Below are 55,327 nucleotides of genomic sequence, written 5' to 3'. Positions count from 1 at the left end.
GTTACCATTCGATCTTTGCCGATTACGCCAGCCTGCCGAAGGAGTTTCGGGTGACGGCCGAAAGCGATGACGGGGTGGTGATGGCGATCGAACATGAAAGCCTGCCGATCGCCGCGGTGCAGTTCCACCCCGAATCGATCATGACCCTGGGTCAGGATGCCGGCATGCGAATGATCGAGAACGTGGTCGCGCATCTGGCGCGCCGCAGCAAGGTGGAGGCGGCGTGATGCGACGCCATGTGAGGAGCGCAGGCGTTGCTGCAGCTTTCATGCTTGCGGTCCTCACGCAATTGGTCGCCGCCGGTTCGGCACTGGCGCAACCTGTCGATGAACTCAGGGCGGGGCAGGAACTGGTCGAGATCAATTGCGGCAACTGCCACGCGGTGGGGCCGGCCGATGCCAGTCCGCATCAGGCAGCGCCGGCGTTTCGCAGGCTGTCGGAGCGCTTTCCCATGGATGCGCTGGAAGAGGCATTCTCCGATGGCCGGATCTACAGCGGTCATCCCGAGATGCCGGAATTCATCGCCACACCGGACCAGGCTGATGCCATCATCGCCTATATCGCGTCCCTTCAGGGTTAGCCGTCATGCCTCATGCCTCAAGGACCATCCGCCGGCTGGCCTTCTGGTCGATCCCGCTGGCGTTCGGGGTGATGGGGCTGAAATTTGTCGCCTGGTACGTAACCGGCTCGATCGCGCTCTACTCGGATGCGCTTGAATCCATCGTCAACGTGATTGCCGCGCTGGCGGCCTTTGTCGCCATCGGCTATGCGCAGAAACCGGCTGATCTCGGCCATCCCTATGGGCACCACAAGGCCGAGTATTTCTCGGCCGTGCTTGAGGGCGTGCTGATCGTCGTCGCCGCATTGCTGATCGTCAACGAGGCCATTGGCGGGTTGCTGGCGCCCAAACGGATCGAGGCGCCCGGTCTCGGTCTTGCTGTCAACGCCGCAGCCGCCGTGCTCAACGGCGTCTGGGCTGCGGTGTTGCTGCGCTTTGGCCGCCGGCACCGGTCGCCGGCGTTGCAGGCCGACGGCCATCACATCCTGTCGGATGTGGTCACCTCGGTCGGGGTGATTGCCGGGCTCGGCCTGGCGCTGGCACTCGATCAGCCGCGGCTCGATCCGCTGCTGGCGCTGATTGTCGCGTGCAATGTGCTGTGGCAAGGCTCGAAGGTGATTTCATCATCCATTGGCGGATTGATGGACCGGGCCATCGATCCGGGCGATGAACAACGCATTCACGACATCATCAAGGCTGAGGCGGACGGCGCCATCGAGGCGCATGATATCCGCACCCGGATGGCGGGCCGTGTGTCCTTCGTCGAGTTTCATCTGGTCGTCGATGGCAGCATGACGGTGGAACAATCGCACGACATCTGCGACCGGCTCGAATCGGCGCTGAAACAGGCCGTGGCGGGGGTGCAGGTGATCATTCATGTCGAGCCCGGCCACAAGGCCAAGGACGAGGGGGTGGTGCTCAGCTGAAGCTTATGCGCCGAAGCGTTCCAGTGCCATGCGGAACACCTCCGCATCGACATTGCCGCCGGAGATGGTGGCGATCACATCCTCGCCTTCGATGTCGCTGCCATGAAACAGTGCGGCGGCCAAGGCTACGGCGCCGCCGGGTTCCGCGACAAGCTTTAGCCTGGAAAAGGCAAGCGCCATGGCGCGAAGCGCCTCGTCCTCGGTGACGACAATTCCCGGGCCGGCAAGCTGATACAGGATCGGGAAGGTCAGGTCTCCCGGCTGCGGGGTGATGATGGCGTCGCAGAGCGAACCGGCGCGGCGGCTGTTGCTTTCGATCACGCCGGAGGCCAGGCTGCGGGCCATGTCGTCAAAGCCCTCTGGCTCCACCGGGCGCACCCGCAGGCCCGGGGCATCGGCTTCCAGCGCCAGTGCCATGCCGGATGCAAAGCCGCCGCCGCCGCAACAGACCAGCACATCGGCTTTATCGATGCCTTCGGCCTTGGCCTGTTCGGCGATTTCCAGTCCGCAGGTGCCCTGGCCGGCAATGACCTGGGGCTCGTCAAAGGGCTTGATCAGCGTCAGGCCGCGCTCGGCCGAGAGTTGTGCGGCGATTGCGTCACGGTCCTCGTTCGCACGGTCGTAGAGCACCACTTCCGCGCCCAGTGCACGAGTGTTGTCGATTTTCAGTTTCGGGGCATCTGAGGGCATGACGATGACCACCGGCGCACCGTGCCGGGCAGCCGCCAGCGCCACGCCCTGCCCGTGGTTGCCGCTGGAGAAGGCGATGACACCGCGCTCGCGTGCCTCCGGTTCCATGGCCGAGAGTGCCGACCAGCCGCCGCGGAACTTGAAGCTGCCGGTATGCTGCAGGCACTCGGGCTTGATCCAGAGCCGCCGCCCGGCGATCTCGTCGAGAAACGGCGAGTTGAGCAGCGGTGTGCGCCGGGCATGGCCATCCAGCCGCTCCTGTGCCGCGCGGATCATGTCGATGTTCATGGATTGGTTCCTGTCTGAGTTCCTGCCCGGCAGGCTAGGCGCAAACAGCGTGATTCTCCAGATCGATTTGCATCTGATTTGGAAACCCTGCCGGCGGCACAAAAAAGCCGCGCGGGTGTCCGCGCGGCTCGTCGAAGCGATTGGGGCTGATCAGGCCGCGTGGCCGTGCAGCCGTCCGGTCACAACCGGGTTGTCCTTGAGGCCGGAAATGGACTTGGCCAGTGCCAGAACACCCAGGTCGGCGATCGGTTCGATGATGATGACCAGCATGTAAGCCGCACCAAAGGCTGCGATCTGCGAGAGATTTTCTGCCCCGAAGCCGTGGCCGTAAAGCGCCCAGAAGCCCACCCACATGACGATGCCGCCCTGGTAGCTGGTCGAAAGCGCCAGCGCCTGCTTGTAGGAGACGTCCTTGTAGGCGGTGCCTTCCGGGATGAGGCGCCTGGCAATCAGCGACATGGCGTAGAGCGGAACCAGCAGCGTGGTGACGTTCATGCCGTATTGCGGCAGGTCGAAGGGGGCGAAGAGAACGCCCTGCGCCAAGAGCCCCAGCGCCAGCCCGATGGCCGCCGCACCGCCGCCGAACAGCAGATAGAGCGTCGAGCCGAGAATGAAATGGACTTCGGAGACGCCAACCGGATGGTGCGGCAGGATTTCGAAGAACGAGAACACGAGCAACGTGGTGATCACCGAGCGGATGCCGAGCGCTGCAACGCCGCCATCCTTGCGGATCGTGTCCCAGGACATTTTCAGAAGCAGACCACCGGCAGCGGCTGCGGTCGCGTAGCTCAGGACAAGTTTTGCGCCGTCAACGACGCCAGGTTCGATATGCATGTTGTAATCCTTCCCGCACCCTTCGTGCGACAGATTGAATTCGGAAGCTGATTTTGGCTTCCCCGAAGTCCGGGCAGGTCTCCTGGCTCGCGCTTTGTTGCCGTCATCCGCCTTCCCGGGGTCTCCCAGTGGCATTTCGGATGCGGCTCACGCTCACAGTTGCGAGGGCAGCCACGGATCGGGCCCGTTTTTGGGTCGTCCCTACCGTGTTCCCTTTTCATCCCGAAGGCTTGGCCTTCATGGAACCCGAACGACTCAAGCGTATTTCGGCGCCGCTCTGATGGCAATCTGAAATGGGGTCTGGCGCACGCGCGCCGCTGCAGAATTTTGCGCACCCTGCCTGGACACCACGGATTGCTCGTGCCGGTACCCGCTGTTACTGACCCGGCATGAACATCGAACATTCCAATCACCCACAACTGTTCGGGACCGGTCTTGCGACACTTGCGGTGGTGGCCGCTTCAGTGGGTTTCGGTCTGGTGCCCTATTTTGCCCGGTCATTGACGGCGGAGGGCATGGCGCCACACGCGATAGCCTTTTACCGCTACGCTTTCGCGGCCATCGTGTTGTTGCCGTTCGTCTGGCGGGGGCGGAACCAACGGAACCCTCTTCTGTGGGGCTTGGCCGCCGGCATGGCCATGGGGCTCGGCTGGGTCGGATATGTGCGAGCGGTGGAAGTCGCCCCGGTCTCCACGGCTGGCGTGCTCTACATGACCTATCCGGTCTTCACCCTGGTGATCGCCTGGCTGATGTTCGGCGACGTCCCGCAGCGGCGCGCCATCCTGGCTTCGCTGATGGTTGTCGTCGCGGCGCTTCTGGCAACGTCCCCGGACGTGATTTCTGCCCAGCAAGTGCCTGCACTGGTGCTGTCGCTGGCGGCGCCATTGGGTTTCGCTTTTGGCATCAATGTGCTGGTTCACAAGCTTTCGGTGCTAAGCCCGGTGCTGCGGATTGCCAGTGCCAGCCTGGGTTCGGTGATCGGGCTGCTGCCGCTGATGGCGGCGACGCCTCTCGCGGGACTGGTTCCATTCACCGCTTCAGGCTGGTGGCTGGTGATGGGCATTGCTTTCGGCTCGGCCCTGGTGCCGCAATTGCTCTTTACGGTGGCAGCCCCCGTGATCGGCACCGCGCGAACGGCGATTGCCGGCAGTTTCGAGCTGCCGACGATGTTCCTGGTGGGCTGGTTTGCCTTTGCCGAACCGGTTGGCCTGACTCAATGGGTCGCCTGCGCGATCGTTGTTTCCGCCATTGCGCTGACGCCGGGCAGGTCAATTCGCAGTGTTGCTGCCAATGTGGCGCTGGAGGGTGAAAAGGGCGTCAGCCGTTAAGCCTGTCTGCTGCGCGGCGGCGGAATGCGGCCCGCACGCCTTGACATGGCCGCATTTGTCAGGCCTAAGGGGCGCAACTGGATAGGGGCCCAATCGGCCGCTGCACGCCTCCCTCGTGATGAGTGTGTTCTGACTTCCCCTGAGATCCACCTCGAAATTTTCGCATCGGCCAGCGGCGATGCGCCCAACCCGAACTCCACCGTTTGCGGCGTTGCCGTAGCCGGAGGATCCTTTGTGACAGGGCATGGTCCGCGACTGGCGACGCACAGCGTGCGCCCCGATGTATGCCCAGAATCTTGAAAGTTATTCCATGTTGTTTTCCCAACTCGGCCTCTCAAAGGCCCTGCTCGACACGCTTGACGGTCTGCACCTGACGACGCCGACACCGATCCAGGTTCAGGCGATCCCGCCGGTGATCGAAGGCCGCGACGTCATCGGCCTGGCCCAGACCGGTACCGGCAAGACCGCAGCCTTTTCGCTGCCGATCCTGCACCGCCTGGCACCCGGCAAGAAGGCCGCGCCGAAGAAGGTGCGGGCGCTGATCCTGTCGCCGACGCGCGAACTCTCCGCCCAGATCGCCAAGAGCGTCCGCGATTACGGCCGCCGGCTGCATCTGACATCCACCATCGTTGTCGGTGGTGTGTCGATCCGTCCGCAGATCAAGGCGCTGGCCTCCGGCGTCGATATCCTCGTCGCTACGCCGGGCCGGTTGATGGACCTGATCGAACAGCGCGCTGTCTCGCTCAACGAGATCGAGGTTGTGGTGCTCGACGAGGCCGACCAGATGATGGATATCGGCTTCATGCCGGTGATCAAGCGGCTGCTGGCGATGACCCCGAACACGCGCCAGACGCTGCTGTTTTCGGCCACGATGCCAAAGGAAATCCGCCAGCTTTCCGATCGCCACCTGAAGGACCCGGTCGAAGTGTCGGTGATCCCGGCCAAGAAGACCGCCGACCGCGTCGAGCATTCGGTCATGCACATGCAGGCGGCGCACAAGATGGGTGCGCTTGCCGGCCTGATCCGAGAGCGCAAGGGCGAGCGCGTGATCGTGTTCACCCGCACCAAGCGCGGTGCCGACAAGGCGGTCAAGCGGCTTGACGCTGACGGCATTGCCGCAGCAGCCATCCATGGCAACAAGTCCCAGGGTCAGCGCGAGCGGGCATTGGCCGGTTTCCGCGCTGGCACCGTACCGGTGCTGATCGCCACCGATATTGCCGCCCGCGGCATCGATGTGCCGGGCGTGACCCTGGTGGTCAATTACGAGCTGCCGAATGTGCCGGAAGTCTATGTTCACCGCATCGGCCGGACCGCCCGCGCCGGCGCCGAAGGCACGGCCGTGACATTCTGCGCGCCGGACGAGCGCTCGCTGCTGCGCGACATCGAAAAGATGCTCAAGAGCGAGATCCCGGTCGAGAAGGCGCCGGAAGGCACCTATGTCGATGCATTGGCCGATCCCGATGGCGACTTCGCTCCGCTCAACCGCACTGCACGTCCGCGCCAGGGGGCGCGGCCACAGGGCGCCAAGCCGCAAGGCCAGGGCCGCAATCCAGGCCAGCGCCAGGGCCAGTCGGCCAACAAGTCCGGCGGCCAGGGGCGCAAGCCCGGCCATGGCCAGCAGCCAGGGAGGCCCGGCTCCAACCGGCACCAGCCGGCAGCGGCCGCCAACCAGAATGGCGACCAGCCCGCAGCCGCCAAGCCGCGCCGCCGCAAGCGCAGCGGCGACCGCCGCCCGCGGCCCGAGCAGGGTGGCGACAGGGCCGTTGCCCGCGGCTGACGGGCGTTCGCCCGATCGGCTGTAGACCTGATTACGGGCCTGCAAACACCAATCGACAACCAGACGGCGCTGCAGTTTTCTGTGGCGCCGTTTGCATGTTGGAAACCGATTGGCCCTACAGCCATTGTTTCGCACGCCGGTTCGTACTATCTGCGAGACATGCAAACACACGGAGACTGCTTCATGAGCGACGAAGAAGACAAGACGACTGAACTGCCGCTGGGCAAGGAAGCCGAAGCAAACCTGTTCAAATCGCGCTCGATCTTCATCTATGGCGGGATCACCCAGGAACTGGCGCACAAGGTCTGCGCGCAGCTTGCGGCCCTTGCCGCAGCCAGCGACGACGATATCCGCATCTTCGTCAATTCGCCGGGCGGCCATGTCGAATCGGGCGATTCGATCCATGACATGATCGGCTTCATCAAGCCCAAGGTCTGGATCATCGGTACCGGCTGGGTCGCCTCCGCCGGCGCGCTGATCTATGTGTCGGTGCCCAAGGAGCAGCGTCTGTGCCTGCCCAACACCCGCTTCCTGCTGCATCAGCCATCGGGCGGCACCCGCGGCATGGTTTCGGACATCGAGATTCAGGCCGCCGAAATCATCAAGATGAACAAGCGGCTGATCAAGATCTTCGCCAAGGCCACCGGCCAGAGCGAAGACAAGATCGCCAAGGACATCGACCGCGACTACTGGCTGCCTGCGGAGGACGCCAAGGAGTACGGGCTGGTGGGCCGGATCATCACCAACCAGTCCGAGATCTGACTGAGTCCACTGACTGACTTTTCAAGCCCCGCCGGTGCGAGCCGGCGGGGTTTTTCGTCTGATTATCTCGATTTGTGCTTCTTGGCCTGCCTGACCATCTTGCCGAACGCCTTGTCTTTGGAACGGCGCTGGGCAAGGCTTGCGGTGTTGTGCTGGTCTTCGGCCACCAGCTTGCGCCAGCGCGCCAGCCGTGCTGCGTCGATGTCGCCGCGTTCGAGTGCTGCCAGCACCGCGCATCCGGGCTCGCTGATGTGCTTGCAATCGTTGAAACGGCATTCGAGTGAGAGTTCGTCAAGGTCGGAGAAAACCTCCGCCACGCCTTCTTCGGCATCGGTCAGCTGCAGTTCGCGCACGCCCGGCGTGTCGAGCACGGCACAGCCATTGGGCAGGATGTGGAGCTGGCGGTGCGAGGTGGTGTGGCGGCCCTTGGCGTCGTCTTCGCGGATGGCTTGCGTGGCGGCGACTTCGCCGACGGACAGTGAATTGGTGAGAGTCGACTTCCCAACACCGGAAGAGCCGAGAAAGGCGATGGTCTGGCCGGGCTTGCACCAGGGTGCGAGTTTCGACCGTGGTTCGTCGCTCTTGGCGTTGAGCGTCAGCACCGCGACATCGGCGGAAATGGCCTTGGCATCAACGACAAAGGGGGCAGGGTCATCGCACAGGTCCGGCTTGGTCAGCAGGATCACCGGGGTGACGCCAGCATCAAAGGCAAGCGCCACATAGCGCTCGAGCCTTGCGACGTTGAAGTCCAGATTGCAGGAGGTGACGATGAAGGCGGTGTCGATATTGGCGGCAATGAGCTGGACTGACCGGTCGTGGCCGGCGGCGCGGCGCTTGATCAGGCTCTTGCGTTCAAGCAGCCGGCTTGCACTGGGAAGCGCGCGATCAAGCAGCAGCCAGTCGCCGACCGTGGCCTCGGCGCGGGGAGGCACCATCATGTCGACATCGTATCCGAGCACGCGAAGCCCGCTGCGGTGAACCTCGGTGACCCGGACCGGCGGTGTTTCGGTCAGCTCATCAATGCTGATCTGGCTTGCGAAGAAGGGCTGCCAGCCGAGGCTGGTAAGGCGGGAGACCGGGGTGCTGACCTGACCCGTGCCGGGCGTGTGCGGGAGCACCGGCACTTCAGGCTTCATCTATTATGGCTTTCATGTCCAGGGTTCCAAAAGCTGCATCCAGGCCGGTGTTTTGCGGAACAAGCTTCGCTTGCTTCCCTGCTGTGTTACCTACAGCGCCGCGCATCCAACCGGATGCGCAAAACTCGCTGCAGGACACTTAGATAATGCATGTACGTTATCGTTCAAATGAATCCATTTGAACGCGACATGCATTAGCGTCTTAAAGTCTAACATTCCATGGCACGGGGCGGAAAACGTTTCTGTGTCCGCTCGGATTTTTCAGACATGGTGAGGCACGCCCTTGATGGCGCCGCTTGAGACCGGAGGCTTGCCGGGCGGAAGCCTGGGAATGTTCCGCCACGATGTCGCACTATGGCCGCTCCTGACTGCCGGCCCGAGGTTGCGGTCTACCGGCACATGCGTTGACACAGCCATGAAAAAGCCCCCGCGGGCTGAGCAGCGGGGGTTTGATGGTGGTCCGTTATTGCGCGGCCTGAGGCCGCTTATGCCGGGGTTTACGAGAAATCCAGCGCGCGGTCGCCGTTCTCGTCCTTGATGCGGGTCGGCAGGCCGATATTGTTGAGGATGTTGAGGAACGGCTTGGGGTCGAGTTCCTCGACATTGGCCATCCGCTTGACGTCCCATTCACCGCTGGCGATCAGCATGGCGGCGGCAACCGGGGGGACGCCGGCGGTGTAGGAAATGCCCTGGGAACCGACTTCGTTGTAGGCGTCCTTGTGGTCGGCGACGTTGTAGATGAAGACTTCGCGCTCCTTGCCGTCCTTCAAGCCCTTGACGAAATCGCCGATGCAGGTCTTGCCGGTGTATTCGGGCGCCAGCGAAGCCGGGTCGGGCAGGCAGGCCTTGACCACTTTCAGCGGCACGACTTCGGAGCCGTCGGCGAGCTTGACTGGTTGCTCGGACAGAAGCCCGATCGACTTCAGCACGGTGAAGACATTGATGTAGTGATCGCCAAAGCCCATCCAGAAGCGCACATCGGCGCCGTCCATGTTCTTGGCCAGCGAGTGGACCTCGTCATGACCGCAGAGATAGGCTGTCGAGGGGCCAACGACCGGCAGGTCATAGGTCTTGCCGATCTCGAACATCTTGTTGGTCTGCCACTGGCCGTTCTGCCATGAATAGACCACGCCGGTGAATTCGCGGAAGTTGATCTCCGGGTCGAAATTGGTGGCGAAATACTTGCCGTGGCTGCCGGCATTGATGTCGACGATGTCGACATCGGTGACCTTGTCGAAATAGTCGTTCTTGGCCAGCGCCGCATAGGCGTTGACGACGCCCGGATCGAAACCGGCTCCGAGGATGACGGTGACACCCTTTTCGGCGGCCTCGTCGGCGCGCTTCCATTCGTAGTTTCCGTACCAGGGCGGGGTCTCGCAGATCTTGCCCGGCTCTTCGTGGATGGCGGTATCGATATAGGCAGCGCCGGTGTCGAGACAGGCGCGCATCACCGACATGTTGAGAAAGGCGGTGCCGACATTGATGACGATCTCGGAGTTGGTCTGCTTGATAAGCGCCTTGGTGGCCTCGATGTCCATCGCATCGAGCGCATGACCGGCAAGCACGCCGTCGGTCTTCATGGCGTTCTTTTCGCCGATCGAGGCGATGATGGCGTCGCATTTTTCCTTTGTGCGCGAGGCGATGTTGATGTCGCCGAGTACGTCATTGTTCTGGGCGCATTTGTGGGCGACGACCTGTGCGACGCCGCCGGCGCCGATGATGAGGACATTCTTCTTCATGATGGGGACTAACTCCTTACGTCCAATCGTCAGATGCCTTACGAGAGGCTTTGTTCGAAATCCGCGTAATCAAACTCACGGACCGTTCTGATGCTGCCATCCAGCTCGCGGATGGCGATTGACGGCATTCTCACGCCGTTAAACCAGTTCTTCTTGACCATAGTGTAACCGGCAGCGTCCTGAACCGAAATCCGGTCGCCGATCTTCAGTTCGGACGGGAAATCGAACTCGCCGAAGATATCGCCGGCAAGGCAGGACTTGCCGCAGATCATGTAGCGGTGATCGCCCTGGTTGGGCTCGATCTTGGCGGATTCGCGATAGATCAGGAGATCCAGCATGTGAGCCTCGATGGAGCTGTCGACGATGGCCAGGTTCTTGCCGTTGAACAGTGTGTCGAGCACCGTGACTTCCAGCGTCGTCGACCTGGTGATCGAGGCTTCGCCGGGCTCGAGATAGACCTGCACATCGAATTCGCCGGCAAAGCGCTTGAGCCGTTCGGCGAACTGTTCCAGTGGATAATCGGCACCGGTGAAATGGATGCCGCCACCGAGGCTGACCCATTCGGCCTTCTTCAAGAGCGGGCCGAATTTTTGCTCGATGTCGCCGAGCATGCGGTCGAACAGGGCAAAGTTGCCGTTTTCGCAGTTGTTGTGGATCATGAAGCCGGAGATCATCTCCATCACCGGCTCGACCTTCTCGATGTCCCATTCGCCGAGCCGCGAGAACGGCCGCGCCGGATCGGCGAGATCGAAGGTCGAGGACGAGACGCCGGGATTGAGCCGCAAGCCGCGGATGATGCCCTTGGACTGATCCGAAAAGCGATTGAGCTGACTTATGGAATTGAAGATGATCTTGTCGGCATGGGAGACGACCTCGTCGATCTCGTGATCGGCATAGGCGACCGAATAGGCGTGGGTTTCCTTGCCGAAGCGCTCGCGGCCGAGCCGCACCTCGTTGAGCGAGGACGAGGTGGTGCCGTCCATGTAATCGGCCATGAAATCGAACACGCCCCAGGTGGCAAAGCATTTCAGCGCCAACAGCGCCCTGGCGCCGGAGAGTTCGCGTAGGCGCGCGATCTTCTCCATGTTGATCTGAAGCTTGGACTTGTCGATCAGATAATAGGGGGTCTGGATCACGGTCTCATCCATCCTGGTCATAAGGGGGAGGGGCGGTGTGGCGCAGGCGGTGGGTTCGGGCGCGCGTCCGGCTCTGCCGGGGATCATGCGTCAGGGGGAATTAGGGAAATCGGCTGTCATAGGCAAGGGCTGATGCGGAATTGGGGTGAAAAAGGGGGATGGTGGTTGGTCAAAGAACCCCTCCCCAACCTTGCCGGGGCGAGCCACGGCAAGGTTGGGGAGGGGCCTTCTTTTCGGTCCATCCCCACGCCAGATCCCCCGCGCGCGAAAACTCGCCGGCGGGTTTGATCCATTCAGGTCCGGAGGGCCGCACGCGGGCTTTGCCTTACGGAATGGATAAGAAGCGGTGGCGCGGCTCGCGCGCGGCCCGATTGTCGCCGGATGATGTCCGCATCCGACAGGCAGTACCTCGCACTCCCGGGGTGGTATCCCCGTCCGGATTGCTCCGGCCGCGGTCTGGACTGACCGCGGGAGTGGTTCTCGAGGTTCCGGCACGGACCCTGACGTGCCTGGTTGAGCACGTCATGTCCGCCACAGGCCCGGACCGGAGCTGCCGTCTTCCGCCGCGATGGCGTTTGCGAAAACGGCTGCCGGCCCGGTGGCTGGCTTTGCACGTGTCTCCGTGAGACCCGCCCGCCAGCGGAACCCCGATGGCCTCCGCCTCCTCAAGCGCCCTGCCGCACGTTACGCCAGATCCGCAAAAGGCCTTCCTCCCGCCTGGTCGACCACGTTCGCGATCCATCCGGCAGCGGGAGCGGACGAAGTATGGCATGGGGGCGGAAGGTGGGGATGAAAATGGCGTGGGTTTTGGATAAGGGGTTGTTTTGATTGGAATGGGCCGCTTTTCCCCTCCCCCTTGAGGGGAGGGGTCAGGGGTGGGGGTAGGCCTCGGCATTGATGTCGATGGCGGCTTATCGCCCTGCCAAAATACCCCCACCCGGATCGCCTGCGCTCACGCTTGTCTCTCCGACCTCCCCTCAAGGGGGAGGTGGGGTGCTGCGGGCGCAACGTCCGATCTCCCCCCTTGCGGGGGAGATGCCCGACAGGCAGAGAGGGGTATTGATCCAGCTTCCGTGTTTGCGGCGTCACCCCCCTCTGTCACCTACGGCGACATCTCCCCCGCAAGGGGGGAGATTGGGGAGGGCGCGTGCACTATCTGACCAAAAGGGTTTCCGCCGGCTGTGTTCTCCATCGCGTGAGCTTGCCACCCCAACGCAAATTGGCGTTCAAATTGGCGTTAAAGACGCGCGCTGAATGCTCCGCAATAGGAGCTTGCAAAATGGACTACGGGGATTATTGGTAGATAATCTCGTCCACAGATTGAGTCGTGCTGAAAATGAAACCAGAAGACCTTACTTATTCAAGTCTCAAGAATTCGCTGGCTGTTTATGAAGAAAAAGGACGGGGCGAAGCTATATCTTTCCTAAATTGGTTTCTCGAAAATATATTCCGTTTAGAAGGTGTCGATGCAGATGATGCTATTTGTGATAAACCTAATGATCGAGGTATAGATGGTATTTAAGAGGATCACACTCAGGAAGAGATACTTGTCTTGCAGGGTAAAATAAAACAAAAAGAAACAACTATAGGAGATAATTCTCTGCGTGAATTGGCTGGTGCTATTACCCAGCTCGCGTCGCCTGAATCGGTCCAGTCTTTGATTGATGGTGGCGGTAACGCTGAGCTTAAACTCGTTCTTAAAAGAAATAATATTAAAGATTTGGTGGAAAAGGGATATAAAGTTGTAGGCGTGTTTATTTGCAACCAAACTCTCGATGCTAATGGGCGGGAGTTTCTTGATCAGCATGACTCCATGCGTGTTTATGATCGAGAAAGAATAAGTAATGAGTATATTGATGTAGAGAGCGCTGGCGGTGTGAGTGGTGTTTTCAAATTTGATACTACGTATGTAGATCCTATGGTGATACAATCAGGATCGAAGGCCACCGCATATATATTGCCGGTCCAAGCTGTGGAGCTTGTTAATATGGAGGGAATAGAGGATGGGACTCTGTTTTCGCAAAATGTGAGACAATCCCTAGGAAATACTAAAGTAAATAAGTCGCTTAGCCAAAGTGTTGCCGATTCGACTGAGCATCAGAATTTTCCATTGTATCACAACGGGGTCAATATTTTGTGTGAAAGAGCCACGTTGGGTGATGGGGTTCTAGAGATTGAGAATTACGTGGTTGTAAATGGCGCTCAAAGTATTTCAACCTTCAAGAAGTCTGTCTCAAAGCTATCGCCAGATCTTCGTGTTATAGCGAAAGTGGTGCAGTTAAGTGATGCCAGTTTGAGTAGGCGTATTACAATAAACAGCAACAATCAAAATGCGATTAAGCCTCGAGATTTGAAGTCAACAAATGAAGTCCAGATAAGGCTTCGTAAAGAATTCGAAAGCGTTTTAAATGGCGAATACGATTTAGAAATCAAACGTGGTCAGGAGGCAAGAAATGGTGCTGAAATAATAACCAATGAAGAGGCCGGTCGCCTTCTGCTTGCGTTCGATTTGATGGAGCCGGAATCTTGTCATCAAGTATATAAGCTTTTTGATGATAAGTATGCGGAGATATTTGCTCGTCCAGCCGTCACGGCTTGGAGGGTGATATTGTTAAATATTATTATGCAGAGAATACAGAATGCGATGCCATCTATAGAATACAAGCCGCTTTCAAAGTATGGTTTGACACGATTTTTCTTGTTGTCAGTTTTGAGTGAGCTAATTGCTGGCGATGCCATAGGGCGGGAATACAATAAAGACCCGAAGAAATTGTTTGATGAAGGGAAAATTGATAATTTTTCCGGCGCAATCGATGAAATACTCGGTGCTATTATTGTAGATTTGAACTTTGAAGTTGCGGACCTCGGTGACGGCTTTGATTACAAAGGCGATTTGAAGAGCCCTAGCAAAATTAAAGATTTGCGGGCCAAGCTTTTGAGAAGTTTCCAAAAGGACGTAGCAAGAGGAAAGGCGAAAGCTCTCGGTGATCTTCTCGCTGAGTGAAGAGAACTGCCCCACAGCCTCATCCCCCTTGCCATCCCCCCCAGCTCTCGCTATCTTTTCCCCATGAACCCGACCACGCGCCCAGATTCAGCGTCTCCAGCCCGCTTCGCCGCGGCGGCGGTCTCGCGTGCGCTTTCCGGTTCGCTACTCCTTCTCGCGCTTAGCGGCGATCGCCGGGCTCGTTGAGGAGCGTCCGGCGGTCGAGACCGCCGCAGACGCGTGCTCCGCTCCTCTCTCGCGACTTTACATTTTTCCCTGAATACAACATGACGGCTTGAGGCCGGTTGATGTCGCCATGTGCGGCTCCCGGGATTTGGGCCAGGAAACGAGAGACACTCATGACCGCACAGACTTCATCCGGACCGAAGGGCATGCCGAAGGCTGCCGAGAAGTACCACGCTTACCCGTTGATCGATCTCAATGACCGGACCTGGCCGTCCAGGCGGATCGAAAAGGCGCCGATCTGGTGCTCGGTGGATCTGCGCGATGGCAACCAGTCGCTGATCAACCCGATGGGACATGACCGCAAGGCGCGGATGTTCCAGCTGCTTTTGGACATGGGCTTCAAGGAAATCGAGATCGGGTTTCCGTCGGCCTCGCAGACCGATTTCGACTTTGCCCGCTGGTGCGTGGAAGAGGGCGGGGTGCCCGAGGACGTGTCGCTGCAGGTGCTGGTGCAGTGCCGGCCCGAGCTGATCACCCGCACTTTCGAGGCGCTTGAAGGCGCGCACCGGCCGATCGTGCATTTTTACAATTCGACCTCGGAATTGCAGCGCCGGGTGGTGTTCGGCAAGGATGTGGCCGGGATCAAGCAGATTGCCGTCGATGCGGCGAAGATGGTCAAGGAGATGGCGGAGAAGGCCGGCGGCGGGTTCCGGTTCGAGTATTCGCCGGAAAGCTTCACCGGCACCGAGCTGGACGTGGCGCTGGAAATCTCCAACGCGGTGATCGAGATCATCCAGCCGACGCCCGACAACAAGCTGATCCTCAACCTGCCGTCGACCGTGGAGATGGCAACGCCGAACATCTATGCCGACCAGATCGAGTGGATGTGCCGCAATATCGACAACCGCGAGAATGTGCTGGTGTCGCTGCATCCGCACAATGACCGCGGCACCGGCATTGCCGCCACCGAGCTGGGGCTGATGGCGGGTGCGGACCGGGTCGAGGGCACGCTGTTCGGCAATGGCGAGCGCACCGGCAATGTCGATGTCGTGGCGCTGGCGCTGAACATGTTCACCCAAGGGGTGGACCCTCAGCTCGACTGCTCGGACATCGAGCGGATCAAGGCGGTGTATGAATATTCCAACGAGATGAAGATCCCGGAGCGGCACCCTTATGTGGGCGAGCTGGTCTACACGGCGTTTTCCGGCTCGCACCAGGATGCGATCAACAAGGGCATGAAGGCGATCCGCCAGGCCAACAAGCCGGACTGGGAAGTGCCCTACCTGCCGATCGACCCGCAGGATGTCGGCCGCTCCTACGAGGCCATCATCCGGATCAATTCGCAGTCGGGCAAGGGCGGCATCGCCTATATCCTGAAGGAAGATTACGGGCTGGATTTGCCGCGCGCATTGCAGGTGGAGTTCCGCGAGGAAGTGCAGCGGATCACCGACGAGGAAGGCGTGGAACTGCCGCCGAAGCGGATCTACGAGAGCTTCATGGAGCTTTATGTCAACCAGTCCGGCGCGCGGCTCGGTTTTGTCGATCACCACACTCATACGGACCCCGCCAACAAGGGGGTACGGGTGGTCTCGGCGGAGATAACCGATAATGGCGAGACCAAGCATATCGAGGGCCGCGGCACCGGTCCGATCGACGGCTTTGTCAACGCGCTGTCGAGCTATCTCGGTGTTGAGCTGACGGTGGCGAATTATTCCGAGCACTCGATGCAGCACGGGTCCAACGCAGCCGCGATCTGCTACATGCAGATGGAAACGCCGGTCGGCATGATCCATGGTGCGGGCGTCAACACCAACATCGTGGCGGCGTCGCTGGAAGCGGTGGTGTCGGCGGCCAACCGGGTGCTGGCGGCGCAAAAGGACTGAGATGACACACCGACCGCCGCGCCTGAAAAAGCGCGGCGGTCTTGCATTGCGTAGAGGGAAATGAGTGCCATGAGCGGACTTCACATCGAATTTTCGGGCCCTGAAGACGGCATTCCGCTGGTGCTCTTGCACGGTTTCGGCGGGGACGGTTCGGCCTGGGAAGCGGTCAAGGCGGGACTGCCGGACACCATCCGGGTGATGGCGGTCGATCTGCCCGGCCATAGCAGGTCGCTCGATGCCGACGGGCGCGGCGGCGCGGGAAGGATGGCCAAGGCCATTCTCGCCGGGCTGGATACGGCAGGTGTCGCAAGTTTTCATCTGGCGGGCCACTCGATGGGCGGCGCGGTGGCGGCGCTGATCGCCATGCGGGCACCGGAGCGGGTGAAGACGCTGACGCTGGTGGCGCCCGGCGGCATGGCAAAGGAGATCAATGCCGGACTGCTGGCGCGCTATGCAAAGGCCAGCAGCGAGGCCGAGATCCGGGGCTGTCTCGAGGAGATGTCGGCGCCCGGCTTTGTTACCTCGCAGGAGGTGATCGATCATTTCGTTGCGGCGCGGGCCCGTCCGGGCCAGGCCGAAGCGCTTGAAGAGACCTACCAGGCGATGTTCCCGAACGGCGCTGAGGAAGGGCAGGGCGTGTTGCCGGCTGATGCGCTGGCAGGTCTGCCCATGCCGGTGTTCGTGATCTGGGGCACGGCGGATACGGTGTTGCCGTGCCCCAATCCCTCCGCGCTGCCGGCGTCGTTTGCCTTCAGCGTGCTGCCCAACCTTGGCCACATGCTGCCCGAAGAATCACCCGATGCGATCATCCGGGTGCTGGGGCAGGCGCTGACCAGCGAGAGCTGAGACCCGTCTGGCCGCTCGCTGTTTCTGTCCGGACCTCAGTGATTCCGGTGCCTGCGGCGCTTTACCACGTGTGCAATCGGCGGCTGCCGCATTGTCGCCATCAAGAACGGTCTGTGGTAAGAGGTTGTTAACCAATCTTATTGCGGCCCCGTTGCCGATGGACCCACGCCATGACCGACCGACCCAAGATCCCTGCCAATGACCGCCGTCTCGCGGATATCGTGCGCGACGTGAAAATCGCCACCGCCGACCGCACCGATGTGGTGGTCGACATGCGGGATGCGGACCGCGCGCGGCTGGAAATGCTGGCCGAAGAGATCCGGCCGGTGCTCAATGATATCGACCCTGCCGATGACCGTTTCGATTTCGGCGTCTCCACCGGCTTGCAGCCGCGGCTGTGGATCGATGCGGTGGCGCATGTGCACATGGGACATGACCGGCGGGTGTTCCGCTTTGTCCGCGACACGCGGCTTGGCAGGGTGATCCTGTCGGACACCAGCGACATGGCAGCGACGGCGGATGCGGTCAGCCGCTACATCGCCGAACGGGTGATCGAGCGCGAGCGCATCCTGGCCGGTGATTTCGAAGCGGTGAAGAACGGCATGGCCGGCAAGGCCGCTGGGGAAACCGGTGAAGAAGCTGCGTCCGCGCCGCGTACGGGAAGCCAGAGCGTGGCGCCGGCGGAAACCGCGCCGGCTGCGCGAACAGCCGAAGCTTCGCCGCAGGCCTCTGCAGCGGCCTCGACGGCAGCGCCCGCGCAGCCGCGCCCGCGAGAGCGTTCGGGCGGTGCCGGGCTGGTGCTCGGTGCGTCCTGGTTCATGCTCGGCTGTGTCGCAGGCGCGGCAGCGCTGGTGCTGGCCTTCTGGGACCGGCTGTCGGCGATGATCGGCTGAAGTCCGATTGCGGCTGATGTCCGATTGCGGCTGATCAGCCGAGCGTTTCTTCAAGAGCGATCACACCGGCGGGGTTTTCCACCATGCCGGGGCCTTCAGGGCCCAGTTGCATGCGCAGATGCGTGGTTTTCCAGTTGCCCGGTTCGCCGTCGATCTCGAACAGGTTGAAGCCGGCGAGCGGCTTGCGGCCACCGGGGCCCTGGCTTGCCGAGGCAATGCCCACTACCGGCACGGGCCCGTCCGCGCCCTTGATATGGTGCAGCGTATCGAGATGGGTATGGCCGTGCAGCACCAGTTCGGCGCCGTGTTTCCCAAGCATTCTGGCGAAACGGCTGATGCCGCGCATGCGCTTGTGCCAGGGGGCTGCACCACGCACCGGCGGATGATGGATCATGACCACCCGGTACAGGCCGTCCTGCTTGGCCTGCTCGAGCAGGCGGCCGGCGGCGCGGGCCTGCTTGCGGCCAAACTCGCCGGTGGCCATGAACGGCAGGGTGGCATTGGCGGTGGAACAGCCGATCAGGGCAACCGGTCCACGGCGGCGGAAGCCCGGAAACAGCGCGTTGCCCGGCGCGGGCGAATCGGACTCGAACCAGGGCCGCCAGGCAGCGGTGGCTCTGGCAAAGGCACCGGGCACATAGGCGTCGTGGTTGCCGGGGACGACGGTGGCGTTTGCCGGGTCGAAATGGGTTTCCAGCCACAGCCGGGCAGCCTCGATTTCGGTGCGCGTGGCGAGATTGACCAGATCGCCGGTGATAGCCACGTGATCTGGTGACGCCAGCCGCATGCCGGCAATGACATTCTCCAGCGTGTTGCCGAAAAGATGCTTGCGGCGGTTGCGATGCCAGTTCACATAGCCGGTAATCCGCTTGGACGCGAGCTGCGCGGCGGACAGGCGCGGCATGGGGCCAAGGTGGATATCGGAAATATGAGCAAGCCGGAACATGATGTGAGCAATAGCGATCCTGCCGGGAAGCCGCAAGCCGTGGCCGGCGAAGTTCACACGCCGCCGGAGATGCGCAGCTGGCGGGCGCGGCTGGTGACCCGCGTGATCCATGCCTGGTTCGCCATCGCCCGCGGCATGACGCTTGGGGTGCGCGCAGCCGCATTCGATGGCGAAGGCCGCGTGTTTCTGGTGCGCCATTCCTACGTCCCCGGCTGGCACATGCCCGGCGGTGGCGTCGAACGCGGCGAGACGCTGAAGGACGCGCTCATTAAGGAGTTGCGGGAAGAGGGCAATCTCGAGATCAGCGCCGAGCCGGAGCTGTTCGCGGTCTATTTCAACGCGCGCACCAGCCGGCGCGACCATGTTGCCTTTTACCGTTGCACCGTTTCGCAGACTGCGCCGAAACATCCCGACCGCGAAATCGTCGAGAGCGGGTTCTTCGCGCTCGATGCACTGCCGGACGGGGTTACGGCGGCAACGCGGCGGCGGCTTGCGGAGCTTTCAGCGGAGGTTGCGGTCAGCGACGTGTGGTAGGGCGGGGCCTGCAGCCGGGCTGGTTTGCGGCTGTCTGCCAGAGGCCGATCGCGGCAGCCTGCTGACAGAACTTGACAGGACCCAGGCTTTACGCTCTTGAAGGCAGGCCATTAGCGCTTACGTGACGACAACTACGGCTTTTGTCGATCGGGTCCGGCGGCCAGCACATCTCGCGGTCGCCGATTTGTTTATTTCGTTTTTTGAAAAGACCATCATGGCAGCCATTCTTTCGATCCAGAACCTTTCGAAACAATATGACAGCGGCTTTCAGGCGCTGAAAAATGTCAATCTCGAGATCGAGGAAGGCGAGATCCTGGCGCTGCTCGGGCCCAACGGGGCCGGCAAAACGACGCTGATCTCGATCATCTGCGGGCTCGTCAATGCCACATCCGGCACGGCGACGGTCGGCGGCTTTGACGTGGTCGATGAATTCCGCAAGGCACGCTCGCTGATCGGGCTGGTGCCACAGGAAATCTCGCTGGAACCGTTCCAGACCGTCACAAACGCCTTGCACTTCTCGCGCGGTCTGTTCGGCAAGGGCAGGGACCCGGCGCTGATCGAGGACATTCTCAAGAAGCTGTCGCTGTGGGACAAGCGCGACAGCAAGGTGGTGGAGCTGTCGGGCGGCATGAAGCGCCGGGTGCTGATCGCCAAGGCGCTGTGCCACGAGCCGCGGGTGCTGTTTCTCGACGAACCGACCGCGGGCGTCGACGTGGAGCTGCGCAAGGAGATGTGGGAGGTGGTGCGCCAGCTCAAGGCCGATGGCGTAACCATCATCCTGACGACGCATTACATCGAGGAAGCCGAGGCCATCGCCGACCGGATCGGCGTCATTCGCAGCGGTGAGTTGCTGCTGGTGGAAGACAAGGACCTGTTGATGCGGCGCATGGGCCAGCGGCAGATCCGCATCGAGCTGATGCAACCCATCGACCGGATCCCTGACGCGCTCGCAAGCTACAATCTCGAATACAGCGAGGAAGACCAGTCGCTGACCTATTCCTACGAGGCCAATGGCGAACGCACCGGGATTACGGCGCTGTTTTCGGATCTGGGCAAGGCCGGGCTGATCCTGCGCGATGTCGAGACCAGACAGAGCTCGCTAGAAGACATCTTTGTCGGGCTGGTGGAGGACAAGTGATGAATTTCTACGCAATCAAGTCGATCTATTCCTTCGAAATGGCCCGGTTCTTCCGCACGCTGGCGCAGAGCCTGATCTCGCCGGTGCTGTCGACATCGCTGTATTTCATCGTCTTCGGCGCGGCGATCGGCTCCCGCATCGAGGAGGTTGACGGCGTCAGCTACGGCGCCTTCATCATCCCCGGGCTGATCATGCTGTCGCTGCTGACGCAAAGCATCTCCAACGCCTCGTTCGGGATCTATTTTCCGAAATTCATCGGCTCCATCTACGAGCTGCACACCGCGCCGGTGTCCTATGTCGAGATCGTTCTCGGCTATGTCGGCGCGGCGGCGAGCAAATCGGCGCTGATCGGGCTGGTGATTCTCGGGACGGCGACATTCTTCGTCGATTTCACCATTCTGCATCCGGTGGCGATGCTGGCATTCCTGCTGCTGACCAGCGTCACCTTCAGCCTGTTCGGCTTCATCATCGGCATCTGGTCGAAGAACTTCGAGCAGCTGCAGATGGTACCGCTGCTGGTGATCACGCCGCTGGTGTTCCTGGGCGGCAGCTTCTACTCGGTATCGATGCTGCCGCCGTTCTGGCAGACGGTAACGATGTTCAATCCGGTGGTCTATCTGATCTCGGGCTTTCGGTGGGCCTTCTTCGGCACTGCCGACGTCAATATCGGACTCAGCCTGACGATGATCACAGTGTTCATGCTGCTCTGCCTCGGCCTGATCGGCTGGACCTACAAGACCGGTTACAAGATCAAGTCGTGAGATGGAACTGGTCCGCCTTGCGGCGGATCAGATGTCGTGCACCGCGCTTTCGAGCATCGCGCGAACTTGCCCCGCGACCTCGGTCAGCTGCTGGTTGCCGACGGCCTGCATCGAGGCGACCGGATCAACCGCACTGACGGTGACTGCGCCATTGCCAGTGTTGCGGATGATGACGTTGCAGGGCAACATGGCGCCGATGCGCGGCTCGATGCCGATGGCCTGATGCGCCATTTTCGGATTGCAGGCCCCGAGAATGAGATAGGGCGGCATGTCGGCGTCCAGCTTCTTCTTCATGGTTGCGGCCACGTCGATTTCCGTAAGCACGCCAAAACCGTGATCGGCGAGCGCCTTGCGGGTGCGCTGGTCGATGTCCTCGAACGAGGCGTGATCAAATGTTCTGTCGATTGTGTAGGCCATCCTGGTTCTCCAAGGGTTCGCCGTCGGGTTCACTTAAACATATCATAATTCATATATGACATTTCAAGTGGCACCCGGACGGACGGACCCGTGAAGCGGTTCAGGCGGCCTTCGGCAGTTCGTCCCGCCCGTGCGGCTGCATCAGGTCGAGTTCCGGGCCAACCGGCACGATACGAGTAGGATTGATGCTCTCGTGGCTGCCGTAATAATGGTTCTCGATGTGATCCATGTTCACGGTCCCGGCAATGCCCGGCATCTGGTATAGCTCGCGGAGATAGCCTGACAGGGCCGGATAATCGGCGATGCGGCGGATGTTGCACTTGAAGTGGCCGACATAGACCGGATCAAAGCGCACCAGGGTGGTAAAAAGCCGCCAGTCCGCTTCAGTCAGGTCATCGCCGGCCAGGTAGCGGTTATCCTGAAGCCGCCTGTCGAGCATGTCGAGCGTATCGAACAGTGCGGTGACGTTCTCCTCATAGGCTTCCTGCGTGGTGGCAAAGCCAGCCTTGTACACACCGTTGTTTACCTTGTGGTAGACGATCTCGTTGATCTCGTCGATTTCGGACCTGAGCTCGGCCGGGTAGTAATCCGGTGCGGGCCGGGCAATCGCATCGAAGGCGGAATTGAACATGCGGATGATTTCGGCGGATTCATTGGAGACGATAGTGTTGGTCTTCCTGTCCCACAGCACCGGCACGGTGACGCGGCCGGTGTAATCGGATTTTGCCGCGACATAGACCTGCCAGAGGTAATCCTTGCCGCCGATATGGTCGGCAGTACCGCCGTCGCGGTCATGAAACTCCCAGCCGTTCTCGCCCATATGGGGGGCGACGATCGAAACAGAAATGGCGTCTTCCAGACCCTTGAGTTTGCGGAAGATCAGAGTCCTGTGTGCCCAGGGGCAGGCAAGCGAGACATAGAGATGGTACCGGCCGGGCTCTGCGGCAAAGCCGCCTTCGCCCGACGGACCCGGTTCGCCATCGGCGGTCACCCAGTTGCGGAAGGAGGCGTCCTTGCGCTTGAAATGGCCACCCGTGGATTTCGTGTCATACCAGACGTCCTTCCAGACGCCATCAACCAGCATTCCCATAATCAATCTCCTTTTCCACAGAGATAGGTCCCGGGGGGAGAAAAAGCGAAGGCCGGAGGTGTGAACAGTGCGTTTTGCATTGGACGCCAAGGCTTTGCTTTGCTATGGCCAAACGGCAACGAGGAAAAAACCGGATGCCAGTCAAGGCTTTGCGACGACGCTGACAAGATCATTCCCCGCGGGTTCCGCGGGTGTTTCGTCACGTTTGCCGCCTGTTTCCGGAATTCCCATCATGCCCTTTCAGGATATTGTCTTTCTCACCGAAGACGCGTCTCATGACGCGGCCATTGAGCTCATCAATGAAGAAGCTTTCGGTCCCGGCCGGTTCGTGCGCGCCGCAGAGCGGGTGCGTGAACAGGGGCCGCATGACCGGCATCTGTCGTTTGTCGCCGGCGATCGCGGGGAGATCATCGCCTCGGTGCGGATGACGCCGATCCTCGCCGGCACCGTGGCCGGCTATCTGCTGGGACCGTTGGCCGTGCGGCCGTCGCACAAGAATCTCGGCATCGGCCGGGAGCTGGTGCGCATCGCCCTCGCAGCCGCCAAAAAGGCCGGCAGCCATGCGGTGTTGCTGGTCGGGGATCCGCCCTATTACGCGCCGCTCGGATTCATGCCGACGCGGCCCGGTGCGCTCAGCATGCCGGGACCGTTTGACAAGCACCGGCTGCTTGCCGTCTGCCATGGCGAGACCGATGCGATGGGGCTGGAGGGCGAAATCCGGCACCGCGATCGTAGTTAGGTTTCAGGTGGTTCGGCCTGCCTCATCTGCCGGTTCTGACCGGAGTTGGGTGCATCGCAGCACCCTTGCGGTTGCGCTGCAGCACAATGGGCTCTAAATACAGCGGCATGACTCATCAAGGCGAACAAGCCGACGACCTGTCTTCCCCTGCACGGGCCTACGCGAAAATCTGCGTTATCGGTGCCGGGGCCTGGGGGACCGCGCTGGCCTCCGTGGCGCGACGCGCCGGCCGTGAAACGGCACTGTGGGGAAGAGATCAGGTTACAGTCGAAGCAATCAACAGCCGCAATGAAAATCCGAAATACCTTCCCGGTATTTCTTTGCCGGATGGCATTGCCGCAATCACCAGCATGGCGAAGGCGCTTGAAGGGGCGGAGGCGGTGCTGCTGGTCACGCCGTCGCGGACCCTGCGCGCGATCTGCACACAGATGCGGCCGCATCTGGCTCAGGGCGTGCCGATCGCGCTCTGTGCCAAGGGTATCGAGGCAGGTTCCGGCTATTTGCTGAGCGAGGTGGCATCGGAAATGCTGCCCGGTCACCGAATCGGCGCCCTGTCCGGTCCGACCTTTGCCACCGAAACCGCACTTGGCCATCTGACCGCTGCCACCATTGCTTTCCAGTTTTCCTATGCCGACCGGCTCGATACCGCGTCGAGCCCGGCGGCGCGGCTGGCCTTGTCGATGGGGTCGGAGTTCTTCCGGCCCTATATTTCCGACGATCTCGTCGGGGTCGAGGTCAGCGGTGCGGTTAAGAACGTCATTGCCATCGCCTGCGGCATGATGACGGGCGCGGGCTATGCCGAAAACACCCGCGCAGCACTTATCGCGCGGGGAATGGACGAGATGAAGACGCTGGCCGACGTGTTTGGCGGCCGCCGTGAAACCGTGACGGGGCTTGCCGGTGCGGGTGACCTGACGCTGACCTGCTCGTCACAGACATCGCGCAACATGTCGCTGGGGGTTCAGCTCGGCAAGGGCATTGCGCGGGAGAAATGTTTCGACGGCAAGGCCGTGGTGGTCGAGGGCGAGGTCAATTCGGTTTCGGTGATGGATCTTGCGCGGCGGATGAACATCCGCATGCCGATCTGCGAAAGCGTGTACCGGATCCTGCACCAGGGTGCGGACGTGCGGGAAACCTTTGCCGAGCTCTGGTCCCGTCCGATCGAGAGCGAACGCCGCGGACTTTCCATCAGTCTCGATCATCCCATTGCCATGGCAGCGGAGGCAGCCGAATGAATTCGACACCTATCAACAATCCACTCAACACGCGGAGGTTCGTGCTTGCCACCGATCTCGACGGCACCTTTCTGGGTGGCAGCGAGGAAGACCGGCGGCGGCTTTATGGCTGGATCGAGGACAATCGCGACACAGTCGGCCTGATCTTCGTGACCGGACGCGATCCCGAATTTATCGGCGAGCTTTGCCGCGAGCGTGGCGTGCCCTGGCCGGACTATGCGGTCGGTGATGTCGGCACCACCATTGCCACGGTCTCCTCCGAGACCGGCGTTGCGCCGATCGCCCATCTTGAAGAGGAAATCGCCGCACGCTGGGCCAATGCGGGCGACAAGGTCAAGGCTCGGCTCGAGGGCCATCCGGGCCTGACGCTACAACCCACTGATTTCCGTTACCGGGTGAGTTACGATCTCGACCCCGATGCTTTCGATCGCTCGGCCTGCGGCATTGTCGAGGAGATGGGGCACCAGTGGCTGATCTCCGACAACCGCTATTTCGACGTGCTGCCCGAGGGCGTGAGCAAGGGCCCGTCGCTGCGCCGGCTGGTGGAGCATCTCGCGATCGAGCCGCATCGCGTGCTGTGTGCAGGCGACACGCTCAATGATCTTTCCATGCTCGAATGCGGACTGCCGGCGGTCGCGGTGGGAAATTCGGAACCTTCTCTGGTCGAGCGCGTTCTCCATCTGGAGCACCTTCATATGGCGCAAGCGCATGGCGCGGCGGGCATATTGGAGGCTATTCGTGCTTTTGACATGCACGAGCTACCGAAAGGATACTGATTACATGGCCAGCGATCTTGTCATCGTTTATCACCGTCAACCCTATGAGGAAGTCGAAGAAAACGGGAAGATCGTTTTCAAGGAAAACAAGAGCCCGAACGGGATCGTGCCGACGCTGAAAGGCTTTTTCGGCCGTGTCGACAAGGGGGCCTGGGTTGCCTGGAAACTGGCGGATGATGCCGCCAACCCGGACTTCGAACGGGTCATCGAGATCGAGGACAGCTACGGCAAATACTCGGTCACGCGGCTGCCGCTGACGCCGGATCAGGTCTCGAGCTTCTACCACATCACCTCGAAGGAGGCGTTCTGGCCGATTCTGCACTCGTTCAAGGAACGCTACAATTACGACCCCGTCGACTGGCCGACATTCCGCGAGGTGAACTGGGCCTTTGCCGAGGCCGCGGCTGCCGAAGCTGCACCAGGGGCCGTGGTCTGGGTGCACGACTACAATTTGTGGCTGGTTCCCGGCTATCTGCGCAAGCTTCGTCCCGACGTGAAGATCTCATTCTTCCATCACACGCCGTTTCCGGCTGCCGACATGTTCAACGTGCTGCCCTGGCGGCGCGAAATCGTCGACAGCCTGCTTGCCTGCGATGTGGTCGGGTTCCACATTCCGCGTTACGCCGTGAACTTCGTGCATGTGGCGCAGAGTTTGCTGGAAGTCGGCAATGTAGTGCGCAAGGACGTCAATCCGGACTTCATCTGGGAAGGCACGGCGCTGACGGACCGGCGGATCCCGGAATCGGTGCAATATCAGGGCCGGACGATCCGGATCTCGAGTGCGCCGGTGGGGATCGACTGGGACTTCATCCAGGAACAGGCGGCGACTGAAGATACGCGCGAGAACGCCAAAGCGATCCGCGCCGAACTCGGGGATTGCAAACTGATCCTCTCTGTAGGTCGCACCGATTACACGAAAGGCGGTGTTCAGCAGCTCGAAAGCTATGAACGGCTGCTGCAGGCAAATCCCGAGCTGCACGGCAAGGTGCGGCTGATGCATGTCTCGGTCGGCGCCAACCGCAACATGGCGGCCTATGAGGAAATCCAAGGTGAGATCGAACAGCTGGCGGGCCGGATCAACGGCACGTTCGGATCCTTCGAATGGCAGCCGGTGGCGCTGATTTCCACGGCGATCCCGTTCAAGGACCTGATCGCTTATTACCAGCTTGCCGATGTGTGCTGGATCACGCCGCTGGCCGACGGCATGAACCTCGTGTGCAAGGAATATGCGGCCGCGCGCACCGATGGCGACGGCGTACTGGTGCTGTCGGAATTCGCCGGGGCCGCGGTTGAGCTGTCATCAGCCGTCATCACCAACCCGTTCTCGCACCGGTCGATGGATATGGCTATCGAACAGGCGCTGGCCATGCCCGAGCAGGAGCGCCGGGAGCGCATGGCAATGATGCGCAAGACCGTCGAAAAATACGGCATCAAGGCATGGGCCGAGGACCAGATGAGCTATTTCGGTGACGGAGAGACGCTGTCCAAGGCCAGCTGAACGTCAGCTTTCATGGCTCTGCGAAGTGTGCGGCGGTCACCACAGGGTGGCCGCCGTTTTCGTTGCGCGGCGGTGAAAGCGACCTTTGAATTGACATACGCACGGTACCGTTCAAAGGACTTCAATTGAACGCGACATTTGTCAGCGCCCCTCGCGGAACCAGGTGGCGCCGAGCGCCAGGATCATCAGGGCGAGGCCGAGGAAGCCGCCGAACAGCGGGATGGAACGCACGCCCTTGAGCACGCTTTCGCTGCTGGCGCGCAATCCCATACGGTCTCCGGCGTCAATGCGGGCGGAGCGGGTCGGCAGTATCTGCGGCAAGTCGCTTGCCGTTGCATTAACGCGCGTCGTCAGGCCGCCGCTTTCTTCGGAGAGGGGCTTGATCAGGCTGGTGGTTGACACGGTGGCGCGGAATTCCGGCGCATTGACCGCGCCGACATGAGCCAGCGCGCGCAAGTCACCTGAGGTAACCTCGACGAGGCCCGGTTGATCCAGCACCAGTTCGGTACGGAACAGGCCTTCGCCGGCAGGCGCCAGGATGATCTCGCGGGTTTCTCCCGACGGCAAGGTGACTGTGGCCGGGTCCGTCGTGTCGGCCATGGTCTGGCGCTCGATGACGAGGGTGCGTCCGTTGGCGGTTGCACGCAGGGCCTCTTCTTCCAGCGAGGGTTCCTTCATCAACCAGTGGGCAATGCGGCGGTAGAGTGCGACATGCGGGCCGCCGCCTTCAAAGCCCCGCGCCCAGAGCCAGCCGTGGTCGGACAGCAGCATCGCCACCCGGCCTTCGCCGTAGCGGTTGAGCACCAGGAGCGGCTGGTTGTCGGCGCCGTTCATCACCACGTCGCCGATGGTGTCGCCGACGCCGACGGTGCGGAACCAGCGGCCCCAGCCGGGCGGCTCGTTGGCGCCACCGGGCAGTGACCGGGTCACCGGATGGCGTTTGCCATTTTCGGACAGGCGCGGATAGTAGCCGGCATCCGTCACAGAACCGGTGGGCACCGCGGGAAGGGCCGGCGCCAGCGGGGTGTCGGCAATGGATTCGATGCCTGAGAATTCCGGCCCGGCGGCGACCAGCATCGCGCCGCCATCTTCGACATAGCGGGCGATGTAATCGTAATAGAGCACCGGCAGGACGCCGCGGTTCTGGTAGCGGTCGAAGATGATGAGGTCGAACTCGTCGACCTTTTCGACAAACAGCTCGCGGGTCGGAAAGGCGATAAGCGAAAGTTCGGAGATCGGCGTTCCGTCCTGCTTTTCCGGCGGGCGCAGAATGGTGAAGTGCACCAGATCAACGGAAGCATCGGATTTCAAGAGATTGCGCCAGGCGCGTTCGCCCGAGTGCGGCGCGCCGGAGACCAGAAGCACGCGCAGGTTTTCGCGAATACCTTCAATCAGCGTGACGGTGTGGTTGTTGGCGGTGGTGACTTCGCCATCAAGTTCATCGACCGAGAATTCGACGATGTTCTCGCCGGCGCGCGGGAGATTGAGATAGAACGAGTTTTCCTCGCCCACAGGCACGGTCTCAACGGAGAGCTCCTCGCCGTTAATCCGGACCGTGACATCGACCGGGTTGCCCGCTGAAGCCGCACCGTCCTCGCTGACCCTGTAGACGATCTCCTGATCTTCGCCGACGATGCCGAAACGCGGGCTGCGAACCACATCGACGCGGCGGTCGATCTCGTCCTCGTCGCCGACAATCAGTCCGTGCAGGGGCGCGTCGAGACCCGATGCCGAGAGCGAAGCCGGAAGGTCGTGGATCTGGCCGTCGGTGATCATCACCGCACCGGCAAGCCGCGAGCTCGGGACATCGCGGATGCCGGAGGACAGCGCCTCGAACAGGCGGGTGGAAGGCGATTGCGCATCCGGATCGGCTACGGATTCGATGATGCGGGTTTCAAAGGCGGGATAGCGGGCGATGCGTTCGGTCAAGGCCTTCAGTGCGGCATCGGTGCGCGCCACCCGGTCCGCACTCATCTGGCTGGGGCTGCGGTCGACAACGATGGCGACGATGCTGGTGAGGGGTTCGCGGTCCTCGAAATTGGCGACCGGGTTGGCCAGCGCCAGCACCAGGGCTGATAGCGCCAGCGCCCGAAGGGCAGCACCTCGCATGCGTTTGGCAATGGCCCAGCCGACCAGCAGCAGGGCGACAAGGGCAATCACCAGAAGCACCGGCAGCGGCAGGAAAGGATCGAAGGCGAGGCTCATCTCATTGCCCCAATCGTTCGAGAAGCGCGGGGATGTGGACCTGGTCGGCCTTGTAGTTGCCGGTCAGCATGTACATGACGATGTTGACGCCGGCGCGGAAGGCGTATTCGCGCTGCCAGGGATCTGCCGGGACCGTGGAAAACAACGGAAAGCCCTGCTCGTCCATGGCCCAAGCCGCGGCCATGTCGTTGCCGGTGATCAGGATCGAGGAGACGCCGTCGCCGGCACGGGCCGGGCGTTCGGCGGGATTGTCCGACTGGGGGATTGCTTCCACCCAGAGCGGGCCGTCGGAATAGCGGCCCGGGAAGGTGTCGAGCAGGAAGAAGGATTTGGTCAGCACGTGATCGGCGGGAACCGGCTCGAGCGGCGGGATATCGAGGCTGGCAAGGATCTGCTGAAGCCGCACGGTCAGGGTGCTGGAGCCGCTGCCGAGATCGACGATCCGGTCCCTCGTGTCAAACAGCACCGTGCCGCCGCTTTTCATGTAGGCATCGATCCGGCTGATGGCGCCAGGTGAGGGAATGTCGGCATCCTCGCTCATCGGCCAGTAGATCAACGGATAGAGCGCCAGCGGCGCGGTCTCGATGTCGACCCCCACCGCCGTGCCGGGCTCCAGCGCGGTTCTGCTGAAGAGGTAGCGCGACAGGCTGTCGAGCCCGAGCCTGGAAATATTGTCGGTCTCCTCGTCGCCGGTGATGACATAGGCCAGACGGGTCCGGTCCAGGCTTTCGAGCAGCTCGGCATCGCCGGGCTGGCTGTCCTGAGCACGTGGCGCGCCGGGGGCTGCTAACATAAACAGCATCAGGCCCGCGGCGAATACCAGGGTTGCCGCTGCAGAGGCCGGTTTCAGGCTGCGGCGGCGGAACGCGCCACTGAGCACGAGCACGATCAGCGTATCGGCAAGCAGCGCGATGAGAGCTGCGCCGAACAGCCAGGGCCGGAAATCGACGGCGCTGTCAGTTGTCAGGGTGGAGCGGGTGACGGGCACTTCGAACTCCGGAATGGTGATGGGGGCGAGCTGATCGCCGGGACCGAAAAGGTTGAGGGCGACGAAACCGTCCTCGCTGCCGTAAAGCCCGGGAGGATTGTCCCGGCCGGCCTGTATCGCAGTGCCTGTGGTCAGATCGAGCGGCCTGGCGTCGCCGCTCGCGGGTACCAGTGCGGCATTGGCATCGAGCAGACGCCAAGGCGGCAGGATGCCGGATCCGGCCTCGCCGCCGCCCGAGACCGCACGCGACAATTGCACTACCCGGCGCAGCATATCGACGAAATGGCCCGAAATCGGCAGGTTCGACCAGCTTGCTTCGGCGGTGACATGAAACAGCACCACCCGGCCGGCACCGCGTTCAGCGGCGGTGACAAGCGGTGTGCCATCGGCGAGACTGGCCCAGGTGCGCGACGCCAGATCCGAAGACGGCTCGGCCAGAACCTGGCGCCGCACGGTGATGTCCCGCGGGGTCGGCAGGCCGGCGAATGGCCCGCTGGCCGGGTAGTCCGCCAGCGGTTGCGGCTCGATCCAGGACAGGGCACCGCCCAGTTCGCGCTCGCCCTTGCGCAACAGTACCGGCAACAGCCTGTCATCGGCAGGCGCGGCGGCCAGGCGCGGACCGGCAAAGCGGACCAGCGTGCCGCCACGCTCGACCCAATCATTCAGGCTGGTGCTGACATCCTCGGGCAGGGTGCCGATGTCGGACAGCACCACCACCGCAGGCAACTGCTCGAGCAGCCTTGGGACAGCGACGGACAATTGCTCCGTATCGGCCTGGATCAGGTCGGCATAGGGCGAGAGCGCGCGGTTGATGTAGTAGAGCGGCGAGAGCAGCGGCTGGGCGATGTCGGCGGCTTCGCCCGAAACCAGCGCCACCCGGCGGCGGCGGAAACTGTCGTCGAGCAGGCGCGCCGAGCCGGCGGTTTCGATGCCGCGGACATCGAGCCGGGCGATGTCGTTGCGGATTTCAAAGGGGGCCAGGATGGTGCCGGTGGCCTCTGCCGCGCCGGCTTCGAAACGGATTTCGCCTGCGGCGATGTTTCGGCCCTTGCTGTCGCTTGCGGTCAGCTCGTAGCGCTCGCTGCCATCGGCGGACAGGCGGTTCACGGTGACCGAGAGAGCTTCGGCGCCATTGTCGGCACCGGTCAGGGCCAGCGCCTGAGCATCTTCGGCGCCGATGATGCGGATGGCGCCGGGCTCGAGCGCTGACAGGCGGCTGAAAGCCTCGGCGGCGTCGGCGGTGTCGATGCCATCGGTGATATAGGCGATGGTTCCCGGCCGGGTCTGGCCAAGGGCTGCGACCAGTGCCGTCACCGAGGCGTCGCGCTCGGGGCGGAGCGGCTGCGGCCTGGCGGCGCGCAACTGCTCGCGGGCGCGCTCGAAACTCGTCGGCGTGGCATCGTGGCGGCGGTTGGCGGTAAAGACGATCGACACCGGGATATCGAGATCCTCGGCCTCACCGATCAGGGCTTCGGCAGCTTCGGTTCGGGTTTGCCAGTCGGGAGACGTGGCCCAGCCATTGTCGATGATCAGCGCCAGCGGGCCGTTCGACGACAATGCCCGGTCACGCGGATTGAGCACCGGCTCGGCCAGGGCGAGGATCACCAGCGCAGCGATGAGCAGGCGCAGGGCGGTGAGCCACCAGGGGCTGCGCGACGGGGTTTCCTCGGCCTTGAGAACACGGGCGAGAATGGCCAGCGGGGCAAAGGGTTCGGCCTGCGGGCGCGGCGGGGTCAGCCGCAGCAGCCACCAGATCACCGGCAGGGCCAGCAGTCCGAACAGGATTGCCGGGGCGCCGAAGGCAAAAGGCAGGCCAGCGATCATGATTGCTCTGCCTTACGGGCCGCGGGAATGCCCGACAGGTGGCCGTGGGCTGCGGCAAGGGCTTCCGAGGCCAGCCGGTCGGTGCGGTGGGTCAGGAAGCTCCAGCCTCTGCGGCGCACACCCTCAGCCAGCGCATCGCGGCGGGCGAGCCAGGCCTGACGGTAATCCGCGGCCACCGTTTCGGCGCGGCCTGCGACCAGTTTCCGACCGGTTTCCGGATCGCGGAATTCGGTGCGCCCCGTATAGGGGAAGCTTTCCTCGGAGGGGTCGGAGATCTCGATGATGTGGCCGTGGATGCCGCGCCTTGCGGCTGGGCCGATGCAGTTCTCAAGGGTTTCGTCGGCGTCAAGAAAATCGCCGATCAGCACGACATCGCTCATCCGGCCGATGCGTCCGAGATCGGGGAACGCGGTTTGCAGCGGAGCATGGGCCAGGGCCAGCGCCAGCCGCTCAGCGGCGTTTCGCGAGGAGACCGGCTCCATCACCCCGGGACAACCTACACGTTCTCCCGAGCGCGCCAAGATCTCGGCCAGCGCCAGCATCAGCACAAGGCCGCGGCTTTCCTTGCTGACCGGCGCGAGACCGGACTTGTAGAGCATGGAGGGCGACTGGTCAGCCCAGAGCCAGATCGTGTGGGCGGCTTCCCACTCCCGGTCGCGGACATAGAGATGGTCGTCGCGGGCCGAGCGGCGCCAGTCGATGCGCGAGAGCGATTCGCCCTCGACATAGGGCCGGAACTGCCAGAAGGTCTCGCCGATGCCGCGCTTGCGGCGTCCGTGCCAGCCGGCAATCACGGTGTTTGCAACGCGCCGCGCCTCGGCCAGGCAATCGGGCAGCAGGGCCGCGCGCTGGCGGGCGCGGGCTAGCGCGTCAAGCCGCTTTGTTGGCTGGGTCAGCTGGCCGATCGGCGCCATCGGCTCAACCGGCTTTCGGGGTGACGAGGCCGGCAATCACGTCACGAATGCCGATGCCTTCAGCGCGGGCGCTGAATGTCAGCGCCATGCGGTGCTGCAGGATCGGTTCGGCCAGGGCGCGGACATCATCGATGGAGGGGGCGAGCCTGCCGTCATACAGAGCGCGGGCGCGGGCGCAAAGCATCATGGCCTGGCCGGCGCGGGGACCCGGCCCCCAGGAGACGGTTTCATCCACTTTCGCGTTGCCATGGCCGGGGCGGGCGGCCCGGACAAGCTCGAGAATGGCGTCGACCACGGATTCGGGCACCGGCATCTGCCGGATCAGCGCCTGGATCGCGACCAGACGTTCCATGGTGATGGCCGGCCGGGCGACGGCTTCCTGCCCGCTGGTGGTTTCCAGCAGAATCCGCCGTTCGGCGGCCATTTCGGGATAGGGCACGTCGACCTGCATCAGGAAGCGGTCGAGCTGGGCTTCGGGCAACGGGTAAGTGCCTTCCTGCTCGAGCGGGTTCTGAGTGGCCAGAACGTGGAAGGGCCGGGGCAGGTCATGCGGCGCGCCGGCGACGGTGACGTGGTACTCCTGCATCGCCTGCAGCAGCGCCGACTGGGTGCGCGGCGAGGCGCGGTTGATCTCGTCGGCCATCAGCAACTGGGTGAACACCGGGCCGGAAACGAACCGGAAGGAGCGGCGTCCGCGCTCGTCCTGGTCCATGACCTCGGAGCCGAGAATGTCCGAGGGCATCAGGTCGGGGGTAAACTGGATGCGGTTGGCGGTCAGTCCGAGAACCGTGCCGAGCGTGGTGACAAGCTTGGTCTTGGCAAGGCCAGGAACACCCACCAGCAGCGCGTGACCACCCGACAGAACCGCCAGCAGGGTTTGCTCGACGACGCTTTCCTGCCCGAAAATGACCTCGGACACGGCTGTCTTGACGGCGGAGATATCGGCCAGCGCCTCTTCGGCTGCAGCGATCACTGCCTTTTCGTCAATCGGCTTGGCGCCAGCGTCGATGCGTCCCATGAGTGTCTCCGCGCGTTCTGGTTCGTCTCTCTCGATCAGCTTATTCTGTGCTGAAAGGCTGACAAGAGCCGTCGAGATGACTATCTGGTCATGTGTAACCATAGCTGGACAGGACAATGGCAAAAACAAGGACCGAGATGAAATCAGATCCGGCAGATCTTGCCGCGATGATTTCGCGCGCCCAGGCCGACCGGAATGCCGGCAAGGACGGATTGCCGCCGGTTGACCGCTGGAATCCGGACTATTGTGGCGATATCGACATGGAAATCCGGGCCGACGGCACCTGGTTCTACATGGGAACACCGATCGGCCGTCCCGCCCTGGTACGGCTATTTTCCACGGTGTTGCGCCGGGACGAGGATGACAGGACCTATCTCGTCACACCTGTGGAAAAGATCGGAATTCGTGTGGCCGATGCGCCCTTCCTGGCTGTCGAGATGAGTGTGAGCGAGGAAGCTGGCGAACAGGTGCTGACGTTCCGTACCAATGTCGGCGACGTGGTGCGCGCCGGGCCGGACAATCCGCTGCGATTCGTCGTTACCGGCGAGACCGATCAGCTCAAGCCCTACATTCTGGTACGCGGTCGGCTGGAAGCGCTGGTCAACCGGGCGGTAACCTATGATCTGCTGGCGCTGGGCGAAGAGGTCGAAATCGACGGCGAGGCAATGTATGCGGTTCGCTCTGCCGGTTCGGTGTTTCCGATCATGCCCATGGCCAGGCTGGAGGCGGAGGCTTGACAGATACGGCCTCTGCACTGCCGCAAGTATTTGACGCCAGCGATTTCCGGGCGCGGGCGCAACAGCACGATCCCGAGCATGCCTTCGGCGCCGAGCCGGCGCATCTGGGGCATGGCGATCATGTGCTCAATCCGGATCTGGTGTCCGGTCTGGTTGGTGTGAGACTGCGCGAGGCGGCGGTGCTGGTTCCGGTGATCGATGCCGGGGCCGAGGCGCATGTGATCCTGACACGCCGCGCCACCGCCATGCGCAAGCATTCCGGCCAGGTGGCGTTTCCGGGTGGAGCGGTCGATCCGGAAGACGACAGCGTGGAAACTGCTGCGATGCGCGAGGCGGAGGAAGAGATCGGGCTCGACCGCCGCTTCGTCGAGCCTGTGGGGCGGCTGCCGGTCTACATGACCACCACCGGGTTCCGAATTACGCCGGTGCTGGCGGTGGTGCATCCGGGCTTCACGCTGACTGTCAATCCGGACGAGGTGGATGCGGTATTCGAGACCCCGCTCTCTTTTCTGATGACGCAAGCCAACCACCGACGCGAAAGCCGGGTCTGGGAAGGCATCGAACGGCATTACTATGTCATGCCCTATGGCGAACATTACATCTGGGGTGTGACCGCCGGGATCATCCGTACCATGTATGAAAGGCTCTATGCATGAGCACTGAAGCGAGTGTAGCCGGCAAGGACTGGTTCAAGGACCCGGCCCTTGGCCGTATCTTTGCGCTGCTCAATGATGAAGGCGAAGAGGTCCGGGTTGTCGGCGGCGCGGTGCGCAATTCGCTGATGGGCGAGGCGGTGACCGATACCGATCTGGCGACCACATGGGAGCCGGAACAGGTGGTGGCGCGGGCGGAAGCCGCGGGCATTCGCGCGGTGCCGACGGGTATCGAGCACGGCACGGTGACGCTGGTGATCGACGGGCGCGGTTTCGAGGTCACCACACTGCGGCAGGACGCGGAAACAGACGGCAGGCGGGCCAGGGTGAATTTCGGACGCGACTGGCAGGTGGATGCCGAAAGGCGGGATTTCACCATCAACGCGCTTTATGCGGACAGCGACGGGGCCGTGATCGATCTCGTCGGCGGACTGGGCGACATTGATACGCGCACGGTTCGGTTCATCGGCGATGCCGACGCCCGCATTGCAGAGGACTATCTGCGGGTGCTGCGCTATTTCCGCTTCTTTGCCCATTACGGCACGGGCCGGCCCGATGCGAACGCACTGAAAGCCTGCGCCCGGGCGCGCGGAAGCCTCGGAAAACTGTCTTCGGAACGGGTCTGGAAGGAGCTCAAGGCCCTGCTCAAGGCGCGCGATCCCGGACGGGCGCTGCTGTGGATGCGGCAATCGGGCGTGCTGGGCGCGGTGCTGCCCGAGAGCGAGAAATGGGGCATCGATTCCATCGGCCCGCTGATTGCGACCGAGACAGCGCTCGACTGGGAGCCCGATCCTATGCTGCGACTGATGGCGATGATACCGCCGGATCCTGCGCGCATTCGCGAGCTGGCACAGCGGCTGAAAATGTCGCGGGCCGAGACGGACCGTCTGGTAAAATGGGCGGAGGCGCCGGTGGTCAAGCCGACGCTGGCGATCACGGCACTGGACCGGCTGCTTTACAATTTCGGCGCCGAGCCGCTGAGTGACCGCGTCCGGCTGTCGCTGGTCTCGGCACGCAGCCGCACGGAAAGCGATCCCGCCGCACTGACCGATGCGGCTGGCCACAGCCGCCATCTCGCCCGCACAATGTCTTGGGAACGGCCGGTGTTTCCCGTTACCGGGGCGGACCTGATCGCCAAGGGGATCAAGCCCGGCCCTGAGTTGGGCGCGCAACTGGCAGCGCTCGAAGAGCGCTGGGTCGAGAGCAATTTCAAGCTCGACAAGGCGGCATTGCTCGACACTGCCGACTGAGCGCAAGGCGACGTGACGCGTCTCAGGCGGCGTCGGTTTCCTCGAGCGTGCGCTCCTTGATCTGCTCGACGATCGAGGGGCGAATGATGGTTTCGCCGTGGGTGTGGCGCAGGTGATCGATGGCCCGCGATACGATTTCCGCCTCGCTGTCGGCACGCGTGTGCCATTCGCAACCGGGGACGAGGGATCCACAATGGAAGGTCTTCATGGCTGTCTCCTCATTTCGATGCTTCAGAGCATAAACCTGCAAATCCTTTCCTGTCGGCCTTGCAGAGAGGAAGCATAGCACGAATTGCCGGCATTTGCAGCTTCGCAGCGGCAGCCACGGTTCGCGAAGGCTGGCAACTCTTCATCGTCCGGCGTAGGTTCGGAGCCTTCGAATCTCTCAGAAATGGATTTCCCTTGCAGTACCAAGACAGACTGGACTTCGCCGTCGATCTCGCGCGGCGGGCCGGCGCATTTGCCAAAACACATTTTGAAGCCATCGACACACTCGTCATCGAGAGCAAAGGGCACCAGGACCTGGTCTCCAATGCCGACAAGGACACCGAGACGCTCATCCGCGACGCCCTCGAAGAGCACTGGCCCGATGACGGCATTGTCGGCGAGGAACATGGCCGCAAGACCGGGACCAGCGGTTTCGACTGGGTCATCGACCCGATCGACGGCACCGCCAATTTCGTCCGCGGCTTGCCGCAATGGTGCGTGGCAATTGCCTGCGCCAAGGATGGCGAGGCCGTGGTCGGGGTGATTTTCGAACCGTCCTCGGGCGAGATGTTCACGGCGGCAAGGGGTGGCGGCGCCTTTGTCAACGGCAAGCCGATGCGGACAGCGCAGACCGGCGAGATGGGGCAGGGTTCTGTTGGAATCGGTTTTTCCGGCCGCTTGCCGGGGATGAAGGCGGTGACCGCGCTGACCCAGGTGGTGGAGCGCGGCGGGGTGTTCTTCCGCAATGCTTCGGGCGCGTTGATGCTGGCCTATGTCGCGGCGGGCCGTCTGATCGGCTATCTTGAAGAGTTCATGAATTCCTGGGATTGCGTCGCCGGCATGCTGATGATCGAGGAAGCCGGCGGCATCATCGTCAAGCCCGATCCGGAGACCAGCCTCGATCATGGAACGGTGGTGATCTGCGGCGGACCCAACATCTTCGCCGAGATCAAGGAAATCGCCGAAGCCAGTTTCTAGTCTCGTCGAAGGTCTTTAGTCTGGCTATGGATTGATGCCTCCCATCGTCGGAATTCGTTAACCCTGTTTCATTACCACTGTTGATCTGGATGTCGCCTCAGGGAGGAAGGTTGCGGAATGGTCGGGGGGATGGACTCGTTTGACGCCGTTCTCGATCGCGTGACCAGCGAGCGGGCAGAGGCCCGATCGCACGGATCAGGAGCTTGGGCGGCGATGCGCGGCTGGAATTCGAGCTTCGTGGCGACAGGCCTCGGAGCTCAGCCCTGGCCCGCTGGGGACCAGCGGGTGGCAGCGCCTTCGGTCATAGCGTCCGAAGAGCCATCGCCGGCGCCAGGGCCATCGACGCCTGCGCCGAGACCGGAACCGGCCATCGACACGTCGCATTTCCAACGGCTGAGCGCCAAGGAGGTGGCTGAGGACATCGACCTTCAGGCGTCCGACAGTGCAGCCGTGCTGAAATCGAAACGGCGGCGTTTCGCGCGGATCAATCACCCGGACCGGGCGCCGCTGGAGTGGCGGCAGGCGGCCACCACCCGGATGAAGATCGCCAACCAGATGGTCGACGAAGCGCTGCGCCGGGTCTGAGAGAGACACTGGCGCTTCGCCGCGCCTGCGTCATTGCCCTACGGATACATGACCACAGGCGGCAGCGAGGACAGGATCGAGGCGACATTGCCGCCGGTCTTGAGGCCGAAGATGGTTCCGCGGTCATAGAGCAGGTTGAACTCGACATAACGGCCGCGGCGGATCAGCTGTTCGGTGCGCTCCTCGGGTGTCCAGGGGGTGTTGAAATTGGCGCGCACGATCTTCGGATAGACCACGTTGAAGGCGCGGCCGACATCCTGGGTGAAGGCGAAATCGGCCTCCCAGCCCCCTTTCTCGGCATCGCTGTGTTGCCAGTCATAGAAGATGCCGCCGGTGCCGCGGGCCTCGTTGCGGTGCGGCAGGTAGAAATACTCGTCGCACCAGGCCTTGAACTTCGGGTAGTCGGCGACAGCGTGGCGGGTGGAGGCAATCTCCATGGCGCGGTGGAACAGCATGGTGTCCGCATCGGTCTGGCTGCGCCGGTTGTCGAGCACGGGGGTAAGGTCGGCGCCACCGCCGAACCAGTGGCTGGTGGTGACCACCATGCGGGTGTTCATGTGCACGGTCGGTACATGCGGATTGGTGGGATGGGCGATCAGCGAGATGCCGGAAGCCCAGAACCGCGGGTCTTCTTCCGCGCCCGGAATCTGGGCGCGGAATTCCGGTGAGAACTCGCCATAAACGGTAGAGGTGTGGATGCCGACCTTCTCGAACAGCCGCCCCTTCATGATCGACATGGTGCCGCCGCCGCCCGCACCTTCGTCACGCAGCCATGGCGTGCGCTCGAAACGGCCCGGTTCCCCGGTCGCCTGCGGGTTGTCGATTTCGTCCTCAAGCGCTTCGAAGCCCTGGCAGATCTGGTCGCGCAGCTTCTCAAACCACTCGCGTGCCTTGATCTTCTTGTCCTCGATGTCGTCGGGAAGGCCGACCGGCAGGGTTGGGCGTTTCATTTCGAGCCTCATGGTGGATTTGGCGCAGTCATAGCAGCAGCGGAGGCTTGTTGTAACCATCGCTTTGCGGCCCGATTGCCGCAGTTTCAACAAGACTCGCAGTGCTCGAGGAATTGGTCTAAAATCGCCGCAGCCATGAAGGCCGAGGAAGCAGCATGAGACGCTACCAGCAACGCCCGCCGCTTGAGGGGCTGCGCCGCGAGATTGCCCGTGCGCGGCAGGAAAAATCCGAAAGCAAATCGACCAGCGGTTTCGTGCGCGAGACCTACCGGCTGAGCCGCGGCCAGGCGCGCGACAAGGCGCGGGAATGGTTCTCGACCTGGCCCAAGGCCGCCTACTGGACGGAAGTCGAGAGCTGGCGGCCGTTGCCGGGCGAGGGCGACAGGATCGAATTCACCATGCGACGGCTGCCCACGGCGGACTGATCTGCCGGTTTGCCGTCACGCCGGCGTTTCGCCGATTGATTTCTGTATTACCAGCCGCGGGCCGGATCCGGTCTGGGCGGCGCGATCCCCGGCGTTGTAGAGCTTGCAGGTCTCGAGCGACAGGCAGCCGCAGCCGATGCAGCCGTCGAGCCGGTCGCGCAGCCGCTCCAGCATGCCGATGCGCGCGTCCAGATGAGCGCGGAAGCCGCGGCTGATCTTTTCCCAGTCACGCTTGGTGGGTGTGCGCTCCAGCGGCAGTTGCCTGAGCTGGCTTCTGATCTCATCGAGTGAAAACCCCAGCTGCTGGGCAATCAGGATGAAGGACAGCCGCCTTATGTCGGAGCGCGGAAATATGCGTTTGCCGCCCGGCGTGCGCCGCGCGGCGACCAATCCCTCATCGTCGTAATAGCGGATTGCCGAAACCGCCAGCCCGGTGCGGCTGGCAACCTCGCCTATAGACAAAAGCCCCTGCGCGCTGGGTGACGGCATGATGAAAAAACCTCTTGACCTCAAGTTAACTTGAGAAAGTAGCATGGTTTTCATCACAGGCAAGACGCAATAAAAACAGGAGTATACCGTGGCCCAGTCGCAGCTCGAACATGTCAATTTCACCGTGGCGGACGCAGATTCCACAGCCAGATGGCTGTGTGACGTTTTCGGCTGGACGATACGCTGGCAAGGGCCGGCGCTAAATGGTGGTCATACAATCCATGTCGGAACCGAGGATGCCTATCTGGCGATCTACACACCCAAGGACATGCGCGCGCGCGGGGTGGTCGAGAAGTACCGGGTCGGCAGCCTCAACCATGTTGGTGTGGTGGTTGACGATCTCGATGCGGTGGAAGCCCAGATCAAGGAACTGGGCTATGAGCCCTATAACCACGCCGATTACGAGCCCGGCCGCCGCTTCTATTTCGATGATGAGAACGGCATCGAGTTCGAGGTGGTCAGCTATGGCTGACGCCGCCTTTTACTACAGCCCGAACCGCCGGTTTATCTCGCCGGCGATGATGGCAACGCTCATGGCGAGGTTCAGGCTGCGCCGGCCTTCGACCATCGGGATGGTCAGGCGGGCATCGGCAGCGTCGTGGACCCTTGGCGGTACGCCAGCGCTTTCGCGGCCGAACAGCACCACGTCCTGGCCGGTGATGGTCTGGTCGCCGCCATGGGTGTAGGGCGTTGCCGATTGGGTCGTCATCAGCACCAGACGCCGGTTTTCGGCTCGGCGCCAGATCTCGAACTCCTCCCAGCCGTCGTGGCGGGTCAGGTTGGCCATCTCGATATAGTCCATGCCGGCGCGTTTGAGCGCCCGGTCGGTCATGTCGAATCCGGCGGGCCCGATAATGTGGATGCCGAGGCCGAGGCAGGCACCCAGACGCAGGATGGAACCGGTGTTTCCGGGAATGTCGGGCTGGTAAAGTGCGATCAGGGGTTTGGTCATGGGATGCGTTTCTGTGGTGAAATTATCACAATATCAAGCGCGGGCGCCCGTAGGGAGGCCAAACCGGTCGCTGAAATCTGGCGGGTCGGCCGAATCTGGGCTACAAGGCCTCATCTATAACGCGAACCTGAAGGAGGCTGGCATGCATATCATCACGATCAGCTTTCTTCCGGCGACCATCGGTCGCTGACTAGACAGGTTTTTCGCGGTTTCAAGTTTCATTGCTAACTTTTCGCCCTTTGGGCCGGCTATCTTCGCCGTCGCGTGACTCCGCCCCCAAACGTCGCTTTGCCGGTGCTTTGCACGATTACGGCATGAATTTTCGTCAAGGAGACCTCCATGTTTGGATGGTTCGAACGTCGGTTAAATCCGTATCCCCAGACGCCTCCCACCGCGCCACCCGAAGGGCTGGTGGCGTTCTGCTGGCACTATTCGCGTGATGCGGCACCGTGGCTGATCGCCATGAGCCTGCTGACCGCGCTGATTTCCATCGGCGAAGTGATGCTGTTCGGGTTCCTGGGTTCAATCGTCGACTGGCTGGCAACGTCGGATCCGCAAGGCTTTATCGAGCGTGAGTGGGGCCGGCTGATGCTGATGGGCGGCGTCGTGCTGATCGGACTGCCGCTGGCGGTGCTGCTGGATTCGCTGATCATCCACCAGACGCTTCTGGGCAATTTTCCGATGATCGCGCGCTGGCAGATGCACCGCTACCTGCTGCGCCAGAGCCTGAGCTTCTTTTCCGACGAGTTTGCCGGACGTGTCGCGACCAAGGTGATGCAGACGTCGCTGTCGATCCGGGAAGCGGTGATGAAGCTGCTCGACGTGTTCGTCTATGTGTCGGTCTATTTCATCGCCATGATCGGCATGGTGGCCAGCGCCGAATGGCGGCTGGTGCTGCCGCTGCTGGTCTGGCTCGTGGCCTATGTCGGGTTGATCATGCATTTCGTGCCCAAGCTGAAGCGGATTTCCACCGACCAGGCGGATGCCCGCTCGGCGATGACGGGCCGTGTGGTGGACAGCTATACCAACATCTCGACGGTGAAGCTGTTTTCGCATGCCGGCAGGGAGGAGAGCTATGCGCAGGAAAGCATGGACATGTTCCTCGAGACCGTGCACCGGCAGATGCGCCAGGTGACGCTGTTCCAGTCGCTGATCTATTTCAACAACTCGGTTCTGGTGTTCGCGGTCTCGGCGATGTCGATCGGCTTCTGGCTGACAGGCACTGTCTCGGTGGGCTCGATCGCCATCGTCATCGGGCTCTCTCTGAGAATCAACGGCATGTCGCAGTGGATCATGTGGGAAGTCTCGGGCTTCTTCGAGAATATCGGTGTGGTCCAGGACGGCATGGGCATGATGGTCAAGCCGCATGACGTCGTCGACGAGCCCGATGCAGGTGAGATTGTCGCCAAGAAAGGCGGCATCAAGTTCGAGAATGTGCGCTTTCACTATGGCAAGCAGAGCGGCGTGATCGAGAACCTGTCACTGACGATCAAGCCGGGCGAGAAGATCGGCCTTGTCGGACGCTCGGGCGCAGGCAAAACGACGCTCGTCAACCTGCTTTTGAGATTTTACAATCTCGAATCCGGGCGGGTGCTGATTGACGGCCAGGATGTCTCGCAGGTGAGCCAGGACAGTTTGCGGGCCCAGATCGGCATGGTCAGCCAGGACACGTCCCTGCTGCACCGCTCGGTACGCGACAACATTGCCTATGGCAGGCCGGATGCAAGCGAGGAGGAAATCCTCGAATCGGTGCGGAAGGCCAATGCGCATGAATTCATCGGCGAACTCGAGGATCAGTCCGGCCGTACCGGGCTGGATGCCCATGTCGGCGAACGCGGCGTCAAGCTGTCGGGCGGTCAGCGCCAGCGCATCGCGATTGCACGGGTGTTCCTGAAGGACGCGCCCATCCTGGTACTGGACGAAGCCACCTCGGCACTTGATTCCGAGGTCGAGGCGGCAATCCAGGAAAACCTGTTTGCACTGATGGAGAACAAGACGGTGATCGCGATTGCGCACCGGTTGTCGACCATTGCGGAAATGGACCGGCTGGTGGTGCTCGACCAGGGCGAGATCGTCGAAACCGGGACCCATGACGAGCTGATCAAGGCAGGCGGCATCTATGCCGATCTGTGGTCGCGCCAGTCGGGCGGCTTTATCGACGTGGATGCAGATGCGACGGCGGCGGAGTAGAGCGATGCCAATATTGCCAAACCCGCCGCCCGCTCTATTGTCTCCGGCATGATTTTCAGACCCCTGCTCGACCTTTTCGAAGGCTGGATCGATCCATTTTCCCGGCGCTCGAATTACCGGCCTCCACAGTCGACACGCAAATTCCTGTGGCACTATGTCGGGCAGGCCAAAGGCGCGTTTGCGGCCATGCTTGCGCTGGGCGGGCTGGTGGCGCTGCTCGAGGCGGCGCTGTTCTATTTCGTCGGCCAACTGGTTGACGTGCTGGATTCCTCCGAGCCCTCGGGCGGCTGGGACGGGTTGATTGCGGCGCACGGGCCAGAGCTTGCCTTCATGCTGTTTGTCGTGATGCTGGCACGCTTTGTCGTGGTGACAATCGCCGCACTGGTGGAAGAGCAGACCGTGGTGCCAGGGTTCTACAACCTTGTGCGCTGGCAGGCCTATTCGCATGTGGCGCGGCAGAATCTCAGCTTCTTCCAGAATGATTTTGCCGGGCGCATCGTCAACAAGGTCTGGTCGGCAGGGCAGGCGACCGGCGACTTCATGATCTCGCTGTTGCAGGTGGTGTGGTTCATCATGATCTACACCGTGACCACCATGGCGCTGGTGGCGCAGCTTGATTGGCGGCTGTCGGCGCTGGTGCTGGTCTGGGTCGTCGTCTTCGGGTTTCTGGCCCGGTTCTTCGTGCCGCGCATCCGGCGTCACGCCCGCGCCAGTGCCGAGGCTTCGGCAATGCTCAACGGCCGCATCACCGACAGCTATTCCAACATCCAGACGCTCAAGCTCTATGCGCGTGACGATGACAATGACCGTTACATCCGCGAAGGGTTTGACCAGTTCATCGCAACCATCATTCCTTTCACCCGGCATCTGACCGGGGTTCGTGCCTCACTGGCGGCGTTGTCCGGTCTGATGATCACGGTCATCGCAGGGTTTTCAATCGACCTGTGGCTTGCCGGCGCCATCTCGGTCGGCTCGGTTGCGTTCACGCTGTCGCTGGTGCTCCGGCTCAACATGCTGCTGGGCCGGATGATGACGCAGCTCAACGGGCTGATGCGCAATCTGGGGAACTTGCAGAACTCGGCGGAGATGGTGGCACGGCCGATCGGGCTGGCGGATGCCGAGAACGCCCGGGAGCTCGTCGTCGACAAGGCGGGCATCCGTTTCGAGCGCGCCAGCTTCGGCTACAACAGCGACCAGCCGGTCATCGATGGTTTGACGCTTGACATCAAGCCCGGGGAGAAGCTGGGTCTGGTCGGCCGTTCCGGCGCCGGCAAATCGACATTCGTCAATCTCCTGCTGAGATTTTACGATCTGGAATCGGGCCGCATCGAGATCGACGGGCAGGACATAGCCGGGGTGACGCAGGAATCGCTGCGGCACGCGATCGGCATGGTCACGCAGGACACTTCGCTACTGCACCGCTCGATTCGCGAAAACATCGTCTTTGGCCGTCCCGACGCGGAGGACGCGGAAATCCTCGCAGCGGCGCGGCGGGCCCATGCGCTTGATTTCATCTCCACGCTTTCCGACCAGCGCGGCCGCAAGGGGCTCGATGCCCATGTCGGCGACCGCGGGGTCAAGCTGTCGGGTGGCCAGCGGCAGAGAATCGCCATCGCCCGTGTGATGCTGAAGAACGCGCCCATCCTGGTGCTGGACGAGGCGACATCGGCGCTCGATTCCGAGGTGGAAGCCGCGATCCAGGAAAATCTCGATGAACTGATGGACGGAAAGACCGTCATTGCCATTGCGCACAGGCTCTCCACCATTGCCCGGATGGATCGTTTGGTGGTGATGGACAAGGGCCGCATCATCGAAACCGGAACCCATGGAGAACTGATCAAGAGCGGCGGGCTTTATGCCGAATTGTGGGCACGGCAGTCAGGCGGGTTCATCGGTGTCGAGGAAGCGGCGGAATAGTCGCCCGAATTTTCCGCGACATAGTGCCCTTCTGCCGTTGTCCGGTCTGGACTTCTTAACCTATCCCGCATAGAAACCGCGCGATTGACAGAATTCCGCCGCATTGTCGGCAATCGCCGAATCTGCCTATAGCGGATTGATCCGTGCGACGCAGTGAGACGGGATTGTTGTCCAGACGCAGCTTGAAGAGGACGTTGAGCCGTGAGTGAGCCAATGACACAAAGCGAAGGCACGGGCGAACCGACCCGTCGCGATTTTCTTTACATCGCCACCGGGATGGCGGGCGTGGTCGGTGCGGCCAGTTTCGCCTGGCCATTCATCGACCAGATGAACCCAGACGCGTCGACGCTGGCGCTTGCCTCGATCGAGGTCAATGTCGAAAGCCTCGAGCCAGGCATGTCGCTGACGGTAAAATGGCGCGGCAAGCCCGTGTTCATCCGTAACCGCACGGAAGAAGAAGTCGCCGAAGCGCGCGCTGTCGCACTGGAAGAGCTCAAAGACCCGATCGCACGCAATGCCAATAACGCTGATGCAGCGCTGGCCACCGACCTTGAGCGTTCTGCAGGCGAGGGCAAGGAAAACTGGATCGTCATGATCGGCTCCTGCACCCATCTGGGTTGCGTGCCGCTTGGCCAGGCCGGTGAATTCGGTGGCTGGTTCTGCCCGTGCCACGGTTCGCACTACGACACGGCTGGCCGCATTCGCAAAGGTCCGGCGCCTACGAACCTTCCGGTTCCGCCGTTCACTTTCGTGTCTGACAGCGTCATCAAAATCGGCTGAGGGGGCTTTAGACCATGAGCAGTGATCACTCGACTTACCAGCCAACTTCCGGTGTCGGAAAATGGATCGATTCCCGCCTGCCGCTGCCGCGGCTGGTGCATGACAGTTTCGTCTCTTACCCGGTGCCCCGGAACCTGAACTACGCCTACACCTTCGGGGGCATCCTGATGGTGATGCTGGTGGTGCAGATCCTGACCGGCATCGTGCTGGCCATGCACTACGCCGCAGACACCGCGATCGCCTTCGAGTCGGTCGAAAAGATCATGCGCGACGTGAACTCCGGCTGGCTGCTGCGGTACATGCATGCCAATGGCGCCTCGTTCTTCTTCGTCGCCGTCTATCTCCACATCGCCCGCGGGATGTATTACGGCTCCTACAAGGCTCCGCGCGAAGTGCTTTGGATCCTCGGCGTCGTTATCCTGCTTCTGATGATGGCCACCGCGTTCATGGGCTACGTGCTGCCATGGGGCCAGATGTCGTTCTGGGGGGCTACGGTGATCACCGGCTTCTTCACGGCGTTCCCGGGCATCGGTGAGCCGATCCAGCAGCTGCTGCTTGGCGGCTTCGCGGTCGACAACCCGACGCTAAACCGCTTCTTCTCGCTGCACTACCTGCTGCCGTTCATGATCGCCGGTGTCGTGATCCTGCACGTCTGGGCGCTGCACGTAACCGGGCAGACCAATCCGACCGGTGTTGAAGTGAAGACCAAGACCGACACGGTTCCGTTCACGCCCTATGCGACCGTCAAGGACGCGCTGGCAATCAGCATCTTCCTGATGGTTTTTGCCTACTTCATCTTCTTCATGCCGAACTTCCTCGGCCATGCAGACAACTACATTCCGGCTGATCCGCTGAAGACTCCGGCCCACATCGTCCCGGAATGGTACTTCCTGCCATTCTACGCGATCCTGCGCGCCATCACCTTCAACATCGGACCGATCGACTCCAAGCTTGGTGGCGTATTGGCCATGTTCGGCTCCATTGCGGTGCTGTTCGTGCTGCCCTGGCTCGACACATCGAAGGTTCGTTCGGCGGTCTACCGGCCCTGGTACAAGCTGTTCTTCTGGATTTTCGTGGCCAACGCGATCTTCCTCGGCTGGCTCGGTGCCAAGCCGGCGGAAGGCGCCTACACCATCATGGCCCAGATCGGGACGCTTTATTACTTCGGCTTCTTCCTGGTCATCCTGCCGGTACTGGGGCTGATCGAAACGCCCAAGCGTCTGCCGAACTCCATCACCGAGGCCGTGCTCGCCAAAAAAGGCGGCAGTGGCGGGGCTGCAACTGCTGCAGCATCATCGGAAAACCGCGGCTGAGCGGCGCGCGACGGAAAGGAACCGAAGACATGAATAAGCTTCTCGCAAGCATCGTTCCGGCCGCCATGGCGTTGGTCATTGGTGCGGGGTACGCATTTGCTGCAAGTTACCCGATCAACAAGCCGCATGAGGTCGACTGGTCATTCGCGGGTCCGTTCGGGACCTACGACAAGGGTCAGTTGCAGCGCGGCCTGAAAATCTACGTGGAAGCCTGCTCGGCCTGCCACTCGATGGACCTGGTCGCGTTCCGCACGCTTGAGGATCTCGGATATTCCGAGGGTCAGCTCAAGACGCTGGCCGCGAACTACGAAGTCGAAGACGGCCCCAACGACGAAGGTGAAATGTTCACCAGGACCGCGGTGCTGTCGGACTACTTCCCCTCACCGTTCCCGAACCAGGAAGCGGCAGCTTACGCCAACAATGGTGCCGCACCGCCGGACTTCTCGCTTCTGGCCAAGGCCCGCTATGTCGAGCGCGGTTTTCCGCAATTCGTCTTTGACATCTTCACCGGCTACAACGAGAGCGGACCGAACTACATCTACTCGCTGCTGACCGGTTACCAGGAGCCGCCTGCGGGCGTGGAGGTTCCGGAGGGAACCTACTACAACCCGTATTTCATCGCCGGCCCGGCCCTGGCTATGGCGCCGCCGCTGTCCGACGGTCTGGTCACCTATGACGACGGAACGCCCGAGACGGTGGAGCAGTATGCCAAGGATGTTGCCGCGTTCATGATGTGGGCGGCTGAACCGCACATGGAAGAGCGCAAGCAAACCGGTTTCATGGTCATCATCTTCCTGGCGATCTTCGCCTCGCTGATGTTCCTGACCAAGAAGTCCGTGTTCGCCAGCAAGGAACACTGACAGCCACCTGTCAGGACCGAATTCGAAAGCGCCGCCTGCGGGCGGCGTTTTCATGTCCGGGACAAGGATTCCGATCCGGCCGGCAGACCGAGTTCTCAACGGATCCAGCTTGCGCAGGACCTCAAGCCGGGCCACACTCAGACATCCATCGGGGAGACATCATGTCCGATCTTGAAAACGAACTCCGCGAATCGATCCGCACCATCAAGGACTACCCCAAGCCGGGTATCCTGTTTCGCGACATCACCACGCTGCTGGGGCAGCCGCGGGCATTCCGGCGAGCGGTCGACGAGCTGGTGCATCCCTATGCCGGGCTGAGAGTGTCGAAGATTGCCGGTATCGAGGCGCGCGGCTTCATTCTCGGCGGTGCCATGGCGCACCAGCTTTCAGCCGGTTTCGTTCCGATCCGCAAGAAGGGCAAGTTGCCGCACGAAACCGTGCGGGTGGCCTACAGCCTCGAATACGGCGTCGACGAGATGGAAATGCATCGCGACGCGGTGGGGGAAGGTGAGAGCGTCATCCTGGTCGATGACCTGATCGCCACCGGGGGAACGGCAGAGGGTGCGGTCAAACTGCTGCGGCAGATGGGCGCCAACATTGTCGCGGCCTGTTTCGTCATCGATCTGCCGGATCTGGGCGGGCGAAAGAAGCTCGAGGACCTCGGGGTGCAGGTGCGTACGCTGGTGTCCTACGAAGGCCACTGATCGGGCGTCTGGGATGGAAGGGAAGGCTGCTCTCCGCCGGAGCAGCCCTTTGCCGAGTTCAGGGGGCTGCCGGATGTCCCTCGGGGAACTTGATCAATGCGGCGGAATCGAAACTCATCACCACTTCATCGTCCTTGTTGCGGGCTTCGCAGGTCAATTCGAGGATTGACCAGCCGGGGCGTGAATTGAGCGCCCGTGTACCGCGAACGGTGCGCGAATAAGCCAGTTCGTCACCGGCAAAGACCGGCTTGAACCAGCGCAGATTGCGGAATCCCGGGGAGGGGCCGAACTCCGGTATTGCCCGGCCTTCTGCGAGAGCCTTGCGCATGTCCTCCTTGCCTGCGGCGATGTTGAGCTTCATCCAGACGGATGCAGTGTGCCAGCCTGAAGCACACAGACCGCCGAATACGCTGTTCTTTGCGGCTTCGGCATCGACGTGAAAGCGCTGTGGATCGAACTGGCGAGCGAACTCGACGATCTTTTCCGCGGTGAAAACATAGGTGCCCAGCTCGCGGCGGGCGCCGGGTTCAAACGAGAGGTCGGGGTTCATATGTCTGCGCTTTCCGGGTTTCTGAGGCGAACCATCACGGGGTTCTCCGATTCCAGCACCGTCTCGCCTGCCTGATTGCGCAATTCGTGGCGCAGATGCAGGATGCCGATGCCGGGGCGGGACTGGGATGCCCTGCCGTCGAGAACGCGGGTTTCGCCTGACAGGACATCGCCCGCGAGGACCGGCTTCTTCCACTTGACAAAGTCCACGCCGGGGGCACCTTCGGCGGCCGCGCGCAGCAGGTAGGACTTGGCCATCATTCGCATCATCATGGAACAGCTGTGCCATCCCGATGCCGCCAGCCCTCCCAGAATAGACTGCTTCCCGGCTTCGGCATCGAGATGCATTGGCTGTGCATCATATTCCATCGCAAAGGCGATGATTTCATCGGCGGTGACATGTTTCGGCCCTAGCGGGAACACGGTTCCGGGCGGCATGTCTTCGAAATGGAGAAGAGTATCATCTGGCATGAAAAAGGTCGCTTCCTCTAACTCTAACGCCCAGAGCCTAGTTGATTTCTTTTAGGTGTGAAAGGTTTGCCGGTGGGCCGAAGCTCGAATTACGCCACGGAACCGATACGGTGCCTCCGGCTGATGACCGGATTGATCCTGATCAAGGCAGCCCTTCATTCATATGGTAAATGCAATGTATTTCCGGCATCGGGGCCGGTCGTGACAACAGGAGGTATGAAGATGCTCAAGAACAATGTTGGCGGTCTCGACCGCGCGATGCGGGTGATGGCCGGCCTCATCTTGCTGGGGCTGTTCTTCGCCTATGCGGACGCCTCGTGGCGCTATCTTGCGCTGATCGGCGTGATCCCGTTGCTCACAGGATTGTTTGGAACCTGCCCGCTTTACTCGCTGTTGGGTCTGTCGACCTGCCCGGCAAAGAAGGCCTGATCGTTCGCACTGGCGGCAGCCCAAGCAGAGGGTCGCGGGTCAGGTAATCACTGCAGCGATAAGCAGCGCTGCAATATGATCACTGTGCCCGGCGAGAAGTACGAACCAGACATAGGGTACGGCGTAGGCGATAACGGCAAGAAGAAGCAGCGCACGGACCGGCAGGGTCCTGAAGCGGCGCCAGAGGATGACGATCAGCAACAGTCCCAGCGCCAACTCAAGCAGCGAAAAAATGTCGCCGTGGTGTCGGGGATCCCAATAGGAGACCGGTGAGACGAAGCGCCACCCGGACAGCGGCACGAAATGGGCATGCCCGTCATCGACATGAAGCGGCAGGTCGGCAAGCAGGTGCGTGATCGCTGCCAGTGCAAACAGCAACAGCAGGGATGACAAAGTCCTGAAACCGGGCCGGTGTTGCGGCAACACAAGTGCGACCAGCAGGATCGCGCCGAACAGCGGCAGCGAGTTCATCCAGTCGATGACGGTGAGCCAAGGCGGATTGAAGTACCAGCTCGACCAGACTTCCGATTCCGGTGCGCCCACCAGCTTGGACCAGCCGAACATTGCGAAGATGGCCGCGTCCGGCAGCACCGCACCGCTGATCACGGCCGTGTTGCGCAGCCGGTTCTGCGGTCCCGGACGGGCAAACAGGGCCGATGCCAGCAGGAGATGGGTCTGCGTGTTCATCGCAGCAAACCTGCATCCTGCCGCGTGCCCTTGCAAGCCGTATGTGCGATTGGAGCGGCGCTATCTCTGGAACCGGCAGCCCGGGGGGCTGGCCTGGCTGCCCGGTTGCTCCAGACCTCAGGTGTTGAAGCGGAAATGGATGACGTCACCGTCCTGGACGACATATTCCTTGCCTTCATCGCGCGCCTTGCCGGCTTCCTTGGCCGGAACCTCGCCGCCCAGCGTGATGTAGTCGTCATAGGCAATGGTGAAGGCACGGATGAAACCGCGCTCGAAATCGGTGTGGATGACACCGGCGGCGCCGGGTGCCTTGGTGCCGCGCTCAATCGTCCAGGCGCGGGTTTCCTTCGGGCCGACGGTGAAATAGGTGATCAGGTCGAGCAGGCTGTAGCCGGCGCGGATCAGCCGGTCGAGACCGGCTTCGTCAAGGCCAAGGGCACCGAGAAACTCCTTCGCTTCCTCGTCGGGCAATTGCGCGACTTCGGATTCGATGGCGGCGGAAACCACGATTGTTTCCGCCCCCTGTGCGGCAGCCATTTTCGCCACCGCCTCGGTGTGGGCATTGCCGGTGGCAGCGTCTTCCTCCGAGACGTTGCAGACGTAAAGCACCGGGTGCGAGGTCAGAAGGTTGAGCCCCCTGAGGATAGCCAGATCCTCGTCGGCCAGATCCTTCAGCATGGTGCGGACCGGCTTGCCGTCCTGCAGCAGCTTCAGCGAGGCTTCCATCATCGGCAGCACCGTCAGGGAGTCCTTGTCCTTGGCGGTGGCGCGCTTGCGGGCTTGCTCGGCGCGGCGCTCGAGGCTTTCGAGATCGGCGATCATCAGCTCGGTTTCGATCGTCTCCGCGTCGCCGACCGGATCAATCCGCCCTTCGACATGGGTGATGTCATCATCCTCGAAGCAGCGCAGCACATGCACGATGGCGTCGACTTCACGGATGTTGGCGAGGAACTTGTTGCCGAGACCTTCGCCCTTGGACGCGCCACGGACCAGGCCGGCGATGTCGACAAAGGAAATGCGGGTCGGAATGATTTCCTTCGAGCTCGCGATTGCGGCAAGCTTCTTCAGCCGCGGATCGGGCACCGCCACCTCGCCGGTGTTGGGCTCGATGGTGCAGAACGGGTAGTTCGCTGCCTGGGCGGCGGCGGTGCGTGTCAGCGCGTTGAACAGGGTGGACTTGCCGACATTGGGCAGCCCGACGATACCGCATTTGAAACCCATGGATTTGCTCGTCTCGTGTCTGAAAGGGGAGTTGCCGCTGGCTATGCGGGAAAGGGCCCTCAGGGTCAAGCCCCGCGGGTTTTTGAGCGGTCAACCGGGCTGCAAGGTTTCTGTGCGACAAGGGGTGAGATCGCACCGGCAGTGCGCGCCATGGAAACCGGGCTTGCCACCCGGCATTTTGCCGCCGCCGGCGTCATCTTCGCGCTTTTGGGAGCGCTCGCGCATGTCTGCCGGGCGGTATTCAACGTCTTCCCCGACAAGCTGTCCGACACCCCAGCAGTTAACATCATGGTTTCCAGCGACTATGGCTGGGCCGACTATTTCTGGGGAACCGTGTTCGACGACGCCGGGTACTACCGGCTCGACAGCGGGAAGAATCTTCGGCTGTCGGTGATTTTCACCGTGTTGGGCGGGCTGGCGGCGATGCTGTTCGTCGAGGGTGCCGGACTCGGCTTTGCGCAGCTTATCGAAACCGGGGCAGGGGCGTTTGCCGAGCTGTTCTGGCAGCGCGTCGCTGAGCTTTGAGACGATTTACTGCGTCGACCAGTAGGCATCAGCCTTGTTGATGTAGTTTGCCTGATCCTCGTTCCAGCGTGCACGCACACTGGCGTTGTAGTTGAGATAAAGCTTGCCGTCGGCGATGGTGAACTGGTCCGGTTCCACCGAAGCCTTGTAGCCCTGCGCCGCGCCATAGGCACAGTAGCCGCCATATTGCGGCACGTATTGGCCCGGGTTGGCCTCAAAGGCCGCCCTGTGTTCGTCAGAGGCAAACCGATAGGTGGCGCCGTCATGGGTCAAGGTAATGTCCGGGCTGCCGGGCACCGCCTTGTTGTCGATGAAATAGGCAACCGGGTCATAGCCCTGGATTGCGATACCGCCGGAGCCGAGGTTCTGCTCGGCAGCCAGCGCCAGGCTGGCGAGAGCCAGCAGCGCCATACAAAACAAGGTGATGAGCCTTGTCGCAGTTCTTAGCATGGTCATTTCCGGTCTCCTCCAGGTATCGGGAGGCCAGACTAGCAAACAGGCAGATCAACCCGGAATGACGATCGTGTGAAGGTGGGTCGGCGAAGACCCGCGCTGCAACGACGCGCCGACTACCTGCAGGCGGCGATCTCAGTCCTTGTTGCCGAGCAGCTTCTTGAGCATATCGGCCATCGGGCCCGAGGCCGGCAGGTTTGGCTTGCCCTGGCGCGCCTGATGGATGTGCGAGCGGCCGGCGGGCTGCTTGGCCGGGGCCTTTTTGGCTGCCCCTTCGTCTGCCTGGCGGGCGGGTTTGGCCGGTTTTGGCGTTGCGGTGCCGGTGGCGAGCGCGATCCTGTTGAGAAAACCCGCATCATCGCCCTTGGCGATCAGTTCGGCATTGTCGGCGATGGCGTCGAGCAAGGGCTGCAGCCAGTCCTGATCGGCCTTGGCGAAATCGCCAAGCACATGCGGGTTGACGCGGTCCTTGTGGCCCGGGTGACCGATGCCGATCCGCAGGCGTTTGTAGTCCTTGCCGCAATGGGCGTCGATGGATTTGAGGCCGTTGTGGCCGCCATTGCCGCCGCCGGTCTTGAGCCTCAGCTTGCCCGGCGCAATGTCGAGCTCGTCATGGATGACCACGATATCGGCAGGCGTGAGCTTGTAGAACCGCATGGCTTCGCCGACGCTGTCACCCGACAGGTTCATGAAGGTCATGGGTTTGATGATGAGCGCCTTGTCGCCGGCCAGCGTGCCTTCGGCGATCTCGGCCTTGAATTTTTTCGAAAACCCGGAAAACGAATGGCGGCGGGCAATTGTGTCCGCCGCCATAAAGCCGACATTGTGCCGGTTCCTGGCGTACTGAGATCCGGGATTTCCAAGGCCAACAATCAGCAACATGGATCCAGTTCCTCAATAACGATGAGGGACAGCTTATTCCTCGCTGTCGCCTTCAGCTGATTCGTCTGCGTCGTCATCGCCGCCAGCGGCATTGTCGTCGCTCTTCAGGCCAGCAGGCGATGCGATGGTGGCGATGGTGAAATCGCGATCGGTGATCGTCGGCTCAACACCCTCGGGCAGCGTGACGTGCGAGATGTGGATGCCGGCGCCGAGTTCAAGACCGGTAAGATCGATGGTGATCGCATCCGGAATCGCGTTGGCGGGGCAGTGGCACTCGACGGTGTGACGCACGACGTTGAGAACGCCGCCGCGCTTGAGGCCGGGAGACTTCTCTTCGTTTTCGAAGTGCACCGGAATTTCAACCGTCACCTGGGTGTTCTTCGACACGCGCAGGAAGTCGACGTGCATCAGGAAGTCACGGACGGGGTCAAGCTGATAGTCCTTCGGCAGCACGGAGTGCTTCTTGCCGTCGACTTCAATGGTCACGAGGGTGGTCATGAAACCGCCGTCGTGGATCTTCTTGGTCACATCCTTGCGCGAGAGCGCGATGGAAACAGGGTCCTTCTTGTCACCGTAGATGACAGCAGGAATCAAACCGTTGCGGCGAAGTTCACGGGCGGACCCCTTACCAACCTGTGTGCGCGCCTCGGCCTTCAGCTCATATGAAGCATTGCTCATGGCATAACCTTTCGAGGTTCTAATCAAGGCTGCTTTCCGGTCCCCTCAATGTGCGGGTCCCCAAAAACATCAAGCGCCGTCCCAATCAAGAATGACGGCGCTTCATCCGCGGTGCCTCCAAGGGTGTCTGCACGGACGTGGCCGCTATAGCCGAGCAGCCGGGCGAATGCAAGGCTTGGGGCTGCTGCCCTCGCCCCGGCTTGCGTGGCCGGAAAACCTGACCTAGAAACACAGCACGGGGTTACGGGTGGACTCCCCGTTGCAGGCGTGAGCCCAAGTTCCGCCCTTCGTAGCTATGCGAAGGGGATCACCATGTCCAAATCAATCTCAGCCCAGGACCTTTCCAGCCTGTCCGGCACCAGCAGCTGGCCGACGGTCGTTGCCGCGAGCCGG

The 55,327-nt window shown here is 62.0% G+C and carries 57 protein-coding genes and 1 riboswitch (2 of these 58 only partly in view); of the genes, 34 read left to right on the top strand and 23 right to left on the bottom strand.

Annotated features, from left to right (window positions below; translation table 11 throughout):
• The 3 genes in view from CRO46_RS05150 to CRO46_RS05140 are tightly spaced (at most 5 nt apart) and all read left to right on the top strand, a layout consistent with a single transcriptional unit that may run on beyond the window.
• Positions 1–227: the 3' portion of an anthranilate synthase gene (locus CRO46_RS05150; RefSeq protein ID WP_097105637.1), read on the top strand. The gene continues 1,963 nt to the left of window position 1, outside the view; only the last 227 of its 2,190 coding nucleotides appear in the window; its start codon lies beyond the left edge, outside the window; the stop codon is at positions 225–227.
• On the top strand, positions 227–580 hold the full coding sequence (locus CRO46_RS05145) for a c-type cytochrome (RefSeq protein ID WP_244577766.1): 354 nt from the start codon (positions 227–229) through the stop codon (positions 578–580). Before CRO46_RS05150 ends, CRO46_RS05145 begins: the two co-directional genes overlap by 1 nt.
• Positions 581–585: 5 nt before the next feature.
• The gene (locus CRO46_RS05140) at positions 586–1,485 is read left to right on the top strand and encodes a cation diffusion facilitator family transporter (RefSeq protein WP_097105635.1); all 900 of its coding nucleotides are present in this window, start codon (positions 586–588) and stop codon (positions 1,483–1,485) included.
• 3 nt (positions 1,486–1,488) lie between these two features.
• Here the strand turns inward: CRO46_RS05140 and CRO46_RS05135 are convergent, their stop codons facing one another.
• Both CRO46_RS05135 and CRO46_RS05130 read right to left on the bottom strand, forming a co-directional pair.
• On the bottom strand, positions 1,489–2,463 hold the full coding sequence (locus tag CRO46_RS05135) for a threonine ammonia-lyase (protein ID WP_097105634.1): 975 nt from the start codon (positions 2,461–2,463) through the stop codon (positions 1,489–1,491).
• Between the two features lie 150 nt (positions 2,464–2,613).
• Positions 2,614–3,297 (bottom strand): energy-coupling factor ABC transporter permease, encoded by a 684-nt coding sequence (locus tag CRO46_RS05130; protein ID WP_097105632.1) that lies wholly within the window; start codon positions 3,295–3,297, stop codon positions 2,614–2,616.
• Positions 3,298–3,352: 55 nt separating this feature from the next.
• Positions 3,353–3,562: riboswitch (cobalamin riboswitch) on the bottom strand.
• Positions 3,563–3,686: 124 nt separating this feature from the next.
• Between CRO46_RS05130 and CRO46_RS05125 the strand changes: the two genes are divergently transcribed.
• The 3 genes from CRO46_RS05125 to CRO46_RS05115 all read left to right on the top strand — a co-directional run bounded on the left by CRO46_RS05125 (position 3,687) and on the right by CRO46_RS05115 (position 7,164).
• The gene (locus tag CRO46_RS05125; RefSeq protein WP_097105630.1) at positions 3,687–4,625 is read left to right on the top strand and encodes a DMT family transporter; all 939 of its coding nucleotides are present in this window, start codon (positions 3,687–3,689) and stop codon (positions 4,623–4,625) included.
• Between the two features lie 310 nt (positions 4,626–4,935).
• A complete protein-coding gene (locus tag CRO46_RS05120) occupies positions 4,936–6,402 on the top strand; it encodes a DEAD/DEAH box helicase (protein WP_244577765.1) in 1,467 nt (488 codons plus the stop codon).
• A 183-nt stretch (positions 6,403–6,585) separates the two neighbouring features.
• Positions 6,586–7,164 (top strand): ATP-dependent Clp protease proteolytic subunit, encoded by a 579-nt coding sequence (locus CRO46_RS05115; RefSeq protein ID WP_097105627.1) that lies wholly within the window; start codon positions 6,586–6,588, stop codon positions 7,162–7,164.
• 62 nt (positions 7,165–7,226) lie between these two features.
• On the opposite strand, the gene rsgA is transcribed toward CRO46_RS05115, so the two are convergent.
• The 3 genes from rsgA to CRO46_RS05100 form a co-directional block, all read right to left on the bottom strand.
• On the bottom strand, positions 7,227–8,300 hold the full coding sequence (gene rsgA, locus CRO46_RS05110) for a ribosome small subunit-dependent GTPase A (RefSeq protein ID WP_097105626.1): 1,074 nt from the start codon (positions 8,298–8,300) through the stop codon (positions 7,227–7,229).
• Between the two features lie 497 nt (positions 8,301–8,797).
• Entirely contained in the window at positions 8,798–10,039 is a 1,242-nt protein-coding gene (locus CRO46_RS05105; RefSeq protein ID WP_097105624.1) for a saccharopine dehydrogenase family protein, read from the bottom strand.
• 38 nt (positions 10,040–10,077) lie between these two features.
• Positions 10,078–11,175, bottom strand: a complete 1,098-nt coding sequence (locus CRO46_RS05100) for a carboxynorspermidine decarboxylase (protein WP_097106517.1) — start codon at positions 11,173–11,175, stop codon at positions 10,078–10,080.
• A gap of 1,336 nt (positions 11,176–12,511) precedes the next feature.
• On the opposite strand from CRO46_RS05100, the gene CRO46_RS20065 reads away from it, so the two are divergent.
• The 5 genes from CRO46_RS20065 (at position 12,512) to CRO46_RS05080 (ending at position 17,966) form a co-directional block, all read left to right on the top strand.
• A complete protein-coding gene (locus CRO46_RS20065) occupies positions 12,512–12,697 on the top strand; it encodes a hypothetical protein (RefSeq protein ID WP_210421480.1) in 186 nt (61 codons plus the stop codon).
• A 30-nt stretch (positions 12,698–12,727) separates the two neighbouring features.
• Complete coding sequence (locus tag CRO46_RS05095) at positions 12,728–14,179, top strand: AIPR family protein (protein ID WP_210421479.1); 1,452 nt, start codon at positions 12,728–12,730, stop codon at positions 14,177–14,179.
• Positions 14,180–14,517: 338 nt separating this feature from the next.
• Positions 14,518–16,227, top strand: a complete 1,710-nt coding sequence (gene leuA / locus CRO46_RS05090) for a 2-isopropylmalate synthase (protein ID WP_097105622.1) — start codon at positions 14,518–14,520, stop codon at positions 16,225–16,227.
• Between the two features lie 69 nt (positions 16,228–16,296).
• Entirely contained in the window at positions 16,297–17,073 is a 777-nt protein-coding gene (locus CRO46_RS05085; RefSeq protein WP_179758954.1) for an alpha/beta fold hydrolase, read from the top strand.
• A gap of 170 nt (positions 17,074–17,243) precedes the next feature.
• Positions 17,244–17,966 (top strand): hypothetical protein, encoded by a 723-nt coding sequence (locus tag CRO46_RS05080; protein ID WP_097105618.1) that lies wholly within the window; start codon positions 17,244–17,246, stop codon positions 17,964–17,966.
• Between the two features lie 34 nt (positions 17,967–18,000).
• Here CRO46_RS05080 and CRO46_RS05075 read toward each other — a convergent pair whose 3' ends face one another.
• A complete protein-coding gene (locus tag CRO46_RS05075; protein WP_097105616.1) occupies positions 18,001–18,912 on the bottom strand; it encodes a metallophosphoesterase family protein in 912 nt (303 codons plus the stop codon).
• A 69-nt stretch (positions 18,913–18,981) separates the two neighbouring features.
• On the opposite strand from CRO46_RS05075, the gene CRO46_RS05070 reads away from it, so the two are divergent.
• From CRO46_RS05070 to CRO46_RS05060, 3 genes are all read left to right on the top strand, one after another.
• A complete protein-coding gene (locus CRO46_RS05070; protein WP_244577807.1) occupies positions 18,982–19,446 on the top strand; it encodes an NUDIX domain-containing protein in 465 nt (154 codons plus the stop codon).
• 214 nt (positions 19,447–19,660) lie between these two features.
• Positions 19,661–20,584, top strand: a complete 924-nt coding sequence (locus tag CRO46_RS05065) for an ABC transporter ATP-binding protein (RefSeq protein WP_097106515.1) — start codon at positions 19,661–19,663, stop codon at positions 20,582–20,584.
• On the top strand, positions 20,584–21,345 hold the full coding sequence (locus CRO46_RS05060; RefSeq protein WP_097105612.1) for an ABC transporter permease: 762 nt from the start codon (positions 20,584–20,586) through the stop codon (positions 21,343–21,345). Before CRO46_RS05065 ends, CRO46_RS05060 begins: the two co-directional genes overlap by 1 nt.
• A gap of 27 nt (positions 21,346–21,372) precedes the next feature.
• Here the strand turns inward: CRO46_RS05060 and CRO46_RS05055 are convergent, their stop codons facing one another.
• Both CRO46_RS05055 and CRO46_RS05050 read right to left on the bottom strand, forming a co-directional pair.
• Positions 21,373–21,762: a DUF302 domain-containing protein gene (locus CRO46_RS05055; RefSeq protein ID WP_097105610.1), complete on the bottom strand. Its 390-nt coding sequence runs from the start codon at positions 21,760–21,762 to the stop codon at positions 21,373–21,375.
• Between the two features lie 100 nt (positions 21,763–21,862).
• Positions 21,863–22,852, bottom strand: a complete 990-nt coding sequence (locus CRO46_RS05050; protein ID WP_097105607.1) for a glutathione S-transferase family protein — start codon at positions 22,850–22,852, stop codon at positions 21,863–21,865.
• Positions 22,853–23,084: 232 nt separating this feature from the next.
• On the opposite strand from CRO46_RS05050, the gene CRO46_RS05045 reads away from it, so the two are divergent.
• The 4 genes from CRO46_RS05045 (at position 23,085) to ggpS (ending at position 27,100) form a co-directional block, all read left to right on the top strand.
• On the top strand, positions 23,085–23,591 hold the full coding sequence (locus CRO46_RS05045; protein WP_097105605.1) for a GNAT family N-acetyltransferase: 507 nt from the start codon (positions 23,085–23,087) through the stop codon (positions 23,589–23,591).
• 107 nt (positions 23,592–23,698) lie between these two features.
• Positions 23,699–24,826, top strand: coding sequence for an NAD(P)H-dependent glycerol-3-phosphate dehydrogenase (locus CRO46_RS05040; protein WP_097105603.1), 1,128 nt, complete (start codon positions 23,699–23,701; stop codon positions 24,824–24,826).
• The gene (locus CRO46_RS05035) at positions 24,823–25,602 is read left to right on the top strand and encodes an HAD-IIB family hydrolase (protein WP_097105601.1); all 780 of its coding nucleotides are present in this window, start codon (positions 24,823–24,825) and stop codon (positions 25,600–25,602) included. Before CRO46_RS05040 ends, CRO46_RS05035 begins: the two co-directional genes overlap by 4 nt.
• 4 nt (positions 25,603–25,606) lie before the next feature.
• Entirely contained in the window at positions 25,607–27,100 is a 1,494-nt protein-coding gene (ggpS, locus tag CRO46_RS05030) for a glucosylglycerol-phosphate synthase (RefSeq protein ID WP_097105599.1), read from the top strand.
• 141 nt (positions 27,101–27,241) lie between these two features.
• Here the strand turns inward: ggpS and CRO46_RS05025 are convergent, their stop codons facing one another.
• The 4 genes from CRO46_RS05025 to CRO46_RS05010 are packed head-to-tail and all read right to left on the bottom strand — an operon-like array spanning position 27,242 to position 34,049.
• Positions 27,242–29,305 (bottom strand): hypothetical protein, encoded by a 2,064-nt coding sequence (locus CRO46_RS05025; RefSeq protein WP_097105597.1) that lies wholly within the window; start codon positions 29,303–29,305, stop codon positions 27,242–27,244.
• A gap of 1 nt (position 29,306) precedes the next feature.
• Complete coding sequence (locus CRO46_RS05020) at positions 29,307–32,117, bottom strand: DUF4159 domain-containing protein (RefSeq protein ID WP_097105595.1); 2,811 nt, start codon at positions 32,115–32,117, stop codon at positions 29,307–29,309.
• Positions 32,114–33,031, bottom strand: a complete 918-nt coding sequence (locus CRO46_RS05015) for a DUF58 domain-containing protein (RefSeq protein ID WP_097105593.1) — start codon at positions 33,029–33,031, stop codon at positions 32,114–32,116. Before CRO46_RS05015 ends, CRO46_RS05020 begins: the two co-directional genes overlap by 4 nt.
• Positions 33,032–33,035: 4 nt before the next feature.
• On the bottom strand, positions 33,036–34,049 hold the full coding sequence (locus CRO46_RS05010) for an AAA family ATPase (protein WP_097105591.1): 1,014 nt from the start codon (positions 34,047–34,049) through the stop codon (positions 33,036–33,038).
• A gap of 116 nt (positions 34,050–34,165) precedes the next feature.
• On the opposite strand from CRO46_RS05010, the gene CRO46_RS05005 reads away from it, so the two are divergent.
• Genes CRO46_RS05005 through CRO46_RS04995 form a run of 3 tightly spaced genes read left to right on the top strand, consistent with a single transcriptional unit; the run spans position 34,166 to position 36,689 of the window.
• Positions 34,166–34,786 carry a DUF1285 domain-containing protein gene (locus CRO46_RS05005; protein WP_097105589.1) on the top strand — a complete coding sequence of 207 codons (621 nt, stop codon included), beginning with the start codon at positions 34,166–34,168 and terminating at the stop codon, positions 34,784–34,786.
• The gene (locus tag CRO46_RS05000) at positions 34,783–35,442 is read left to right on the top strand and encodes a CoA pyrophosphatase (RefSeq protein ID WP_244577764.1); all 660 of its coding nucleotides are present in this window, start codon (positions 34,783–34,785) and stop codon (positions 35,440–35,442) included. The genes CRO46_RS05005 and CRO46_RS05000 overlap by 4 nt, the downstream gene beginning before the upstream one ends.
• A complete protein-coding gene (locus tag CRO46_RS04995) occupies positions 35,439–36,689 on the top strand; it encodes a CCA tRNA nucleotidyltransferase (protein ID WP_097105586.1) in 1,251 nt (416 codons plus the stop codon). Before CRO46_RS05000 ends, CRO46_RS04995 begins: the two co-directional genes overlap by 4 nt.
• 22 nt (positions 36,690–36,711) lie before the next feature.
• Here the strand turns inward: CRO46_RS04995 and CRO46_RS04990 are convergent, their stop codons facing one another.
• Positions 36,712–36,897 (bottom strand): DUF1059 domain-containing protein, encoded by a 186-nt coding sequence (locus tag CRO46_RS04990; RefSeq protein WP_097105584.1) that lies wholly within the window; start codon positions 36,895–36,897, stop codon positions 36,712–36,714.
• A gap of 194 nt (positions 36,898–37,091) precedes the next feature.
• Here CRO46_RS04990 and CRO46_RS04985 point away from each other — a divergent pair, with 194 nt between their 5' ends.
• Together CRO46_RS04985 and CRO46_RS04980 are read left to right on the top strand one after the other, a co-directional pair.
• Positions 37,092–37,874, top strand: coding sequence for an inositol monophosphatase family protein (locus CRO46_RS04985; RefSeq protein WP_210421478.1), 783 nt, complete (start codon positions 37,092–37,094; stop codon positions 37,872–37,874).
• Between the two features lie 129 nt (positions 37,875–38,003).
• On the top strand, positions 38,004–38,459 hold the full coding sequence (locus CRO46_RS04980; RefSeq protein WP_097105582.1) for a hypothetical protein: 456 nt from the start codon (positions 38,004–38,006) through the stop codon (positions 38,457–38,459).
• A gap of 38 nt (positions 38,460–38,497) precedes the next feature.
• On the opposite strand, the gene hemF is transcribed toward CRO46_RS04980, so the two are convergent.
• A complete protein-coding gene (gene hemF / locus CRO46_RS04975) occupies positions 38,498–39,409 on the bottom strand; it encodes an oxygen-dependent coproporphyrinogen oxidase (RefSeq protein ID WP_097106510.1) in 912 nt (303 codons plus the stop codon).
• 155 nt (positions 39,410–39,564) lie between these two features.
• Between hemF and CRO46_RS04970 the strand changes: the two genes are divergently transcribed.
• Complete coding sequence (locus CRO46_RS04970) at positions 39,565–39,834, top strand: hypothetical protein (protein ID WP_097105580.1); 270 nt, start codon at positions 39,565–39,567, stop codon at positions 39,832–39,834.
• 15 nt (positions 39,835–39,849) lie between these two features.
• Here the strand turns inward: CRO46_RS04970 and soxR are convergent, their stop codons facing one another.
• Entirely contained in the window at positions 39,850–40,323 is a 474-nt protein-coding gene (soxR, locus tag CRO46_RS04965) for a redox-sensitive transcriptional activator SoxR (RefSeq protein ID WP_097105578.1), read from the bottom strand.
• 88 nt (positions 40,324–40,411) lie between these two features.
• On the opposite strand from soxR, the gene CRO46_RS04960 reads away from it, so the two are divergent.
• Positions 40,412–40,795 (top strand): VOC family protein, encoded by a 384-nt coding sequence (locus tag CRO46_RS04960; protein ID WP_097105576.1) that lies wholly within the window; start codon positions 40,412–40,414, stop codon positions 40,793–40,795.
• A 12-nt stretch (positions 40,796–40,807) separates the two neighbouring features.
• Here the strand turns inward: CRO46_RS04960 and CRO46_RS04955 are convergent, their stop codons facing one another.
• A complete protein-coding gene (locus tag CRO46_RS04955; RefSeq protein WP_097105574.1) occupies positions 40,808–41,275 on the bottom strand; it encodes a tRNA (cytidine(34)-2'-O)-methyltransferase in 468 nt (155 codons plus the stop codon).
• A gap of 339 nt (positions 41,276–41,614) precedes the next feature.
• Between CRO46_RS04955 and CRO46_RS04950 the strand changes: the two genes are divergently transcribed.
• From CRO46_RS04950 to CRO46_RS04925, 6 genes are all read left to right on the top strand, one after another.
• Complete coding sequence (locus CRO46_RS04950; protein ID WP_097105572.1) at positions 41,615–43,465, top strand: ABC transporter ATP-binding protein; 1,851 nt, start codon at positions 41,615–41,617, stop codon at positions 43,463–43,465.
• Positions 43,466–43,513: 48 nt separating this feature from the next.
• Positions 43,514–45,382, top strand: coding sequence for an ABC transporter ATP-binding protein (locus CRO46_RS04945; protein ID WP_097105570.1), 1,869 nt, complete (start codon positions 43,514–43,516; stop codon positions 45,380–45,382).
• Positions 45,383–45,583: 201 nt separating this feature from the next.
• Entirely contained in the window at positions 45,584–46,162 is a 579-nt protein-coding gene (gene petA, locus CRO46_RS04940; protein ID WP_097105568.1) for a ubiquinol-cytochrome c reductase iron-sulfur subunit, read from the top strand.
• A 14-nt stretch (positions 46,163–46,176) separates the two neighbouring features.
• On the top strand, positions 46,177–47,475 hold the full coding sequence (locus CRO46_RS04935; RefSeq protein ID WP_097105566.1) for a cytochrome b: 1,299 nt from the start codon (positions 46,177–46,179) through the stop codon (positions 47,473–47,475).
• Between the two features lie 29 nt (positions 47,476–47,504).
• Entirely contained in the window at positions 47,505–48,335 is an 831-nt protein-coding gene (locus tag CRO46_RS04930) for a cytochrome c1 (RefSeq protein ID WP_097105564.1), read from the top strand.
• A gap of 161 nt (positions 48,336–48,496) precedes the next feature.
• A complete protein-coding gene (locus CRO46_RS04925; protein ID WP_097105561.1) occupies positions 48,497–49,039 on the top strand; it encodes an adenine phosphoribosyltransferase in 543 nt (180 codons plus the stop codon).
• Positions 49,040–49,097: 58 nt separating this feature from the next.
• Here CRO46_RS04925 and CRO46_RS04920 read toward each other — a convergent pair whose 3' ends face one another.
• The gene (locus CRO46_RS04920) at positions 49,098–49,589 is read right to left on the bottom strand and encodes a MaoC family dehydratase (RefSeq protein WP_097105560.1); all 492 of its coding nucleotides are present in this window, start codon (positions 49,587–49,589) and stop codon (positions 49,098–49,100) included.
• A complete protein-coding gene (locus tag CRO46_RS04915; RefSeq protein WP_097105558.1) occupies positions 49,586–50,059 on the bottom strand; it encodes a MaoC family dehydratase in 474 nt (157 codons plus the stop codon). The genes CRO46_RS04920 and CRO46_RS04915 overlap by 4 nt, the downstream gene beginning before the upstream one ends.
• 222 nt (positions 50,060–50,281) lie before the next feature.
• On the opposite strand from CRO46_RS04915, the gene CRO46_RS04910 reads away from it, so the two are divergent.
• Positions 50,282–50,488: a YgaP family membrane protein gene (locus CRO46_RS04910; protein ID WP_097106509.1), complete on the top strand. Its 207-nt coding sequence runs from the start codon at positions 50,282–50,284 to the stop codon at positions 50,486–50,488.
• Between the two features lie 39 nt (positions 50,489–50,527).
• Here the strand turns inward: CRO46_RS04910 and CRO46_RS04905 are convergent, their stop codons facing one another.
• Complete coding sequence (locus CRO46_RS04905) at positions 50,528–51,175, bottom strand: hypothetical protein (protein ID WP_097105555.1); 648 nt, start codon at positions 51,173–51,175, stop codon at positions 50,528–50,530.
• A gap of 117 nt (positions 51,176–51,292) precedes the next feature.
• Positions 51,293–52,396, bottom strand: coding sequence for a redox-regulated ATPase YchF (gene ychF, locus CRO46_RS04900; RefSeq protein ID WP_097105553.1), 1,104 nt, complete (start codon positions 52,394–52,396; stop codon positions 51,293–51,295).
• A gap of 150 nt (positions 52,397–52,546) precedes the next feature.
• Here ychF and CRO46_RS04895 point away from each other — a divergent pair, with 150 nt between their 5' ends.
• Positions 52,547–52,921, top strand: coding sequence for a hypothetical protein (locus CRO46_RS04895; protein WP_097105551.1), 375 nt, complete (start codon positions 52,547–52,549; stop codon positions 52,919–52,921).
• Positions 52,922–52,927: 6 nt separating this feature from the next.
• Here the strand turns inward: CRO46_RS04895 and CRO46_RS04890 are convergent, their stop codons facing one another.
• From CRO46_RS04890 to CRO46_RS04880, 3 genes are all read right to left on the bottom strand, one after another.
• Positions 52,928–53,377, bottom strand: a complete 450-nt coding sequence (locus CRO46_RS04890; RefSeq protein ID WP_097105549.1) for a YHS domain-containing (seleno)protein — start codon at positions 53,375–53,377, stop codon at positions 52,928–52,930.
• A gap of 132 nt (positions 53,378–53,509) precedes the next feature.
• The gene (gene pth / locus CRO46_RS04885; RefSeq protein ID WP_097105547.1) at positions 53,510–54,256 is read right to left on the bottom strand and encodes an aminoacyl-tRNA hydrolase; all 747 of its coding nucleotides are present in this window, start codon (positions 54,254–54,256) and stop codon (positions 53,510–53,512) included.
• A 33-nt stretch (positions 54,257–54,289) separates the two neighbouring features.
• Complete coding sequence (locus tag CRO46_RS04880; protein WP_097105545.1) at positions 54,290–54,934, bottom strand: 50S ribosomal protein L25/general stress protein Ctc; 645 nt, start codon at positions 54,932–54,934, stop codon at positions 54,290–54,292.
• Positions 54,935–55,246: 312 nt separating this feature from the next.
• Between CRO46_RS04880 and CRO46_RS04875 the strand changes: the two genes are divergently transcribed.
• Positions 55,247–55,327, top strand: the 5' end (the start) of a protein-coding gene (locus CRO46_RS04875) for a chromate resistance protein ChrB domain-containing protein (protein ID WP_097105543.1). It continues 750 nt past the right edge of the window; only the first 81 of its 831 coding nucleotides appear in the window; the start codon lies at positions 55,247–55,249; its stop codon lies off the right edge, out of view.

This window comes from Parahoeflea halophila, assembly GCF_900220985.1.
Taxonomy (GTDB): domain Bacteria; phylum Pseudomonadota; class Alphaproteobacteria; order Rhizobiales; family Rhizobiaceae; genus Hoeflea; species Hoeflea halophila.
The sequence above is the reverse complement of the archived record's forward strand: the minus strand, read 5'-3'. Positions and strand labels throughout refer to the sequence as shown.

Bases quoted from the DNA above. Each gene is read 5' to 3' on its own strand.
- hemF (WP_097106510.1), bottom strand. From the start codon at position 39,409: ATGAAACGCCCAACCCTGCCGGTCGGCCTTCCCGACGACATCGAGGAC.
- CRO46_RS05045 (WP_097105605.1), top strand. From the start codon at position 23,085: ATGCCCTTTCAGGATATTGTCTTTCTCACCGAAGACGCGTCTCATGAC.
- CRO46_RS05140 (WP_097105635.1), top strand. From the start codon at position 586: ATGCCTCATGCCTCAAGGACCATCCGCCGGCTGGCCTTCTGGTCGATC.
- CRO46_RS05085 (WP_179758954.1), top strand. From the start codon at position 16,297: ATGAGCGGACTTCACATCGAATTTTCGGGCCCTGAAGACGGCATTCCG.
- CRO46_RS04910 (WP_097106509.1), top strand. From the start codon at position 50,282: ATGCTCAAGAACAATGTTGGCGGTCTCGACCGCGCGATGCGGGTGATG.
- CRO46_RS04990 (WP_097105584.1), bottom strand. From the start codon at position 36,897: ATGAAGACCTTCCATTGTGGATCCCTCGTCCCCGGTTGCGAATGGCAC.
- CRO46_RS05135 (WP_097105634.1), bottom strand. From the start codon at position 2,463: ATGAACATCGACATGATCCGCGCGGCACAGGAGCGGCTGGATGGCCAT.
- CRO46_RS04945 (WP_097105570.1), top strand. From the start codon at position 43,514: ATGATTTTCAGACCCCTGCTCGACCTTTTCGAAGGCTGGATCGATCCA.
- rsgA (WP_097105626.1), bottom strand. From the start codon at position 8,300: ATGAAGCCTGAAGTGCCGGTGCTCCCGCACACGCCCGGCACGGGTCAG.
- CRO46_RS05105 (WP_097105624.1), bottom strand. From the start codon at position 10,039: ATGAAGAAGAATGTCCTCATCATCGGCGCCGGCGGCGTCGCACAGGTC.
- pth (WP_097105547.1), bottom strand. From the start codon at position 54,256: ATGTTGCTGATTGTTGGCCTTGGAAATCCCGGATCTCAGTACGCCAGG.
- CRO46_RS05055 (WP_097105610.1), bottom strand. From the start codon at position 21,762: ATGGCCTACACAATCGACAGAACATTTGATCACGCCTCGTTCGAGGAC.
- soxR (WP_097105578.1), bottom strand. From the start codon at position 40,323: ATGCCGTCACCCAGCGCGCAGGGGCTTTTGTCTATAGGCGAGGTTGCC.
- CRO46_RS05120 (WP_244577765.1), top strand. From the start codon at position 4,936: ATGTTGTTTTCCCAACTCGGCCTCTCAAAGGCCCTGCTCGACACGCTT.
- CRO46_RS05040 (WP_097105603.1), top strand. From the start codon at position 23,699: ATGACTCATCAAGGCGAACAAGCCGACGACCTGTCTTCCCCTGCACGG.
- CRO46_RS05115 (WP_097105627.1), top strand. From the start codon at position 6,586: ATGAGCGACGAAGAAGACAAGACGACTGAACTGCCGCTGGGCAAGGAA.
- CRO46_RS05050 (WP_097105607.1), bottom strand. From the start codon at position 22,852: ATGGGAATGCTGGTTGATGGCGTCTGGAAGGACGTCTGGTATGACACG.
- CRO46_RS05080 (WP_097105618.1), top strand. From the start codon at position 17,244: ATGACCGACCGACCCAAGATCCCTGCCAATGACCGCCGTCTCGCGGAT.
- CRO46_RS05015 (WP_097105593.1), bottom strand. From the start codon at position 33,031: ATGGCGCCGATCGGCCAGCTGACCCAGCCAACAAAGCGGCTTGACGCG.
- CRO46_RS05065 (WP_097106515.1), top strand. From the start codon at position 19,661: ATGGCAGCCATTCTTTCGATCCAGAACCTTTCGAAACAATATGACAGC.
- CRO46_RS04890 (WP_097105549.1), bottom strand. From the start codon at position 53,377: ATGACCATGCTAAGAACTGCGACAAGGCTCATCACCTTGTTTTGTATG.
- CRO46_RS05060 (WP_097105612.1), top strand. From the start codon at position 20,584: ATGAATTTCTACGCAATCAAGTCGATCTATTCCTTCGAAATGGCCCGG.
- CRO46_RS05010 (WP_097105591.1), bottom strand. From the start codon at position 34,049: ATGGGACGCATCGACGCTGGCGCCAAGCCGATTGACGAAAAGGCAGTG.
- CRO46_RS05075 (WP_097105616.1), bottom strand. From the start codon at position 18,912: ATGTTCCGGCTTGCTCATATTTCCGATATCCACCTTGGCCCCATGCCG.
- CRO46_RS04995 (WP_097105586.1), top strand. From the start codon at position 35,439: ATGAGCACTGAAGCGAGTGTAGCCGGCAAGGACTGGTTCAAGGACCCG.
- CRO46_RS04980 (WP_097105582.1), top strand. From the start codon at position 38,004: ATGGACTCGTTTGACGCCGTTCTCGATCGCGTGACCAGCGAGCGGGCA.
- CRO46_RS05005 (WP_097105589.1), top strand. From the start codon at position 34,166: ATGGCAAAAACAAGGACCGAGATGAAATCAGATCCGGCAGATCTTGCC.
- CRO46_RS04895 (WP_097105551.1), top strand. From the start codon at position 52,547: ATGGAAACCGGGCTTGCCACCCGGCATTTTGCCGCCGCCGGCGTCATC.
- CRO46_RS04915 (WP_097105558.1), bottom strand. From the start codon at position 50,059: ATGCCAGATGATACTCTTCTCCATTTCGAAGACATGCCGCCCGGAACC.
- CRO46_RS20065 (WP_210421480.1), top strand. From the start codon at position 12,512: ATGAAACCAGAAGACCTTACTTATTCAAGTCTCAAGAATTCGCTGGCT.
- CRO46_RS04935 (WP_097105566.1), top strand. From the start codon at position 46,177: ATGAGCAGTGATCACTCGACTTACCAGCCAACTTCCGGTGTCGGAAAA.
- CRO46_RS05125 (WP_097105630.1), top strand. From the start codon at position 3,687: ATGAACATCGAACATTCCAATCACCCACAACTGTTCGGGACCGGTCTT.
- CRO46_RS04930 (WP_097105564.1), top strand. From the start codon at position 47,505: ATGAATAAGCTTCTCGCAAGCATCGTTCCGGCCGCCATGGCGTTGGTC.
- CRO46_RS05070 (WP_244577807.1), top strand. From the start codon at position 18,982: ATGCGCAGCTGGCGGGCGCGGCTGGTGACCCGCGTGATCCATGCCTGG.
- CRO46_RS04920 (WP_097105560.1), bottom strand. From the start codon at position 49,589: ATGAACCCCGACCTCTCGTTTGAACCCGGCGCCCGCCGCGAGCTGGGC.
- CRO46_RS05020 (WP_097105595.1), bottom strand. From the start codon at position 32,117: ATGATCGCTGGCCTGCCTTTTGCCTTCGGCGCCCCGGCAATCCTGTTC.
- CRO46_RS05035 (WP_097105601.1), top strand. From the start codon at position 24,823: ATGAATTCGACACCTATCAACAATCCACTCAACACGCGGAGGTTCGTG.
- CRO46_RS04955 (WP_097105574.1), bottom strand. From the start codon at position 41,275: ATGACCAAACCCCTGATCGCACTTTACCAGCCCGACATTCCCGGAAAC.
- CRO46_RS04880 (WP_097105545.1), bottom strand. From the start codon at position 54,934: ATGAGCAATGCTTCATATGAGCTGAAGGCCGAGGCGCGCACACAGGTT.
- CRO46_RS04905 (WP_097105555.1), bottom strand. From the start codon at position 51,175: ATGAACACGCAGACCCATCTCCTGCTGGCATCGGCCCTGTTTGCCCGT.
- ychF (WP_097105553.1), bottom strand. From the start codon at position 52,396: ATGGGTTTCAAATGCGGTATCGTCGGGCTGCCCAATGTCGGCAAGTCC.
- ggpS (WP_097105599.1), top strand. From the start codon at position 25,607: ATGGCCAGCGATCTTGTCATCGTTTATCACCGTCAACCCTATGAGGAA.
- CRO46_RS04970 (WP_097105580.1), top strand. From the start codon at position 39,565: ATGAGACGCTACCAGCAACGCCCGCCGCTTGAGGGGCTGCGCCGCGAG.
- CRO46_RS04925 (WP_097105561.1), top strand. From the start codon at position 48,497: ATGTCCGATCTTGAAAACGAACTCCGCGAATCGATCCGCACCATCAAG.
- leuA (WP_097105622.1), top strand. From the start codon at position 14,518: ATGACCGCACAGACTTCATCCGGACCGAAGGGCATGCCGAAGGCTGCC.
- CRO46_RS04950 (WP_097105572.1), top strand. From the start codon at position 41,615: ATGTTTGGATGGTTCGAACGTCGGTTAAATCCGTATCCCCAGACGCCT.
- CRO46_RS05130 (WP_097105632.1), bottom strand. From the start codon at position 3,297: ATGCATATCGAACCTGGCGTCGTTGACGGCGCAAAACTTGTCCTGAGC.
- CRO46_RS05145 (WP_244577766.1), top strand. From the start codon at position 227: ATGCGACGCCATGTGAGGAGCGCAGGCGTTGCTGCAGCTTTCATGCTT.
- CRO46_RS05025 (WP_097105597.1), bottom strand. From the start codon at position 29,305: ATGAGCCTCGCCTTCGATCCTTTCCTGCCGCTGCCGGTGCTTCTGGTG.